A 57,671-nucleotide genomic window follows, 5' to 3' on the forward strand; every position below is an offset into this window, starting at 1 on the left:
GTACCAGTCGCCGCCCACGTCCATGCCCTGCCCGGCGGGGAGGTAGCGGGCGGCGGCCACGCAGGCGGGCAGGTCGGGCAGGTCCCGGGGGAGCAGGCTGCGCTGGAGTTCACGGGACCGGGAGTGCTCGGCGTCGTAGAGCCGGGCCCGCTCCAGGGCCTGTGCGACGAGGGCGCTGATCGTGGTCAGCAGCGAGCGCTCGTCGGCGGTGAGCAGGCGCGGACGGTCCCAGGACACGACGCACACCCCGAACGTGTGGTCGGACGCTGTCAGCGGCATGAACGCCCAGGCCTGCTTGTGGGCGATCCCGGGGAGGTCGGCGTGGTCGGGCGCGTACGCGGCGTACTCCTCGGGCGAGGACAGGAACGCCGGTTCTCCGGACGCGACCACACTCCAGGACGGGCTGGTGTGCGCTGTGGCGCGGCTGTTCACGCGGTCGAGGAAGCCCTCCGCGTAGCCGACGGCACCGACACCGAGGAGCCGGTCCCCTTCTATGGCCTGCACCATGAGTCCGACGGCGTCGAACGGTGGCAGCACCCGCTGCGCGACCGCGTCCACCACGTCCTGTGAGGTCGTCGCCTTGGCGAGTGCCGCCGTCAGCTCCGCGATCCGGGCCGCACGCTCGGCCGCCGCCCGGTCGGCCGCCCGGCGCTCGTCCTCCAGGCGCCGCCTCTCGGTGACGTCGGTGGCGTAGAGGGTGAGGCCCGCGGGGCCAGGGACCAGCCGCAGATGGTAGCGGCGTCCGTCGTCCGGCCCGCACACGTCGAAGCTGGTGGGCTTGTCCTCGGCCGCGGCCTTCCGGCAGCGGCTCTCCAGGCCCGGGACCTGCCGTGCGGCGGGCAGCTCCCACAGGACGCGCCCGAACAGCTCCTCCTCGGAGAAGCCCAGCGCGCGCTCCGCCTCCACGTTGGCGAACGTGATCCGCCAGTCGGCGTCCACCGCCAGGAAGCCGTCGCTCATGTGGCGCAGGGCCCTGCTGAGCGCGTCAACGGTGGTACGGGGCTCGTTGCTGTCCCATCCCACGCCGATCATCCGGAACGGTTCGCCGTTCTCGTGGTACGTGGCCCTGCCACGGGCCCGGGTCCAGCCCCAGGAGCCGTCCAGTTTGCGCACCCGGTACTCGGCCTCGTACACGCCGTGGTCCCTGATCGCCTGCTGCGCCGCCGCCAGCGTCGGCGCCAGGTCGTCGGGGTGGACGATCCTCATCCAGTTCTCGATCTTGCCGGTGAAGTCGGCCGGCCTGGTGCCGTAGAGCTCCAGGGCGGCCTCGTCCCAGATCAGGTCTCCGGTCTGGATGTTCCAGTCCCAGGAGCCGACGCTGACCTCCTTCAGCGCCTGCCGCAGGCGCTCGCCGTCCTCCCGATCGGCCTGTGCGGGTCCGGACGGTGGCGGCGCCTGAGCCATGCGCTCCTCGGTCCAGGCGACGAGGGCCCGGAGGAAGTCCCACTGCTCCGGGCTGGGCTCGCCCCGGTCGCCCGTCAGGACGGTGAGCGCGCCGATGCCGCGTTCCCCGCTGAACAGCGGGAGGGAGACCAGGCCGGAGCCGGGCCACGCAATGTCACCGTCGCCCGTGGTTTCCGGCACCGCGTGCCCGGGGGACGTGAGCGGCACCCACACGCCACTGCCCTGGAGCAGGGCGCGGGCCGGGGCCAGCGGGCCCTCCTGGTCGACGATCTCCCATGTGCGTGTGAGAACGGGAGGGAGGCCGGTCACCGACACCAGGCGCAGCGCGGACATGGGGCCGCGCAGATGAATCGTTCCTCCGAGGGCGCCCAGCTCGCCCACCGCATGCTGGAGCGCCAGCCGGAAGACCTCACTTTCCGCGAGACCTTGATCCACCGCGCTGAGCAGGGCCAGCCGTGCGTTCATGCAGCAAATTTTAACGTTGTCGTATGTACTGATGCAGCGCGTCACGGGAATCTCGCCCTCAGTGCCGCACCGCACGCCACGGGGCTCAATACTCCGCGATCAAGGTCGCGTCGCCGCGGATCTTCCTGTGTTTACCTGGGCTTTGCTTTTGAGAACGACACGTCGAGTGCGGCGGCAGGACTGTCCTCATGTCGTCCGGCGACCGCTGTCGGCCTCGCCCACCCATCAGAAACACACAAACCTCGACGGAGACATTGCTCGGGTTCTGTTCGGGTTCTAGGGTGAGGCGGGCTCAGCAGTCGCCTCCGACATCAGCAGTTGAGATCTGACTCGACATCAACTCCCGCCCTGCACGGAGAGTCGAGCCGTTCACCGCCCTGACCGGCTCAGATCCGATGCCCCCTCAGTTCGTGCGGGGCGCTGTCATACCGAGGAAGGCCACGGTCATGCCGCACCCGCACGACGCGCACACCTCGCACAGCCAGTCCAGCTCGCACAGCCGGCTCGGCTCACCCGTCTCTCCCCTCCAACGACCCGTCGTCAGCCGTCGGCGCCTCCTGGAGGGCGGAGCCGCCGTTCTCGGTGCGCTCGCCCTGGCCCAGTCGTCCGCCGTGGCCCTCCCGAGCCCCCGCGCGGCGGCCGACGGCACCCCGGAGTGGAACGGCCACATGGACCTCTTCCAGGTCGGGACCCAGCCGCCACACACCACACTCATGCCGTACGCGGACGTCAGACAGGCCCTCGACGGCGACCGCACGCGCTCCCCGTACCGGATGACCCTCGACGGGACGTGGAGGTTCGCCTACGCGGACCGGCCCGACGACCGGGACACCGGCTTCTACCGCACCGACGTCGACGACAGCGACTGGGACAGCATCCCCGTCCCCTCCGTCTGGCAGCTGCACGGCTACGACTTCCCGATCTACGTCAACATCACCTACCCGTGGTGGGGGCCGAACGGGCTGGGCGAGGAGGCCCAGCCGCCGGCCGCGCCCACCCGCTACAACCCCGTGGGGCAGTACCGGCGCACCTTCACGGTTCCCCGGAACTGGGCGGGGCGGCGGACGTTCCTGCACTTCGAAGGGGTCAAGTCCGCGCACTACGTGTGGATCAACGGGGAGTTGGTGGGGTACTCCGAGGACTCGTACGTCCCCGCCGAGTACGACATCACCCCGTACCTCAGGTCCGGCACCAACCAGATCGCCGTGGAGGTGTACCGCTACTCCGACGGGGACTGGCTGGAGGACCAGGACATGATCCGGCTGAGCGGGATCTTCCGCTCGGTGTATCTCTACTCCACTCCGGTCGTCCATCTGCGCGACTTCAAGCTGGACACCCCGCTGAGCGACGACTACACCGCCGCCGAGCTGTCCGTCACCGCGAGCGTGCGCGCCTACGGCGACTCCACCCGGGACTCCGGAACGTACTCCGTCGAGACCCAGCTCTACGACTCCCGCGGGCACGCCGTCTGGTCACGGCCCTTGCAGCAGACCGTCGACCTCGGGTCGGCCCCCGCAGGTGACGACGTCACCGTGCGGGCCGCCAGAGCCGTGCCCTCCCCGAAGCTCTGGTCCGCCGAGCACCCGAACCTCTACACCGCCGTGCTGCGCCTGCGCGACCCGGCCGGCAAGGTGATCGAGACCCTCTCGCACCGGGTCGGGCTCCGCGAGTTCGCGCTCAGGGACGGGCTGATGCGGATCAACGGCAAGCCCGTGTCCTTCCGCGGCACGAACCGGCACGAGATGCACCCCGAGCGCGGCACGGCCCTCACCCGCGCGGACCTGGTCCAGGACATCGAGGTCATCAAGCGGATGAACATCAACAGCGTCCGCACCTCGCACTACCCCAACAACCCGCTCTGGTACGAACTCGCCGACGAGTACGGCCTCTATCTCGTGGACGAGACCAACCTCGAAACCCACGGCATCCGCGGCGAGTACCCCGGCAACCACGCCGACTGGACCAAGGCGTGCGTGGCGCGGGCCCAGAACATGGTCCACCGCGACAAGAACCACGCCTCGGTGGTCATCTGGTCCCTCGGCAACGAGGCCGGGGGCGGCAGCACCTTCGTCGCCATGCACGACTGGATCCGCTCGTACGACCCGACACGCGTCATCCAGTACGAGGGCGACGACCGGCCGACGATCAGCGACATCCGGTCGGAGATGTACGAGAGTCCGGCCCGCGTCGAGCAGCGCGCGAAGGACACTTCCGACACCCGGCCGTACGTCATGATCGAGTACTCCCACGCGATGGGGAACTCGAACGGCAACTTCAAGAAGTACTGGGACATCATCCGCCGCCACGACGTCCTCCAGGGCGGCTGGATCTGGGACTTCGTCGACCAGTCCCTGAGCTGGCCCACTCCGGCGCGCACGATCCTCACCGAGTCCGGGCCCGGCTCACTGCGCGGTGAGGTCCTCCCCGCGAGCGCCGGCTTCACCCGGGACAAGGGTGTCTCCGGCGACACCGTCTTCGCCCGCGACGAGCGCCTCGACCTCACCGGCTCGCTCACGCTGGAGGCGTGGGTCACCCCGCAGGTGACCGGCGGCCACCAGCCGATCCTCGCCAAGGGCGACACCCAGTACGCCCTGAAGCAGTCGGACAGGAACGTGGAGTTCTTCATCCACGGCGGCGGCCAGTGGATCACCGCGAGCTGGGCCCTCCCGGACGGCTGGACCGGCCGCGAGCACCACATCGCCGGTGTCTTCGACGCGGACGCGGGCACGCTGACCCTCTACGTCGACGGTGCGGTCAAGGCCACGCGGACCACCACGCAGCGACCCGGCAGCAACGCCGCGCCCCTCGCGCTCGCCTTCGACGTGGACAACCCGACCCGCGAGTTCAGCGGCACGATCCGGCGGGCGCGGGTGTACGCCCGTGCGCTGAGCGCCGCTGAGCTGGCCTCCGAGAGCCGTGGCCCGGGTGACGACGGCGTGCGGTTCTGGTTCGACGCGGCCACCGTCGAGGTCAAGGAGGAGCGGCCCCGTGAGCGCACCTTCTTCGCGTACGGCGGCGACTGGGGCGACAACCCCAACGACGGGGCCTTCGTCGCGGACGGCATCGTCACCGCCGACCGCGCCCACACCGGCAAGGCGACCGAGGTCAAGCAGATCTACCAGACCGTGGGCGCGGCACCGGCCTCCGGTGACTCCCTTGTCGTGGCAGCCTCCGGAGCGGCGGTCACCCTCACCAACGAGAACCTGTTCACCAACCTCCGCGAGTTCGACGGCCGTTGGGAGCTCGTCGCCGACGGCGAGGTGGTGCGGCACGGGAAGCTGAGCCGCTCCCAGCTGGACGTGGCGCCGCTGAGCAGCAAGGACATCACGGTGCCGGTCCGGCTGCCGGACAACCCGACGCCGGGCACCGAGTACTTCCTCCAGCTGTCCTTCACCACCAAGGAAGCCACCAAGTGGGCGAAGGCCGGCTTCGAGGTGGCCAAGCAGCAGCTCCCCGTCGACGCCGACAGCCCGTCCGTGACGCCCGTACCGCTCCGGAGCGTGCCCGCACTGCGGTACGAGGACGCGGGCGGGGACGGGGACATCACGGTGAAGGGCAAGGGCTTCTCCGTGACCGTCGACAGGGGCAGCGGCGTCATCACCTCGTACGAGGCCGGGGGCACCCGGCTCATCACCTCCGGGCCCGCTCCCAACTTCTGGCGTGCGCCCACCGACAACGACCACGGCAACGGCCAGCACACCCGCAACCGGACCTGGCGCGACGCCGGCGCCCGGCGCCAGGTGACGGACGTGAGCGTGCGAGCCCTCCGCGACGAGGCCGCCGAGATCAAGGCCGTCGAGATCAAGGTCAGCGGCACGCTGCCCACCACCGTGGAGTCCACGTACAGCACCACGTACACGGTGTTCGGAAACGGCGAGATCAAGGTCGACAACACCCTGCACCCGGGCGCCGCCTCCCTGCCGTACATCCCGGAGGTCGGCACGCTGCTGTTTCTGCCGGGGCGCCTGGAGCAGTTGCGCTACTACGGCCGCGGGCCCGAGGAGAACCACTGGGACCGCAACAACGGCACCGATGTCGGCGTGTACTCCGGGACCGTCTCCGGGCAGTGGACCCCGTACATCCGCCCCCAGGAGAACGGCAACAAGACCGACGTCCGCTGGATCGCGCTGACCGACCGGAGCGGCGCCGGGCTGCTCGTCTCCGGTGAGCCGCTGCTGGAGGTCAACGCCTCGCACTTCACCCCGGAGGACCTGTCGTCCGGGGCGCGCCACGACTACCAGCTCACCCCGCGCAGCGAGGTCGTCCTGCGCCTCAACCACCGGCAGATGGGCGTCGGCGGAGACAACAGCTGGGGCGCGCACACCCACGACGAGTACAAGCTCTTCGCCAACCGCGACTACGCGTACACCTACCGGCTCCGCCCCCTGACCGACGTCGACGAGGCGATGAGGGCCTCGCGTCGGCCCACGGCGGGGGAGTTCGCCGACCAGAGCACTGCCCGCTAGGAAACGCGCACGTTCTTCTCCACGGTGACCTGGTCGATGTCGGTCGTACGGATGGTGATCTTCATCGTCCAGGTGCCGGGGAGGGGGAGGCGGAGGGTGTCGGTCGCCCAGTAGCCGCCCCTGTTGGTGAGCTTGGCGTCGATGGGGCCGACGTCCTGGGCCCGCAGGGTGAAGGTCACGCGCATCTCGGGAACGGTCGCGATACCGCCGTCGGGGCCGAAGATCACCGCCTGGATCGAGTTCTTGCCCACCGTGCCGGGACCGAGGTCGAGCTGGACCTTGCCGTGGCCGTTCGGCGTACCGACGTCGAAGGGGATGAGGCTGCTGGAGGCGGTGGGTGCGCCGGGCGCCGTCGTACCGGCCGAGCCCCCCGATTCCGCCGACTCGGCCGCTGCCCGGCCGGGGAGCGTCACGGTGAGCACCGTGGTGATCAGCATGACCACGACGGCGACGGCGAACTCCGCGAGGACCGACCGACGGAGGGCGAGGCGATGGGCGTCGGTGTGGGGGCCGGGGTCGGGGTCCGTGCTGGTGCTGGTGCTGGTGCCGGTGTCGTTGTCGAGGTCCGTGCCGGTGCCGGTGTCGGTGTCGGTGTGCGTGCCGGTGTCGGTGTCGGTGTGCGTGCCGGTGTCGGTGTGGGTGTCGCTGCCGGTGTCTGTCTTTGTCTCCGTCGGGCCGCCGCCCACCCGCTCGGGCACCCGCGCCTCCACCTGCACTGTTTCCCTCTCGGGCTCCCGGTCCCGTACGCCCGCCGTCACCCACCGGGCCGTCCAGCGCCGTGAGAGGCCCGCGGCCGTCAGCAGCAGGAGCACCGCGCACAGCTTGGCGATCAGGAGTTTGCCGTACGTGGTCTCCGTGAGTGCCGCCCAGGAGCCGAGGCCGCGCCAGGACTGGTACACGCCCGTGAGGACCAGCACGGTCACCGAGAGGAAGGCGAGCCGGGAGAACCGGGCGACCACGGTGGCCGAGAGGCTCTCGGGGGCGCGGTACAGGACGGTGAGCAGCGCCGTCAGACCGCCCAGCCAGGCCGCCATGGCCAGCAGGTGCAGAACGGAGGACGTCATCGCGGCCGGGACCTGGATACCGGCGGAGGCGTGCTCGGCGGCGGCCCAGGTCAGCGCCAGGCCGACGGAGAGGGCGACCCCGGCGCCGAGCACCGCCTTCTGACGGGGCCCGGTTTCCCGTACGGCCCCGACGCCCTGTACGACGCCCGCTCCCCGTATGAACCGTATGCAGAAGAAGGCCCCCGCCAGCAGAACCAGGCGGGCCAGCAGCGCCAGGCCCGGCCTGGTCGTGGCCGTGTCCGCCAGGACGGAGGGGTCGAGGACCTCCGTGACGCCGGTGCCCCGTTCGTAGGAGCCGCGCAGGAGGAGCAGGGCCGCCGTGGAGGCGAGCAGGGCGGACCAGCCGGCCAGGAGCAGCGTGCGCAGCGCCGCTTCGACACCGCCGAGCAGGGCCGTGAAGACGGTCACGCCGATGAGGAGCGCGAGGCCGCCGTACGCGACGTACCGGGCGATGTTGTAGAGGGAGGCGACGATCGGGTCCTCCGTCGGCGTGGTGGCGACGGCCCTGGTCGCGGACGGCTCGCCGATCGAGAAGATCAGGGCCCCGGAGACCGGGTGGCTGTCGGCCGAGACGACCCGCCAGGCGATGGTGTACGTGCCGTCGTCCAGGCCGGCCGGAAGCGTCGCACGGACGGTGTCGGAGCGTTTGCCCACGCGGCTCGGTTCGCCCGTCTCCACGGCGCGGTTCTCCGGGTCGAGAACGCGGATGGAGTCGTCGAGGAGGCTCACGGACTCGGTGAAGGTGAGGGTGACCTGCCGGGGCGCGGACTTGAGGACTACTCCGTCCTTGGGGTCGCTGTCGCGGAACGCGGCGTGCGCGGACGCCGTTCCCGCGCCGCCGAGGAGGAACAGGACCAGCACGGTGCCCAGCAGCACCAGGCGCTGAAGCCCGCGCCGTCCGTGCCGCCCCTGCCGTCCGGGGAGTGCTCCGTCGCCTCGTCGTCCGCCATCTCGCCCCTCACCGCTCGGTCGGCCCACGTCATGTCTCCGGATCCGTCGTACATGGCTGTCGTATACATACGGATGGGGACGGCCGCGTGCTCAGGAGGCCGCGTGCTCAGGAGGTCGAGTGCTCAGGAGGTCGCGTGTTCCGGTGGCCGGGTGAAGGAGCCCGGCAGGCCGGCCCGGCAGGCCCCCGCGTCACCAGGTCGGCCGCGCCGACACCCCGCCGTCCACCACGAGGTCGTGCCCGGTGATCCACGACGCCATCGGTGAGGCGAGGAAGACGCAGGCGTCGCCGACGTCCTCGGGACGGCCCAACCGGCCCGTGGGGACGGCCCGTTGCCAGCGGCGGACGCCCTCCGGCCAGTCCTCCTCCAGCCCGTCCCGGGCGATCAGCCCCGGAGAGACGGTGTTGACGCGGATCCCGTACGGCCCGTACTCCAGCGCCGCCGAGCGGGCGTGCATGACGACGGCGGCCTTGGCGGCGCAGTAGTGGGCGTGCAACGGGGCGGGCCGGCCGGCCTCGATGGAGGCGATGTGCGTCACCGAGCCGCCGCCTCCGGTCCGCATCACCTCGGCGGCCGCCTGTGTGCAGGCGAACACGCCGGCGAGGTTCGTGTCCACCACCGAGCGCCAGTCCGCGAGGGTCATGCCGGGCAGCGCCTGGACGGGCTGCACCCCGGCGTTGTTGACCAGGGCCGTCAGCCGCCCGCCTCCCCACTCGGCCGCGTCGCGCACCAGACGGGCACACGCGTCCTCGTCCGTCAGATCGGCCCGCAGGGCGATCGCGCGCCCGCCGGACTCCCGTACGCGCTCGACCAGGTCGTCCACGCCCCGCGCCCGGTGGTGCAGGGCGACCGCGGCCCCCGAGGCCGCGAACCGCAGCGCGATCCCCCGGCCGATCCCGCCCCCGGCACCCGTGACCAGCGCGACCTGCCCGGCCAGCAGCCCGTCGTCGCTCATGACCGGCCCAGCTCCGCGATCCGGGCGGCCTCCGCCGGATAACGCGCCGCCAACTCGGCCGCGTCGCCGTGCTCGTACCCCTCGTACGTGAACCCCGGCGCCATCGTGCACCCGAAGAACGACCAGGCGCCGCCCGCGCGGACCCGCGCCCCCATCCAGGTCCCGGCGGGCACGGTGTACTGCACCCACTGGCCGCCGAGAACGTCCGGGCCGAGCAGGACCGTACGGGACGAGCCGTCCGGTGCGAGCAGCAGGAGCTCCAGCGGGTCACCGAGGTAGAAGTGCCACACCTCGTCCGAGGGCAGCCGGTGCAGCGCCGAGAAGTCGTCCGGCTCGGCGGTGAGCAGGGCGACGATGGCCGAGCCCTCCGGCCGGCCGTCGGAGCGCTCGGGCCCCGCCCACGTACGGCGGAACCGGCCGCCTTCGCGCGGGATGGGCTCCAGCCCGTAGTGGTCGACGAGCTCGTCGGGAGTCACCGGACCAGGTTACTGACCGGCGGTCATGTCCCCGCTGCCCGACCCGGCGTGGCTCCGCCGGGCGATCATCGGCGCGCCGGGCGATCCTTGAGCCATGAACGTCACCCTGCACCTGGCCCAGGACCCCGAGGCCGACGAACTGCTCGGGCGCAGTCCGCTCGCCGCGCTCGTCGGCCTGCTGCTCGACCAGCAGATTCCGATGGAGTGGGCGTTCCAGGGCCCGGCCACCATCGCCCAGCGGCTCGGCACGGACGACCTCGACGCGGAGGAGATCGCCGCGTACGACCCGGAGGCCTTCACCGCCCTGCTCGCGCGGAAGCCGGCGGTGCACCGCTATCCGGGGTCGATGGCGAAGCGGATACAGCAGTTGTGCCAGTACCTGGTGGAGCATTACGACGGGGACGCGAGCGCCGTGTGGCACGGGGCCGGCACGGGGCAGGAGCTCCTGGGGCGCCTTCGCGAACTCCCCGGCTTCGGCGCTCAGAAGGCCCAGATCTTCCTGGCCCTGCTGGGCAAGCAGCTGGGCGTGCGCCCGGAGGGCTGGCGCGAGGCCGCGGGCGCGTACGGCGAACCGGACTCCTTCCCCTCGGTCGCCGACATCACCGGCCCGGAGTCCCTGGCGAAGGTCCGGGCGCACAAGCAGCAACTGAAGGCGGCGGCCAAGGCGACGAAAGCCTCCGGCACCTAGGCCCAGGGCCCAGGGCGCGTGGCGAAAGCGGCGTCGTCCGGCAGGCGCCACTTCCGCCACCGGCCCCAGCACCTCCACCTGCATGGCCCGCCCCGGATGGCACCGTGCTCTCCCCCGGCCCGACCATGGACCATGACCGAGCCACCGAGCAATTCCCGCTGGGGCCCGGCGTACGACGACCGCCGGGTCCACGCCGCCCGCCCCCCGCACGCCCCCTCAACGCCGTACGACACCCCCGGCAGACCGCCCGAGGCCCCGCTCGAAGGCCCCCTGCACCTGCTCTCGCGCACGGCCTGGCAGGCGGTGCTGCTCGCGGGTTTCGTCTCCCTCCTCCTGGGCGTCCTGATCCTGGTCCTGCCGGGGGCCTCACTGCTGGCCGCCGGGGTGCTCTTCGGCCTCTACCTCCTCCTCAGCGGCGTCCTCCACCTGGCGTCCGCCTTCGGCACCCACAGGGCGACCTCGCTGCGCGTCCTGGCCTTCGTCAGCGGGGCGCTGTCGATCCTGCTGGGCCTGTTCTGCTTCCGGGGCGCGATGCAGTCGGTCCTGTTGCTCGCTCTGTGGATCGGCATCAGCCTGCTCTTCCGCGGCCTGACCCAGGCGCTGGCCGCCGCGTCCGACGGGACGATGCCGGCCCGCGGCTGGCAGATCCTCCTCGGCTTCGTGAGCTTCCTGGCCGGGATCGTCCTGATCACCTCCCCCTTCGAGTCGCTCACCGTCCTCGCCCTCGTCACCGGTTGCTGGCTCATCGTGGTCGGTGCCGCCGAGATCATCACGGCCGTCCAGATCCGCAACCGGGTTCACCGGGTTCCGCACACGGTGTGACGGTGCCCTCCCCCGACCACCCCACGTCACCCTCCCTGCCCCTCGGGTCAGTCCTCCGTTAACGGTGCCGCCGAGCCCGGAAACGCTGGACGGTCTCGGAGAATTCACACACTTCGCCCAGGTTCATCACGTCTTTTCCGGCGTCGCACTCCGCCGCCATGGCTGCGCCCGGAACGTCTGGGCCGGTAGGCTTTCCGTGTGATCTTCAAGCGCATCGGAAACGGCCGGCCGTACCCCGACCACGGCCGGGAAAGCACCCGGCAGTGGGCGGATGTCGCGCCGCGCCCGGTCCGCCTCGATCAGCTCGTGACGACCAAGGGCCAGCTCGACCTGGAAACGCTGCTCGCCGAGGACTCGACGTTCTACGGCGACCTCTTCGCGCACGTCGTGAAGTGGCAGGGCGATCTGTACCTGGAGGACGGCCTCCACCGCGCCGTCCGCGCGGCACTCCAGCAGCGCCAGGTGCTGCACGCCCGCGTACTCGAACTCGACTGAGCCCAGCGCCCCAGGAGCTCCAAGAGCCCCAGCCGCAACTGAGCCGGGCTCGGCCGGTTGGCCCTTTCGGTTGGACCGTCCCCCGGGTAATGATCATCTAGTAGGCATCTCCGCCCCGGCGCACTACGCTGCGCCCATGAGCATGCTGACTCCTCCCGGCATGGGCGGCCAGTACCGGATCACGGGGGCCAAGTACCCACGGATGCGCCGCCCCCGGAGGCGCCGCAGGCTCGTTCTCACGGTCGTCGCGTCCATGGCGCTGGTCGGGCTGACCGGCTGGGGAACCCTGCAGCTCATCGACATCTTCACGGGCGGCGGCGACCAGGCCGCGGCGAGCGGGGCGAAGGCGGACTGCTCGACCGAGCCCAGGACACAGGCGGGAAGCAAGGCGAGCCCGTCCCCCACGGCCACCGCGAAGGCCCTGCCCGAGCCCACCCGGATCACCGTGAACGTCCTGAACGCCACCACCCGTACCGGCCTCGCCAAGGAGACCGCCGACGAGCTGAAGAAGCGCGGCTTCCGCATCGGCGACGTGGGCAACGCGACCAAGGAGTACGACAAGAAGGTCGACGGCCCCGCCGTACTGCTCGGCGCGAAGGCCGCCACCGGCGCGGCACTGTCGGTCGTGCGCACCCAGCTTCCGGGCGCCGAGCTGAGGACCGACGCCCGCACGAAGGCCACCGAGGTGGACCTCGTCATCGGCACCGGCTTCACGTCGCTCGCCCGCGAGGCGGACGCCGACAAGGCACTGACCGCCCTCACCGAGCCGACCCCGACGCCCACCCCGACGGCCCGGAAGAGCTGCTGAGGGACCCGGACGCGGTCCTGCACCGGCCCTGCACCCGGGGCACAGTGCGCCCAGGGCACAGGGAACAGGGGAGCAGCCCTACTCGGCCGCCCCGTACATCCGGTCCCCGGCGTCACCGAGCCCCGGCACGATGTACCCGTTGTCGTTGAGCCGCTCGTCGACGGACGCCGTCACGACCGTGACCGGAGTGCCCGCCAGGTCGCGCTCCATGACCTCGACGCCCTCGGGGGCGGCGAGGAGCACCACCGCGGTCACGTCGTCGGCGCCGCGCTTGATCAGTTCCTGGATCGCCGCGACCAGGGTGCCGCCCGTGGCGAGCATCGGGTCGAGCACGTACACCTGGCGCCCGGAGAGGTCCTCGGGCATGCGCGTGGCGTACGTGGAGGCCTGGAGCGTCTCCTCGTTGCGGATCATCCCCAGGAAGCCGACCTCGGCGGTCGGCAGCAGGCGGACCATGCCGTCCAGCATGCCGAGACCGGCGCGCAGGATCGGCACGACCAGCGGGCGCGGGTGGGAGAGTTTGACGCCGGTGGTGGGGGCGACCGGGGTCACTGTGTCGACCGCCTCGGTGCGCACGTCGCGAGTGGCCTCGTAGGCGAGCAGGGTGACCAGCTCGTCGGCCAGCCGGCGGAAGGTCGCGGAGTCGGTGCGCTGGTCGCGCAGCGTGGTGAGCTTGTGGGCGACCAGCGGATGGTCGACGACGTGGAGACGCATGCCCATCAGGGTATCCGGGCCACCGACGCGCTCGACCGTCCCCGCGTCCGCATCAAACCGCCCGCCCAGGGGAAGGTGGCAAGAACTGGCTGGGGGTGGTGGGTCTATGCCGGACGTGGACGAGGGGTTCCCGGAACAGCGGGAGGACCGGCGGGACGAACAGCAGGAGACCGAGGCCGAGCGCAGGAGGCGCCGGGCCCGGTTCCTGCGCGAGCTGACGGAGGCCCGGGAACTGCGTGACCGTGTGCAGCCCCGCCGCGCCAGGACGGCCCGCCTGCGACACGCTCTGCGTATGCGCACGTTCCGCTGGTAGCAACGGGTGGCAACACGCCGTTGACGCCCGACCACATGGCCGTTCATGTGGTGACCGCGTGCGGCCACGGCGCCCGCGGCCGCGTACGATCGCCACGGCAGCAACAAGCGTCCAGTGCACCCTCGCCGAGCCGGTGAGCACGGGCTCCTGCGTCCCGTGGGCGATCGGGCGAATCAGCGACGTGTGATCAAGAGTGAGGGACACAGCGGGCCGAAGACGTCCCCTGAGCGCTCTGTTTCTGCCACGATTCCGATTGGGTGGGACTCGGAGCACGCACTCCCCGCCCGCAACCTCCGCCGGGGGGACCCCCAACCGGCACGCCTATGACCAGTGGGAGAGTCACGGTGTACTTCGCCGCACTGCTCGCGCGCACCGAAGACGGGTGGGAAGCGAGCGACACAGAGCTCGACGATGTGGAAACCCTGTCGGATCTCGCCGATCTGGCCCGTGAAGCCTCTCCCGAGGACGACACGGTGCTGGTGCTCATCGAGCAGGAGGACGCGTGGTTCGGCGTCGTCCGCGTCGATGGCGAGGACGACCCTCGTATCTATGTCTCGGACGCCGCCGCCGCTGCCCGCAGCTCGTACGGGGAGATCCTGCTCACGGACGAACTGCTCGGGAGGGAACCCGGCGACGACGACGCCGACCTGGACTCCCTCGACCTCGACGGCACCGAGGACGGTGAGCCCGAGTCCGACGACGATGACGACGGCGCGGCCGCCGAGGCCGCCGTGCCGCACGGTCCCGTCGGGGACAGTGAGGTCCTCGACGACCTGGGCGTCAGCGAGAAGGAACTGCACGCCCTCGACGCGGACGACGCGTTGAGCGCGATCGCCGAGGCACTGGGTGCCTCGGAGGTCCTGGAGACGGTCCGCTGAGCCCCTGCCCGGCACACCAGACCCCGGAAGCCGGCCGGGCACCGGCCGGCCCGGACCCGGTACGCGACCGCTGGCGGGCCGCGATGCGGCTCGCCCTGGACGAGGCGGGACGCGCAACCGCGGGCGGAGACGTCCCGGTCGGCGCCGTCGTGCTGGCCCCGGACGGCACGACCGTGCTGGCCGCCGGGCACAACGAGCGCGAGGCGACCGGCGATCCGACGGCACACGCCGAGGTGCTGGCGATCCGCCGGGCCGCCGCGAAGCTAGGAGGGTGGCGGCTCACCGGCTGCACGCTGGTCGTCACCCTCGAACCGTGCACGATGTGCGCGGGCGCCCTGGTGCAGTCCCGGGTCGACCGGATCGTCTACGGCGCCCGCGACGAGAAGGCCGGCGCGACGGGCTCCCTCTGGGACGTCGTACGCGACCGGCGCCTCAACCACCGCCCCGAGGTGATCGAGGGCGTACTCGCGGCCGAGTGCGCCCGACTCCTCACCGACTTCTTCCGCACCCGCTGAGATCCGTCGGGGCCCGTCGGCACCCGCCGGTACCCGCTCGGGCTCCGGCGCTCAACGGGGACCTCAGCCCCCGAATACCGATTTCAAACCAGGACCCACCTTGGGGTAGGGTCTCCCTCGGTAGCGTGTCCGAGCGGCCGAAGGAGCTCGCCTCGAAAGCGAGTGTGGCGCAAGTCACCGAGGGTTCAAATCCCTCCGCTACCGCTGAAGAAGGGCCCCGTCGAGAGACGGGGCCCTTCGTGCGTGGACATGGTGAGCATCGCGATCACCACAATTCCCGCGAACGCATGCCCGAGATACACTCGCCGCCGGCAATCAGGGCCCATGGGGCGCAGGAGACGGGGGAGGCCTCGTGGCAGTGCAGGGGAAGAAGATCGCGGTGTACGTGATCGTGGTCTTCGTGCTCTACGTGATCATCACCGACCCGGAGAAGGCCTCCGACTACGTCCTGATAGGTTTCGAGGGCATCTCGACCGCCGCCCAGGCCATCGGCGACTTCATGACGTGGATCGCCAACGGGGGCGAGTGACCGCCCCGTACTCCTGGGAGCGCCCATGATCCGCCACCTCTACGCGTCCTGACGCGTTCCGAAGCAGCCGCTCCACCTCGCAGGAGCCGTCCGCCGACGTGGTGGACGATTCTCCCGCTTCATCCATGCGTCATGCTGCGTCGTACGGGCCAACCCGCGGTCCCTCGTCCCCGCGTATCTCCTCAACACGGCGATATGCGGTGCTTGATCGCAACGCGCATTACTTGTGATGCTATGACCGGTTTTGACGGATGCGTTGACGGATCACGAGGTGGAGTTGACCGTGCCGGCCAGTACTGCGCCTCAAACGCCGCACCAGTCGACGGGCGATCCGTCCCGCGTCCGGGTCGAGCCGTCCGAGCCGCCGGCCCCACCACCACCGGAACCCGCGCCCCAGCGCAGAAGGGGCGCCGACACCCGCGCCCTCACCCAGGTGCTCTTCGCCGAGCTCAAGCACCTGGAGCCCGGCACTCCCGACCACGACCGCGTGCGCGGCGCGCTCATCGAGGCCAACCTCCCTCTCGTCCGCTACGCCGCCACCCGCTTCCGCAGCCGCAACGAACCCATGGAGGACGTGGTCCAGGTCGGCACGATCGGGCTGATCAACGCCATCGACCGGTTCGACCCGGAGCGGGGCGTCCAGTTCCCCACCTTCGCGATGCCCACCGTGATCGGCGAGATCAAGCGCTACTTCCGCGACAACGTCCGCACGGTCCATGTCCCGCGCCGCCTGCACGAGCTGTGGGTGCAGGTCAACAGCGCGACCGAGGACCTCACCACCTCCTTCGGGCGCACCCCCACGACCGCCGAGATCGCCGAGCGGCTGCGCATCACCGAGGAGGACGTCCTGTCCTGCATCGAGGCCGGACGCTCGTACCACGCGACCTCGCTGGAGGCGGCCCAGGAGGGCGACGGGCTGCCGGGCCTGCTCGACCGGCTCGGCTACGAGGACCCGGCGCTCGACGGTGTCGAACACCGCGACCTCGTACGCCACCTCCTCGTCCAGCTCCCCGAACGGGAACAGCGCATCCTTCTGCTGCGCTACTACAGCAATCTGACCCAGTCACAGATCAGCGCGGAACTCGGCGTCTCCCAGATGCATGTCTCACGGTTGCTCGCCCGTAGCTTCGCCCGGCTGCGGTCGGCGAACCGGATCGAGGCCTGATCGAAGCCTGATCAAGGCCTGATCGAGGTCGGATCGAGGTCAGGATCGGGGCCTGAAGGCCGCCGGCGGGGCACGGAACCGCGGCCGTCGGGGCGGCCGCGCACCCGCGTCGTGACGGTGTCCAGCATCCGGGATGACCTGCGAAAGCGGAGGTGGCAGGCGGGGCACGCGGGGCGCACAAGGGCAGACGGGGCGCACAGGGAAGCCGGGTCCGACATGGGCCCAGGCCATGACGGGTAACCGAAAGTAAGGCCGGGTCATCACCTGCGCGAGCGAATTGCTCATCGGGCCACTTTCCGGCATCTCTGCCCTGAAACGCCCTCAGACCCCCAGTTACCAGGGCTGATGCACCCTGGCATTGTCGACATGTCACTACAGCGTGTTGCCGACATGTGACATTCTGCGGGAAGCGCGTTTGCCGCAGCCGCGCCGCCGGTATTCAGGTGGAGGCTGCGTTCCCTACGACGGGAGCGTCCGCCGCGTCCGTCCGCGACCCAAAGGGGGTGGCATGTCCGCAGACCAGGGCAGCTCGAAGGTGCTCACGCTCGACAAGAGCGAGTCCGCGCCCGACGCTCTCCAGGCCCCTCAGGACCTTCAGGGCCCGCAGGACCTTCCCGGTCCCCCGGTCCTCCCGGCTTCTGATGTCCCTGCCGTGTCGGCCTCGGCGGACATCGACACCCGCACCCTGTCCCGCTCCCTGTTCCTGCGGCTGGCCGCACTGGACGAGAACAGCCCCGAGCGTGCCTACGTCCGGGACACCCTCATCGAGCTCAACCTCCCACTGGTGCGTTACGCCGCCGCCCGTTTCCGGTCGCGCAACGAGCCGATGGAGGACATCGTCCAGGTCGGCACGATCGGCCTGATCAAGGCGATCGACCGCTTCGACTGCGAACGGGGCGTGGAGTTCCCGACGTTCGCCATGCCGACGGTCGTGGGCGAGATCAAGCGGTTCTTCCGCGACACCTCGTGGTCGGTCCGGGTCCCGCGCCGCCTCCAGGAGTTGCGCCTGGCGCTGACCAAGGCGAGCGACGAGCTCTCCCAGAAGCTCGACCGCTCCCCGACGGTCACCGAACTCGCGGCCGTACTGGGCGTGTCCGAGGAGGACGTGGTCGACGGCCTCGCCGTCGGGAACGCGTACACGGCGTCCTCCCTGGACTCCCCGGCCCCCGAGGACGACGGCGGCGAGGGCTCCCTGGCAGACCGCCTCGGCTACGAGGACACCGCCCTGGAGGGCGTGGAGTACCGCGAGTCCCTGAAGCCCCTGCTCGCCAAGCTGCCGCCCCGCGAGCGCCGCATCATCATGCTCCGCTTCTTCGCGAACATGACGCAGTCGCAGATCGGCGAGGAGGTCGGCATCTCCCAGATGCATGTCTCCCGCCTCCTCACCCGCACGCTGGCCCAACTGCGGGACGGGCTGATCTCCGACTGACCGAGGGCCAGGGGTACAGCGGCTCCGGCTGAGCGGCTCCGAGGAAGTTCGGGCGCGTTCCCCGGAGTTGCTCGGGTCGGGCGGTGCCTACGGGTTCCTCATTGACGACCCGTCAGTCACACTGGCGCGATGCCTCACACGACGTGGACACGTGACCGTCGGGGCGCCGTCATCGGCGCCTCGGCGGTTCTCGTATGTCTGGGCGGTGTGCTGGCGTCCTGCGGAAGCACCGGCGGTGACGGCTACGTCGCCGTGGGCTCGGGCGCCGGCTCGTCCCGGCCGGCCGTGGCCCCCACGGGGGACGTGACCTTCGTACCGCTGGACGACGGGCGACCGCCGGCGGACTCCGGGCGCCCCGGTACGGCCGATCCGCCCGAAGGGCAGGGCGGTTCGGGCGCGGAGAACCCGCCAGGTACGCCGGACAGCCCGGATACCGGGCCCGACCTCCCCGGCACGCCGGACGGCCGGGCCGCGGACGGCGCCGACTCCGGCTCCGGCACCGGCACCGGCACCGATCCCGGTCGTACGACGACGGACGCGCCCTCCGCCTCGCCGCCGCCCTCCTCCGGCCCGCCGACCGGCGGCGGTACGCCGGCCCCGTCCCCCACCGGTCCGGCCGGGCTGAGCGTGAGCGAGCCCGAGCGGGAACCCACCGACAAGCGGTGGTGCGAGAAGGTGACCGTGGAGTTCCGCAACACCGGTGGCGCCGCGGTGCGTTCGGGCAGGGTGACCTTCGGTACGCATGTCATCGGCCCGCTCGGCATCGACTGGGCGACCGTGGAGTCCACGAGGAGGCTTCCCGCCCCCATCGCCGGCGGGTCGAGCCGCGAGAAGACCTGGACGGTGTGCGTGGAGGAGTGGCGGGTGCCACTGGGAATGCACATCGAGACCCAGGACGTCTCGGTGAAGTGGAAGTGACCGCTGAAGGCGACTACACCGGCTGCATCCGCTGCATCCGCTGCATCCGCCGCGTCAGCTACATCAGCGCGAGCCAGGTGACGGCCGCGACGACCGCCAGGGCCGCGATGACGCCGACGATCACGCCGATACGGGGGCCGGAGGACGCGGCCGCCTGCTGACGGCCCTCGGGCTCGTCGACGAAGGCGCGGAACATCTGGGTGCTGCCGGCGGGGTCTGGGGTGCCCTGGGGGCCCTGGGTGTTAGCCATGGCCCAGGACCCTAGCGAATGGGGAGGGGGCCGCCCCAGTGGGGTGCCCTCGTCTTGTGAAGCTGGTTACTCGGGGGCGCCCCTAGGGGGCATCGCCGCCGGACCCGTAGCGGTCTGCACGTTTACGTTCGCCAATCCTTGCCTTTGCCAAGGTTTTAGTGCGGACGCACCCGTTCCTATTTGCCTGTAGCAACCAATCAAACTTATGGTTGCTCTAAGCAACAAGATCGGGAGGGAGGTCGACCGGCGATGGCCGAGAAAGCGCAGTACGAGGAGCTTGCCCGTTCGTTCAGTGCCATCGGGGTGGTGAAGCGGGACCTGGGCCGGATGCTGCCGCCGGACTGCCCGGGCGGCTCGGCCGGAGTGCTGACGCTGCTCGGACGGCACGGCGACATGCGGATGAGCCGGCTCGCGGAGCTGCTCTCCGTGGACATGTCGGTGACCAGCCGCCATGTCGCCCACGTCGCCGAACGCGGCTGGATCGAACGGCTCCCCGACCCGGCGGACAGACGCTCGCGCATCCTGCGCCTGACCCCCGAGGGCCGGGACCGGCTCGACGACCTGTACGAGCGCATCACCCACCTGCTCGCCGACCGGCTGGGCGACTGGTCCGAGGACGAGGTCGGGCTGCTCATCGGACTCCTGGCCCGGCTGCGCGAGAGCTTCGGCGACTGCCGGGCCGGGCCACGGATCACGCCCGCCACACCCGTCGCGGAAGCCATCCCGCCCGTAGCGGAAGCCCTCGCACCCGTCGCGGAACCCGTCGCGGAAGAGAACACCACCGAACACACCACCCGTACACCCGCATAAGCAGCAACGAAGAGAAGGAAGTCCATGGCAACGACCACACCAGCCGGTGTGCGGGCCCATGCCAAGCACGCGGGCGGCGCCCCGGGCGGCGCCGCGATGACGCACCGGCAGATCATGGAAGCGCTGACCGGGCTGCTGCTCGGCATGTTCGTCGCGATCCTGTCGTCGACGATCGTGTCCAACGCCCTGCCCGACATCATCAAGGACCTCGGCGGCGGCCAGAACGCCTACACCTGGGTCGTCACCGCCTCGCTGCTGACGATGACGGCGTCCACCCCGCTGTGGGGCAAGCTCGCCGACCTCGTCTCCAAGAAGCTGCTCATCCAGATATCCCTCGTCATCTTCGTGGCCGGTTCGGCGGCGGCCGGTCTGTCGCAGAACCCGGGCATGCTCATCGCGTTCCGCGCGGTCCAGGGCATCGGCATGGGCGGTCTGTCCTCGCTGGCCCAGATCATCCTGGCCGCGATGATCTCCCCGCGTGAGCGCGGCCGCTACAACGGCTACCTCGGCGCCACCTTCGCCACCGCGATGGTCGGTGGTCCGCTGATCGGCGGTGTCATCACCGACACCAGCTGGCTGGGCTGGCGCTGGTGCTTCTACGTCGGCGTGCCCTTCGCCGTGCTCGCCCTGATCGTGCTGCAGAAGACCCTGCACCTCCCCGTCGTCAAGCGGCAGGTCAAGGTCGACTGGGCGGGCGCCTTCTTCATCACCGTGGCGGTCTGCCTGCTGCTGGTCTGGGTGACGTTCGCCGGTGACAAGTACGACTGGCTGTCCTGGCAGACGTACGCGATGGTCGGCGGCACGCTCGCGCTGCTGCTGGTGTTCCTCCTCGTCGAGACGAAGGCGAGCGAGCCGATCATCCCGCTGCGGCTGTTCCGCAACCGCACGATCACGCTGGCCTCGCTGGCCTCCCTCTTCGTCGGCATCGCGATGTTCGCGGGCACCATCTTCTTCAGCCAGTACTTCCAGCTGGCCCGGGACAAGTCGCCGACCATGTCCGGCATCATGACCATCCCGATGATCGGCGGCCTGTTCGTCGCCTCCACCGTCTCCGGCCAGATCATCACCCGCACCGGCCGCTGGAAGGGCTGGCTGCTGGCCGGCGGGGCGCTGCTGACCGCGGGCCTCGGCCTGCTGGGCACGATCCGGTACGACACCCCGTACTGGCACGTGGCGTCCTTCATGGCGCTGCTGGGTCTCGGCGTCGGCATGATGATGCAGAACCTGGTGCTGTGCACGCAGAACCAGGTGGCCCCCACCGACCTGGGTGCCGCCAGCTCGGTCGTGAACTTCTTCCGCTCGCTCGGCGGTGCCGTGGGCGTCTCCGCGCTGGGCGCGGTCCTGGCCCACCGGATCACCAGCTATGTCGAGGAGGGCGTGGCGGGCCTCGGCCCCAAGTACGCGTCCGCGCTCGCCGGTTCGGACTCCTCCAACAGCATCCCGGACGTCGACGCCCTGCCCGCGCCGCTGCGCACGGTGGTCGAGAGCGCCTACGGCCACGGTGTGGCGGACGTCTTCCTCTACGCGACCCCCATCGCGCTCATCGCCTTCCTCGTCGCCCTCTTCATCAAGGAGGTCCCGCTGCGGACGAAGAACGCGCTGGCCCAGGCCGCCGAGGAGCAGGCACCGGCCGCCGCTGCGGCTCAGGCCGCCGCGGTTCCCGGGGCGGTCGCCGCGGCCGAGCCCAGGGTCCCCAGCTGGGCCACCACCGCCTCCGCCGCCCCGGAGACCGAGCCCGCGGGCACCCTGAAGCTGGCGGCCGTCGCCACGGTGGCTCCGGGCGCCGACCCGTCCCCCTCCACCGGCGGCACCCCGATCCACGGCCACGTCCGGGGCGCCGAGAGCGCCCCCGTGCCGGGGGCCTCCGTCACGCTGATCTCCCTCGGGGGGCGGCAGCTGGGCCGCGCGGTCGCCCACGCCGACGGCGCCTACAAGGTGGACGCGCCCGGCTCGGGCTCGTACGTCCTGATCGCCGCCGCCGACGGCTTCCAGCCCCAGGCGTCCACGATCGTGGTGGACGGCGGGCCGGTCCCGTACGACATCCTGCTCAGCGGGACCAGCGGTCTGAGCGGCACGGTCCGCGACGCCGGAACGGCGCGCCCGGTCAAGGACGCGATGGTCGTCGTCACCGATGTGCGCGGAGACGTGCTGGCCACCGGAACGACGAGTCAGCAGGGCGAGTTCACCTTCGCCGACCTCGTGCCCGGCACCGTGACGGTCGCCGTGAACGCGACGGGGCACCGCCCCCGCGCGCTCCCCGTCGACATCGGCGGCACCGGCGTCACCCGGATCGAGCTCGACCTCCACGCCGGGGCCCGCCTCCAGGGTGTCGTACGGGCCCCCGGCGGCCCCCTCGGCGACGCCCGCGTCACCCTGGTCGACGCCGCGGGCAACGTCGTCGGCACGGCCACGACCGGCACCGACGGGGCGTACGCCTTCACCGACCTGGACGGCGGCGAGTACACCGTCATCGCCACGGGCTACCCGCCGGTGGCGACCGCCCTCACGGTCACCGGCCCCGGCGTCGACGGCCACGACATCGAACTGGCCCATCCCGTCGAGTAGTTCATCCCGCTCACCACAACCCCGGCCCGCGGAGCACGCGCAGAGCGGACGCGCGCTCCACGGGCCGGCCTCATCCAAGCTCGTCCAAGCTCTCCAAGCCCATCCAAGGAGTCACCCAGCATGGGACTGACCGCGAAGATCCGTACCCGTGACGGTTGGGCCGTGTCACACGCGGTCGTCACGCTGACCGACATGACGGGCAGGCAGATGGCGCGTGCCGAGGCCGACGACGAGGGCACGGTGCGCGACACCACCGCCCTCGCCCCCGGGGTGTACACCGCGATCGTCACGGCCGTCGGCTATACACCCACCGCGTCCACCGTCATCGTCACGGACGGGGGAGGCCGGGCCGAGATCGGCACCGTCACCCTCACCCGCCAGGGCGGCACCGAACTCCCCCCGCCCGGCCCCTGGACCATCGACCCGGCCCACTCCTCGATCACCGCCACCACCCGTCACCTGGGCATCTCCACCATCCACGGCCGCTTCACGGACTTCTCCGGCCAGATCGAGGTGGCCCCCGACGACGCGGCCAAGTCCCGGGTGGAGGCCGTCATCACCGCCGCCTCCATCGACACGGGGAACGGCATGCGGGACGACCACCTCCGCTCCCCGGACTTCCTGGACGTCTCGGTCCACCCGGAGATCACCTACCGCTCGACCGGCCTCACCGCCGGCCCCGGCCCCGACCGCTGGACGCTCCACGGCGACCTCACGATGCACGGCGTCGCACGCCCGGTCGACCTCGCCCTCACCTACCTGGGCACCGGCACGGACCCCTGGGGCGGCATCCGGGCCGCCTTCCACGCCACCGCCCAACTCCACCGCGACGACTTCGCCATGAACTACAACCAGGTACTCCAGGCAGGCATCGCCGCGATCGGCACCACGCTGAAGGTGGAACTGGACATCCAGGCGGTCCAGGGCGAGACACCGCCGCAGGCGTAGGACTGCCGCAGGCACCAACGACAAGGTCACGCTCGGCAGGCGCGCGAGGCCCTAGGCTGCGGCCATGGCACCGAACATCGCGACGAACACCTCCGTCACCCTCGACGAGCTGCTGGACTTCGTACGTCCGCGCCACCGCGCGATCCTGCTCACCCGCCGCGCCGACGGCGGCCCCCAGGGTTCGCCACTGACCTGCGGCGTCGACGACTCGGGCCGCATCGTCGTCTCGACGTACCCGGAGCGCGCCAAGACCCGCAACGCCAAGCGGGACTCCCAGGTCAGCCTGATCGTCCTCAGCGACGAGTGGAACGGCCCCTGGGTCCAGATCGACGGCACGGCCGAGGTCATCGACTCCCCCGACTCCGTCGAGCCGCTCGTCGAGTACTACCGGAACATCGCGGGCGAGCACCCGGACTGGGACGAGTACCGGGCGGCCATGCTCAAGCAGGGCAAGTCGATCATCCGGGTCACCCCCACCCGGTGGGGTCCGGTGGCCACGGGGGGCTTTCCGGCGCGGGTTGCTCCGCAGGAGTAGCGGGGGAGCAGCTGCCCCGCTGGGGCCGGTGATTCGGCTGCGGGTTCGTTGTGGCTGGTCGCGCCCACGCGGCGGAGCCGCATATCGATACAGCCCCGCGCCCCTCAAAAAAAGGGGCCGGCGCACCGCCCACGCACCGGCAGCCATGCCCGCACCTGTCCGCGCACCTACCGAACGCGCAGCCCCACAGCCCGCTCAGCCGACGGCGGTCACCCGCGCCTCGATCCCGCCGATCACGATCTCCAGCGCGGTGGAGAAGTCCCGCTCGAACATCTCGGCCACCGTGTCACCCCCACGGGCCTCCATGATCGCCTTGGACGCCTCCATGACGTGGCTGATCTCCGGCACCTGCATCACCACGGCCATGGCATCGCTGAGGTACTCGTCGTGACTCACGCCGGCCGCCGCGCAACGCTCGATGAAGTGCCCCTCGATCGTGCCGAACCCGTACACGAACTGGAAGACCGCCGAGATCGCCGCCGTCTGTTCGGACAGCGGCAGTCCCGTCCGGCGGATCACGCGCTGAACGGCGAAGGAGAACTCCAGGTAGTTCGGCCCGATGTTGAGGAAGGTCCCGGCGAGCGGCGACACCCACGGATGGCGGACCAGTACCGCCCGGTAGTCCACGGCGAGCTCCCGCAACTGGTCGCGCCAGTCCGCCGTGGACTCCTCGTCGTCGCCCGGGATGGCGGCGGGCACCCCCGTCTCACCGAACACCGCGTCGAGCGCCAGCTCCAGCAGATCGTCCTTCGTGTCCACGTACCAGTAGACGGACATCGCGGTGACGTTCAGCTCCGCGGCCAGCCGTCGCATCGAGAACCTGGCCAGACCCTCGGCGTCCAGAAGCGCCACCGTCGTCGCGACGATCCGGTCCCGGTCGAGGCCGGAGGGCTGCCCGCCGCGCGCCGCCCCGCCGCGTCGCGCCTTGTCCGCCAGCCAGACACTGGCCCGCGCCGGACGACGCTTCGCCCTCTCGGCTGCCACCATGGCGCACCTTCCTCGACACTCCAACAGCTGGTCACGATGCTAGGCGCTTATGGGGCCCCCGCCCGCTCAGCCCTGCGCAGCAGCACCGCCGCGACCACCCCACCGAGCAGCACCGCCACCGCGCCCACCAACTGACTGGACTCCAGACCTGAGGAGAACGCCTCGGTGATCCGGTCCCGTTCGTCCTGCGACCCCGCCGCGGCCAGCGCCGCCGGCAAAGAGGACGCAGCGACCGGGATCAACGCCGCGAAACGCGAGTTGAGTACGGCCCCCAGCACGGCCACGCCCAGCCCGTTGCCGAACTCCGCCAGCGTGCCGTTGACGCCCGCGCCCACGCCCGCCTTCTCCGGCGGGATCGCGCTCATGATGGCGAGCGCCATGGCCGGGCTGGCGATCGCGGCACCGGCGCCGATGAGCACCAGACCGAGGAGCGTGCCCGAGTAGCCGTACGCGGTCAGCGTGGCGATCGACACCAGTCCGCCGGACGTCAGGATCATGCCGATGAGGATGGCGATCGGGATGCCGAGCCGCGTCGCCCACTTCGCCGCCAGACCCGAGAAGTTCAGCACCACGATCGTGACGGCGAGCGGGGCCATGCGCACACCGGCCTCCATGGGGTCGTAGCCGAGGACGAACTGCAGGTACTGGGTGAGCAGGAACAGTGAGCCGGCCATGCCGAAGGCGATGAGCACCGCGCCCGCGACGGCGCCCGTGAACCGGCGGTCGCGGAAGAAGTGCATGTCGAGCATGGGATACGGGATGCGGCTCTCCCAGTACGCGAAGCCGGCCAGGACCACCACGGCCACCCCCGCGGTCGCCAGGACCCGGCCGGAGGTCCAGCCGTGCTCCGGCCCGGAGATGATCGCGAAGACGAGCGAGCCCATACCGATCGTGGACAGCAGCGCGCCCAGCAGGTCCGGACGGTCCCCACGCGGGTCCTTGGACTCGGGCACGAGGGCCGCCACGGCCACCACGCCGAGTGCCGCGACCGGCAGGTTGATCATGAAGATCGCACCCCACCAGAAGTGGTCGAGCACAAAGCCGCCGACGAGGGGGCCGGTCGCGAAGCCGAGCGCGTTGACCGCTGCCCAGATGCCGATCGCCCTGGGCTGCTCCTCGGGCGTGAAGATCTGCATGGCGACCGCCAGCGTGGTGGTCATCAGCAGCGCACCGCCGATGCCCATGCCCGCGCGGGCGGCGATCAGCTGGCCGGTGGAGTCGGCGAGTCCGGCCACCAGCGAGCCGACACCGAACAGGGAGAGGCCCGCGATCAGCATCTTCTTGCGGCCGTAGCGATCGGCGGCACTGCCCGCGGTGAGCAGCAGGCCGGACTGCACGAGCGAGTACGCGTTGATCATCCACTGGATGTCGGAGGTGGCGGCGCCGAGTTCCTCGGTGAGGGACGGGATCGCCACGTTGAGCACCGTGTTGTCGAGTACCACGGTGAGCAGCGCGAGGCTGAGGACGCCCAGGATCAGCCAGCGTTGGGGGTGCCCCTGCGGGGCGGGCATCGAGGTGTCGGCGGTCGTCGGCGCCGTCATGGGAGGTGGCCCTTCTGCGGTGTATGGGAACCGTACGTCTTACACCGTAGAACCCTCCCATACACCGTACAAGCCAATATCGGCGGCGCAGGAAGGACAGTGGCCCGAGGCACGAAGCCCCGGGCCACCGCCTTGAGGAAGCCACCGCCTTGAGAGGAAACCGAACGGTCAGGCGCCGCTCGTCGGCTGCGTCAGGTCGTAGAAGGTGGAGTTGCCCACCGTGACCTCCTTGAAGTTCTTCTCGACCCAGGAGCTGATCTGCGAGGCCGTGCTGCTGCCGCTGCCGCTGCCGCTGCCGCCCGTTCCGCGTCCGGGCCCCATGCCGCCGCCGGAGCCGCCGGAGATGAAGTAGTGGATCCTGCCTTCCTCCACGTACTTCTTGAACTGGGCCGGTGTCGGGGACGGGTCGGTGCCGTTGAAGCCGCCGATCGCCATCACCGGCTCACCGGTGGTGAGCTGGTAGCTCGCGGCGTTCTGGGCGCCGATGGCCGCGGCGACCCAGGTGTAGTCACTCGCGTTCTTCTCCAGCAGTTCCTTCGCCTCGGAGCTGACGGACGCGCCGTTGAGCAGCCCGCCCATGCCGCCACCGCCGCCCTCTGCCCGGCCGCCCTGCTGCCCTTGCTGGTTCTGCCGGCCCGGCTGGTTCTGGCTGCCGCCGGGGAAGCCGCCGCCAGGGAAGCCGCCGCCAGGGAAGCCGCCACCGGGGAATCCGCCACCTGGGAGTCCGCCGCCGTTGCCGCCGGTCGGGGGCCGGCCCGTCTGACCGTTCTGGCCGCCTCCCGGGAAACCGTCGCCACCGGGACCGCCGCCCGGGAAGCCGCCCCCGCCAGGGCCGCCGCGACCACCCGCGACCGCGGGACCGGCCGTGACGATCGAGCCGCTGTGACCCTCGTTCAGCGTGGTGAGCGTGTAGGCCGTCGGACCGGCCAGCGCCGCGACGACGCTCAGCCCGAGGACGCCCAGGGTCAGTCGACGACCGAGTTTGCCGACGAAGACCAGGCCCAGCGCGGCGACGAGTCCGCCGACGAGCACGACCCACTTCAGCCAGGGCAGGTAGTCCGAGGAGCGGTTGAGGAGGACGTACCCCCACACCGCGGTCGCCGTCATCGCGCCCGCCAGTGCCAGCGACGCCCAGGACCTGCCGCGCTCCTCCCACAGGACGGCCGCGCCCATACCGATCAGCGGCGCGACGTAGGGAGCGAGGGCCACGGTGTAGTACTCGTGGAAGATGCCCTGCATGAAGCTGAAGATCACCACGGTGATCAGCAGCGAGCCGCCCCAGAGGAGGAAGGCGGAGCGGGCGGTGTCGGTCCGAGGGGCCTTCCGCGTCATCCACAGGGCGGCCACGAGCATGATCAGCGCGGCCGGGATCAGCCAGGAGATCTGGCCGCCGTTGGTGGAGCCGAACATCCGGTCCCAGCCGGTCTCGCCCCACATGCCGCCGCCGAGGCCACCGCGGCCTCCTCCGACGCTGCCGGTCTCGTCGCCGTTGATGCGGCCGAGGCCGTTGTAGCCGAAGGTCAGCTCCAGGAAGGAGTTGTTCTGCGAGCCACCGATGTACGGGCGTGAGGACGCCGGCCACAGCTCGACGATCGCGACCCACCAGCCGCCCGCGACGACCATCGTGAGCCCGGCGAGCAGCACCTGGCCGACGCGCTTCTTCCAGGGGGCCGGTGCGAGGACCACGTACACCAGCGCGAGGACCGGCAGGATCAGGAAGGCCTGGAGGGTCTTCACCAGGAAGGCGAGGCCGATCGCGGCACCGGCCCACATCAGCCACGTCGTCCGCGCCTTCTCCAGAGCGCGCAGGGTGCAGTGGACCGCGGTGGCCATCAGCAGCGCGAGGGCCGCGTCCGGGTTGTTGAAGCGGAACATCAGAGCCGCGACGGGCGTGAGCGCGAAGACCGCCATGGTGAGGAACCCGGCCGCGGCGCTGAACCGGCGGCGCACGGACGCGTAGAGCACGGCCGCCGTGGCGACGGCCATCAGGACCTGCGGGAACAGGATCGCGAAGGAGTTGAGGCCGAAGACCCTGACGGACAGCGCCATCGGCCACAGCGAGGCCGGCGGCTTGTCGACGGTGATGGCGCCCGCCGAGTCGAGCGAGCCGAAGAAAAAGGCCTTCCAGGACTGGCTGCCCGCCTGCACGGCCGCCGAGTAGAAGGAGTTGGCGTACCCGGAGGCCGTGAGGTTCCAGGTGTAGAGGCCGCCGATGACCAGCAGGGTGAGGAGGAACGCGGGGCGCACCCAGCGGTGGTCCTCGGGGTGCCCTCTCCAGAGGCGGCGCGCCCAGGGCTCCTTGGGCTCGCCTGTTCCGGTCGGCGGGCCCCAGCCCTGCGCGGCGGGACTGACCGGCTGCTGGGGTGCGGTGTTGTACTGCGTGGTCATCATGCGTCCCTCGAATCGTGATCGCCACGGGCCTCGTACGGCGCGGTGACGTGGGGAGTGGGGGCGTGGGGCGTGGTGGCGTACGGGGTGGTGACGTACGCCGAGGGAGACGAGGGAGACGAGGGAGACGAGGGAGACGAGGGAGACGAGGGAGTCGTCGCGTACGCCGGCGACGCCGCGGACACCGGGTCGTGGGACGCGACGACGGCCGCGGCCCCGTCGCGCCGCTCGGGGAACACCCACGCCCTGAAGAGCAGGAACCGCAGCACCGTCGCCGCGAGGTTGGCGGCGATGAGGACCGCCAGTTCCGTGGAGTGCGAGGGGCTGCTCGTCGCCGCGTTCAGGGCGGCGAGCGAGCCGCTGGTGAGGGCGAGCCCGATGCCGAACACCACCAGGCCCTGGGCCTGGTGCCGCACGGCGCGGTCCCGGCCGCGGACGCCGAAGGTCAGCCGCCGGTTGGCCGCGGTGTTGGCGATCGCCGAGACGAGCAGGGCGAGCGCGTTGGCGAACTGCGAGCCCATGAACGGCCGGAAGCCGGTGTAGAGCAGCAGGTAGAAGAGGGTCGACAGGCCGCCCACGACGCAGAAGCCGACGAGCTGGCGGGCGAGGCCGCGCGGCACGCCCTGGAGGTCGCGGTCGCGGGGGTCGTCCCCGAAGGGCCGGGCGAGCCGGTCCAGCGGCAGGGAGCCGCTCGCCAGGGCCCTGCCCACCCGCCACACCCCCTTGAGGTCGTCGGTGGCGGTCTTCACGATGTGCACCGTCGAGTCCGGGTCGTCGACCCAGTCGACCGGCACCTCGTGGATCCGCAGGCCCGCGCGCTCGGCGAGGACCAGCATCTCGGTGTCGAAGAACCAGCCGGTGTCCTCCACCAGCGGGAGCAGCACCTGGGCGACGTCACGGCGTATGGCCTTGAAGCCGCACTGGGCGTCCGAGAAGCGGGCCTGCAGCGAGCCGCGGAGGATGAGGTTGTACGCGCGGCTGATCAACTCCCGCTTGGGGCCGCGCACCACCCGCGAGGCGCGGGCGAGCCGGGAACCGATCGCGAGGTCGGAGTGCCCCGAGATCAGCGGCGCCACCAGCGGCAGCAGCGCGTTGAGGTCGGTGGACAGGTCCACGTCCATGTAGGCGAGGACCGGCGCGTCGGACGCGGACCACACCGTCCGCAGGGCCCGCCCGCGCCCCTTCTGCTCCAACCGGAAGGACGTGACCTCGGGGAGCTCCTCCGCCAGCCGCGCGGCCACCCGCGGGGTGGTGTCCGTCGACGCGTTGTCCGCGATCGTGATGCGGAACGCGTACGGGAACGTGCGGGTCAGGTGCTCGTGCAGTCGCCGTACGCACGGCTGGAGGTCCTTCTCCTCGTTGTAGACGGGGATCACTACGTCCAGGACAGGTGTACCGGCGTCTGTGGCCGGGAGGTGCTCCCGCGCCGGCAGGGTGCCGGGAGAAGAGTCGGTTCGCATGGAGCCGACTCTCGTCAGGCCCCCTGTTGTACCCGTGTGGTGGCGCTGTGCTGTGCCTGTGAGTCCAATGGCCGGTCCGTCGCCCGGTTTGTTGCCCGGTCGAGCGACGGCAACGCCCGGTCGAGCGACGGCAACGCCCGGTCGAGCGAGGGCAACGCCCGGTCGAGCGAGGGCAACGGCCTGGCGAGCGAGGACAACTGCCCGGCAAGCGAGGACAACGGTCCGGCATGGGCGGGCAGGTGAACCGTGAACACGGTCCGCCCGGGAACGCTGTCGACGGTCACGTCACCGCCGTGCGCGGTCGCCACGGCCCGCACGATGGCGAGGCCCAGACCGGTCGATCCGGAGGTACGGGAGCGCGAGGAGTCGCCGCGCGCGAACCGTTCGAAGACGCGCGGGAGCAGCTCCGCCGGGATGCCCTGCCCGTCGTCCTCGACGTCCACGCACATCCACGGCCCGCGCCGCTGCACGCGCGCGGTGACGGTCGTCCCGGGTGGTGTGTGCGTGCGGGCGTTCGCGAGCAGGTTGACGAGGACCTGCTGGAGCCGTGCGGTGTCGGCCGACACGAGCGCGGGTTCGTCGGGCAGGTCCAGCCGCCAGTTGTGGTCGCGTCCGGCGGCCCGTGCGTCGCTGATGGTGTCCACGACGAGCGGGACGAGATCGGTCTGCTCGACCTGAAGCGGCCGCCCCGCGTCGAGCCGCGCGAGCAGCAGCAGATCCTCCACGAGGAGCGTCATACGCCCCGACTCGGACTCGATCCGCCCGAGCGCGTGCCGCGTGTCGGGCCCGATCTCCTCCCCGCCGCGTCGGGTCAGTTCGGCGTATCCGCGGATGGACGCGAGCGGCGTCCGCAGTTCATGGCTGGCGTCCGCGACGAACTGCCGTACCCGCGTCTCGCTCTGCTGACGTGCGTGCAGGGCGCTGTGGACGTGGTCGAGCATGCGGTTGAGGGCCGTGCCGACCTGGCCGACCTCCGTGTGCGCGTCGGTCTCGGACTCGGGGACCCGCTCGTCGAGGGTCACCTCGCCGGTGTGCAGGGGGAGTTCGGAGACCCGGGTCGCGGTGGCGGCCACCTTGCGCAGGGGGCGCAGGGCGACTCCGACGAGCACGGAGCCGGCGACGCCCGCGGCCAGGAGACCGGCGGCGGTGACGCTGACCTCGACGAGGATCAGGGTGTTGACGGTGCTGGTGACGGACTCGGTGGGCAGGCCCACGTAGAAGGTGTCGTCGTAGCGGTTGGTGTGGGAGGTGACTCGGTATTCACCCAGGTCGGGGAGGGTGACCGAGTGTGCCGTGCCGTCGCGCGGGACCTGGGCGAGCGCGGCGAGGTCCGCCTTGCTCAGCGTGACGGCCTCCATGTCCTGCTGCCGGCCGGTGCTGGAGCTCGCCAGCTCGGCCACGACTCCCTTGACGATGGTGCCGTTCCGCACCACGGCGCCGATCGTTTTCTCCGGCGAGCCGCCCCTGGTGACGAACATGAGTTTCTCGTCCGTCGTCAGGGTGCGGGTGCCGCTCGGGACGGGTACGGGGAGGCCCGCGGGCGGTTTGGGCCCGTCGGCGCGCTCGGCCACGTCCTCGATCTTGGTGTCCAGTTGCTCGTACAGATGCGAGCGCAGCGCGATGGCCGTCACCGTCCCGATGACGGCGCACACCACCGCGATGAGCGCGACCGCGGAGACGACCAGCCGCGTTCGCAGCGTGCGCGGCCGACGTTCCCGCCTCTGCCGCCGCCTCAGCCTCAGCCTCAGCCTCTGCCTCTGCCTCTGCCTCTGCCCCTGCCCTTGTCCTTGCCTCTGCCTCTGCTGGTGCGGCTGTTGTCGTCCACTCATGACGCCGCGGGCTTGATCAGATAGCCCGCGCCGCGCCGGGTGTGGATCATCGGCTCGCGCCCGGCGTCGATCTTCCGGCGCAGGTAGGAGATGTAGAGCTCGACGACGTTGGCCTGGCCGCCGAAGTCGTACGACCACACGCGGTCCAGGATCTGCGCCTTGCTGAGCACGCGCCGCGGGTTGCGCATCAGGAAGCGCAGCAGCTCGAACTCGGTGGCGGTGAGGTGGATGTCCTGCCCGGCCCGCGACACCTCGTGGCTGTCCTCGTCGAGGGTGAGGTCCCCGACGACGAGCATGGAGTCGGAGCGCCGGTCGGCGGCGCCGGAACGCCGGATGAGCCCGCGCAGCCGCGCGACGACCTCTTCGAGGCTGAACGGCTTGGTGACATAGTCGTCCCCGCCCGCGGTGAGCCCGGCGATACGGTCCTCGACCGCGTCCTTGGCGGTCAGGAAGAGAACCGGCACGTCGGGCAGCTCCCGCCGCAGCCGTCCGAGAACGGCCAGCCCGTCCATGTCCGGCAGCATCATGTCGAGGACGACCGCGTCGGGCCGGAACTCGCGGGCGGTCTGCACGGCCCCCTGCCCGTCACCCGCGCTGCGGATCTGCCAGCCCTCGTAACGGAGGGCCATGGACAGCAGCTCGGTGATCGACAGCTCGTCGTCCACCACGAGCACCCGGACGGGGCTCCCGTCCGGCCTCAGCAGTTCGGTGCGCCCCTGGGGCGTGGTCGTGGTCATGCTGGAACCATGGCGCCCCCCTCTGAGAGTGCTCTTTCCACAACCTGTGATTTCCCTGAGAAACACACAGGCGCCTCTCAGGAAAGCCCGCGGATCCTGGGAATCCTCAGAGTCCGTCAGAAGAGCCCGTCCTGAACCCCACCCCCACTGCTCCTCAACTCCCTCACCGGAACACCGAGTACGTCCTGATGCCCCGTCCCCGTCCCCGTCCCCGTCACCGCCTCCACCGCGACCAACTCCCACCCCGTCATCAGCCGCGTATCGAGGACGACGACCCCGCGCCCGGTGGCCAGATGGAGATCGGGCCCGGCAGCGGCGAGTACCGTGCCGCCCACGGTCCCGCCCGCGACCAGCTCGGTCACCACCCCGTCCGCGCCCGGCAGGCCGTCGAGCCCGAACACCTCGGCGTGGTCCACCGTCCGGCACGGCATCCGCTCCAACGACTCCGGCCAGCCGTCGAGCGCCACCGCTCGCGCGTGCAGCTCCGCCACCTCGGCCGCCCGCTCCCCGGCCTCGGGCAACGCGGACCGTACGACCCGCTTGTCGGCGTACGGAATCCGGTCCGGCACCCTGAGTGCGGCCCGCAGGACCTCCTCCGCCCGCCGGGCTGCCATCAACGGTCCACGCCCCAGCCAGCTGAAGCAGACCGCCCCCTGCTCCCACAGCCGTGCGTGCCCCCGCTCGACCGCGGTGATCCCCACCTTCACCATGCCGGGCCCGAACCACGCGAGATACACGTGATACGGCCGCGGATCGTCCGCGATGGTGTCGGCGGCGACGGAGTGCGCCCGATCCAGCCGCGCACACTCCTCACACCGGGCACCCCTGCTCCGCCCCGACACTCCGGCCCGCGTGGGACACCCGTGCCCCCGTGCTCCCACGCATGTCCTTACACCCCCTGTCACCACCCCAAAGGCCACCTTCTTCCCCCGTGGCAGAGCACTCCCGCGCCCGCCTTCCCACACCAGCACGGGCTCCGCGTCGACCCACCGCAGCCCCGTACATCTCCACGCCTGTGTCATCCCTCACGAGACTAGGCGCTGCCACTGACAATGTGCCTTGACCTGCTGCGCCCGCGCCCCCGCTCGCTGACAGGGCCGGCCCAGAGGGCCAGCCCACAAGGCCGGCCCTTGTGGGTCAGGCGCCGGTCTTCTCCTGCGGAGGACGGTAGGCGGTGAAGGGCAGCGTGGACGTGCGGTGCCGACGGACGGCCTTGCGCGGGGGGCGCGTGAGGGTGATCTGGCGGACGAGCTGCTGGAAGCAGGCGAGGGCGGCGAGAGTGGGAAGCGCCGCGGTCGCCACACCGGTGATGCTCTTGGGCGCCTGGGCAATACACAGGAGCATGGCAACGCCCGAGAAGAACAGCACAACGGACCAGGAGTGCGCCGCGCGACGCCGGTGCAGAGCGGCACGCAGAATGGACAAGGTAGCCACCATCCACGGGCCGTAGACGAGCAGGGGACACAAACCAGCAGCCCCATAAGCGGCGTGGAGACCGGGCAGACGACGCAGAGGGTCGTACGTGATCACGCCGCCGAGCACGCTGACCATCGCGACGACGACAGACGCAACCGCGACGATCAGGTAACTGACCTTCTGCAGCGGACTGAGTGCGGGCCTCCGTGGTCCGACACGGCGATGCCCGGGCACGGGACGCACGCGCGTCAGTTCGTCGGTGACCTGCGCCAAACCGGCGAGACGATCGGTCGCGGGCATGTCCTCGCCGGATTCGCCCACAGTCGGATCAGAGGGAAATGAGCCCCCCGCGCCGCTCTCGGCCGCGGCCTGATCCCTCAGCAGATACGCCAGCTCTTCTGCGGGGTCCCACGATGCGTCCAAGGGAGGGAAGGCGGTGAAAGACTGCTGTACGGAGGCCGGGGACGCATACTCGTAATCCGGGTACGGCCGCGCCCTCGCGCCCGGGTCGAGGTGGGTGCCGCTCATTCCATAGCTGCTGTACGTCTCAGACATGGCGGCTCTGTCCCATCCAGCCCCCGGGGCGGGCGACGACCGATTCTCCGGACCACAGACGCTCGAACTCGTCCTGGATCTCGCTCATCTCCGCCAGGAAACCCTCAAAGACCGTGGACGAGTGCAGCAATTCAATGTGATTACCGCGATAGCAGAGAAAGGCGTTCGCGTCCGGGGTGGACGCGGGTCGCGGCGTGAAGGTCCACCCTCCCTTCGACAGCACACGCGCATCAACGCGGAAATCCGGGCTGTTTGAAGGGCCCCATGGCGCGGTAGACGTTGCTCCAGTCATACCCCTCCAACGCCGGACGCAATGACGCAGATGCGTGGCAATCAGGTGATGGGGTTGGGCCATACAGGGGTTTCGCGAGGAGTAAAGTCCGATGCCGCATGGCGCAGCACCACTGATGTGATCTTGGGTGTTATGGGGAGGGCGCCCGCGCCCGCGACAATTCCGCGATCTCCGAGGAAATCCGACAGGGCGTCTTTCGTCTCACGTGTCACCGCCGGATGAACACGCGTCCTCGGCCACGAAGCGCATGCGCCTCCGCGAGGGTGCCCCATGGCACACCTGTCCGGTGAACCCACGCATCCATATGGCTCATTCGTTCGAGTTGAGGTTCTCGAACGAGGTAGGCACTGTGCGTGATCAAGAACCTCAAACGCGCCGCTCTTGCGGCCGCACTCCTCGCCATGCCCTTCGCGGCACCCGCTCCAGCCCATGCGCAGGAACGTTTCTCCGTGGCAGTGACCCTCCCGGTGACGGCCGCGGTCCATGCCCTCCCCCTCGCGGCGGAGGCGCGGGACGGCTACCAGCGCACGAGCTTCCGACACTGGAACGCGGGCAAGAACCCCACCGACGGCTGCAACACCCGAGCGGAGGTCCTGCTCTCCGAGGCCGTCGACCCACCCGCGGTCCTGCCGGGCTGCAAGCTGTCCGGAGGCCGCTGGTGGTCGTACTACGACTCCAAGTGGCTGACCGCCGCCTCCGCCCTGGACATCGACCATATGGTGCCGCTCGCCGAGGCCTGGGACTCCGGGGCCTCGCAGTGGACCGCGAAGCGTCGCGAGGCTTACGCCAACGACCTCGGCGCCCCGACGTCCCTGGTCGCCGTCTCCGCGGCCTCCAACCGCAGCAAGGCCGACCAGGACCCGGCCGAGTGGCTGCCGCCGGCCACCGACGTCGCGTGCCGGTACACCTCGGAGTGGATCGCGACCAAGCTTCGCTGGGAACTCACCGCCGACACCGTCGAACGTGAAGCGCTCACCCGACTCGCGGACGCGTGCCCCGGCACGACCGTGACGTACGAACCCGCCCTGTAGGACCAACGGCGTACCGGGTTGGCTCTACGTCGTCGGAGGCCGACCTCGCTCCAGCCGGACGACCACGGCGGGGGCGAGGCGGCGTACGTCGCGGGCGGTGCGTCGACCGTCAGGCGTCGCCCTCGGTCTGGGACACCCCACTCGGGGACCCCTCACGCTGAGCGCCCTCACTCGAAGACCCCTCACTCGGAGACTCCGCGCTCTGAGATCCTCCATTCGGAGATCCCTGGGAGTCCCCATTCTGAGAGTCCCCATTCTGCGAGCCCCCGCCCTGGGTTTTGCACTGCTCCCGCGCTCTTGTGGTGTTCGCGGGCCCGAATACCACAGTCCAGAGAACGTCCTCAAGGCCCTGCTTCCTCTTGACGGTCACCGCGCATGTGTCCTGAACAAGCGCTGGGGCGGTTTGGGCCGCGGCAGACGAGGCGAAGGTCATGGCTGCCACGAGGCCGATGACGGCAGCGGCAGCGGAGCGTGCGAAGGATCGGTGCGCAGAGCGCGATCGCGGAGTCTTCATGATCACACTGTGGGCGGAGCAAACACGGGGAGGAAGGCTGACAGTCCTCGCGCGGTCAATTCGACCCGATCGTGTGATCCGCCAACCGATGCCTGACCGCACGGAGGGAGTAACAGCGGGAGTAACAGCTCCTCATTGGGCGCTTGCGGCGGGACGGACGACGATCTCGTTGACGTCGACCTGCGCAGGCTGGGCAACGGTGTAGGCAATGGCCTCCGCGATGGCCGAGGCGGGCAGCGCCACGGCGCGGTCGGCTACCTCCTCAAGGACCGCGTCAGCGCCGTCGGTGAGTTCGTCGACGCGGTTGCCCAGGTCGCCGCGGGCGCGACGGTGGTGGACCCCGAAGTGGTCGGCCAACTCCTCAACCTCCGCCGCGATCCCCTGCGACGCCTCTGTACGTCACCGAAGCAGCAGTCAACAAGAACGTCAGCAACATCCTTCAGAAACTCGACCTCCACCTCTACGGCCGGGGACACCGCCGCGTCCTCGCACCGCAACTGAGACGGAAAGCGAGACGGGGCCCGACGAAGGCCCCGACCGGCGAACGGTCGAAGGTGGTGGACGGTGCTGAACGGCAGCGAATGCAATCAGAACTGCAACCAGGGGTTCAGTTCCTGCTCACGCCCTGAGCCAGGCACCGAGCAGTTCCTCGGGGCCGTACACAGCCTGAAGGCCGGAACAACCGGCCCCGCTGCGGGAGACCGCCACGAGCGGTACCGGCTCGTCGGTGATCGCCGCCCGGTGCTTCTGCAGTGCGGCCAGGTCGTGGCTGTCGAACGCGGAGTTCTCCAGCCACTTGATCGAGCCGAGGAAAAGCAACTGCTGTGCCACCGGCTGCCGGTCGGCCCCCACCACGTCGATTTCGACGTCGTTGCTGCGGGTCCAGTACCCACCGATGGCCGGAGCGGCGGGAAGGAGCCCGTCCGGCAGGAGACGGGCGAGGGATTCCCGGACCAGGGGCTCGATCGCGCGGCCCCGCCAGCTCGTCCACTGCTCCTTGATCCGGCTCAGCGTGAGATCTCCCCGCATCCGCTCGATCTCCGCCATGTGTGGATCCAGAAACGCGAGCCAGAAGCGCAGGTAGGGGTCTGCCACCCGGTAGCGGCGTTCCTTCGACGGCCTCAGCGAGAGCGGCAGCTCCGCGGCCACGACCCTTTTCTCGGTCAGGACGTCGGTGGCTCGGGTGAGAGTGGTGTGGGCGATACCGCCCGCCGCGCGAGCGATGTTGGTGAAGGTTCGTTCCCCGGATCCGATGGCCCGCAGGACCTCCCTGCTCATTGCCCGCGGTGGAAATTCCGCGGCCAGTGAGCGTTCGGCGGAGACGAGCAGCGCCGAGATCGGGTTGTCCAGCGAGTCGCGGAGGAACTCCCACACATCGGCTCCGGCCCGCCACTCGGCGCAGATCAGTGGGAGACCGCCCGTGATCAGAGCGGCGTCGAACGCGGCCGCAGGAGACAGGTCGAGCATCTCGCCGATGTCGGCCGGGTTCAGGGGCCCCACGACCATCTCCCGGCCACGCTGGTGAAAGGGACGGTCGTAGCTGTTCAACGCCTCCATCATCGACAGATCGGACCCGACCAGGAGGAGAAGCACCGGCTTGCGGCTGAGCAGCCGGTCCCACGCCCGCTGCAGCATGCCCTCGAAGGCGTCGATGCGGTCCATGAGATACGGGACCTCGTCGATGACGAAGACGCTGGGGGTGTCGTCGGGCAGGACCTCCGCAAGCAGCCTGAATGCCGCATTCCACTGCGTCGGTGTTTCCTCCGAGAACAGTCCCCGCTCGGGAAGGGTGGATCTGGCGACGGCGTCGAGCAGTTCGGTCAGTTCGTCCTCCGCCGTGCCGCCCGCCGCGGTGAAGAAGAGGTACGGCGTCTCGGTACGCCGGAGGAATTCCTCGACGAGGCTGGACTTGCCGACCCGCCGCCTTCCCCGCATGAGGATGCACTGCCCCGGTTTCGCCGACCCGACGGCATCGTGAACCGCCTGCAAGGCGTTGCCCAGCACGCTCAGTTCGCGGTCCCGCCCGATGAAACGACGCATGTACGCTCCCCGCGCGGAGATGGTATCGATGGAGATAGTATCTCCATTGATACCATTGCCCTCGCATTCGGCCATGAGGCTCATGACGCTGTGGATGCCGGAGAGGTTGAAAACCCGCTCGTCGTCTCGCAGGTGGCACCAGGCTTCGAGGTGGGGCGGGACGAGCATGAGGCGGCTGAGGGTGCGCACCGTCCGGTTCCCCGCTGTCGCGACGTATCGGCTGTAAACGCAACCAAAGATGCAACCGGTCCACACCGAAGAGCCGAGCCACGACTGTGGCTCGGCTCTTCGTTTCGCCTCTTCAGGCGGCTGCGGAGGATACGAGATTCGAACTCGTGAGGGGTTGCCCCCAACACGCTTTCCAAATGTTCGTCCGGGGGTGTTCGTCCGGGGGTTCGGGGACGCTCGGGGACGTCCTGACCTGCGGTGCAGCGGGTGCGGGCGGAGCTTCTGAACGGTGCTGTACGCCGGTGAGTGCAACCAGAACTGCAACCACGGAAGCGGAGCGGCGTGAGTGTCCAGCTTCTGCTCGTGGCTCCTGGTCGGCGGGGAATCGCCTCCTTACTCCCCGTTCTGCGACCAGGCCGCGGTGAGCGCGGTGACCGGGTCACTGTCGGCTGGTGCTGCGGGCCACCATTCGCCGTCGTCGTCCTGGAGGTAGGGGTACCAGCGGGCGTCGGGACCCAGACGCAGCTGGATGCCGAGGTGGGTGAGGGTGAGGCGGTTGCGCCAGGTTCTGAGGTGTGTGAGGGAGTCGGTCATCTCGGCGAGGGCCGCGTCCAGGGCGGCGCGGGTGGCCTTCATCACCTTCGGGTCGGGGGTGTGGGGGTGTTCGGCGACGGTGATGCCGGTGGGGCCGCCGTGGCGCCAGGCGCGGGTGAGGCGTGCGAAGGCAGTGGGGTTGGCGCCGGTGTTCTGGATCAGGTGGTGGAACCACTCGGGTCCGGGGTTGCTCGCGGCGATGCGCACGGCGTCCTGGTGCTGGGTCAGGTGCAGGTCGGCGGTGTCGCCCGCGAGGAGCCGGGCGGCGCGCGCGGTGGTGTCGGCCATGAGGCGTTCCAGGTCCGCGGAGGCCAGGCCGGTGCCGGGTGGCGGGACGACGGGCAGTGCTGTGGTGTGGGCGGCGGGTTCCGGGAGTTCGGGCAGTTCGGGCGGCTCTTCGGCCCAGCGGGCGTACGCGGCGGCGGCCGGGATGTCGGCCGGCGCCGGTGGGGAGGGGGTCTCCTGTGCTGCCGTACGGAGTGCGCGCAGCTGGGCGAACACCTCCTCGCGACCGCGGCCGCGCAGTGCGAAGAGCACGAACGGGTCGGCGTCGATGGTGGCGGCGATGGCGTAGCAGAGCGCGGCGGCGTGCTTGCAGGGGTATCCCCAGTCGGGGCAGGAACACTCCGGATCGAGCTCGGTGGGCAGTGGGAGCAGTGGGACGCCTGCGTGCCGGGCGTCGTCTACGAGTTCGGCGGGCATCTCGTCGTCGAGAAGTGCTGCGAGGTGCCCGGCGCGGCCCGCGATCGTGTCGAGCAGGGTGTCCCACTGAAGGTCGGTGAGGACGGGCAGGTGGACTGAGGAGCGGTACGGGCGCGGGCGGCTGCCCTGGACAGCGGCATTGACCTGGCCCGGAGCGACGGTGACCGGGCCGACCATGCCTTTGCGGGCGTAGGTGCGTCCGCGCGAGAGCCGTCCGGCGTCCAGGGTGGAATCCTCCAGGGCGGCCACCCATGCCTGGCCCCACCAGGTCGCGGCGAAGGCTCGCTTGCCGCGGGCGGGCGCACGGCGCGGGCCGGGGACAGCGGGGCTCATGACTGCCTCCCCAGGGCGACGAGTTCGGCGAGGTCGGCGTCGGACAGTTCGGTCAGGGCTGCCTCGCCGGAGCCGACGACGGCGTCGGCGAGGGTGCGCTTGGCTTCGAGCAGCTTCGCTACCTTGTCCTCCACGGTTCCCTCCGCGAGGAGCTTGTGTACCTGGACGGGTTTGTCCTGTCCGATGCGGTAGGCGCGGTCGGTGGCCTGGTCCTCGACGGCCGGGTTCCACCAGCGGTCGTAGTGCACGACGTGAGTGGCGCGGGTGAGGTTGAGTCCGGTGCCCGCCGCCTTCAACGACAGCAGGAAAACCGGCACTTCACCGCGCTGGAAGCGGTCCACCATCTCCTCGCGCTGCGCGACGGGGGTGGCACCGTGCAGGAAGAGAGCGGGGACGCCGCGCTCTGCGAGGTGCTTCTCCAGCAGAGCCGCCATCTGTTTGTACTGCGTGAAGACCAGCACGGATTCGCCTTCGGCGGTGATGGTGTCAAGAAGTTCGTCGAGCAGATCGAGCTTGCCGGAGCGGCCCCGCAGCGGAGTGGACTGGCGCAGGTACTGGGCGGGATGGTTGCAGATTTGCTTCAGCGCGGTGAGCAGTTTCAGCACGAGGCCGCGCCGGGCAATGCCCTCGGATTTCTCGATCTTCGCCATGGTCTCGCGGACCTGTGCCTCGTACAGGCTGGTCTGCTCGGCCGTCAGCGGGACGACGCGGTCGGTCTCGGTCTTGGGCGGCAGTTCGGGCGCGATGCCGGGGTCGGACTTCTTGCGGCGCAACAGGAAGGGACGTACGAGACGGGTCAGGCGCTCGGCTGCCTCGGGATCCTTGCCCGCCTCGATGGCGCGGGCATGCCGGTCACGGAAGGCGGTGAGTGTGCCGAGGAGCCCGGGGGTGGTCCAGTCGAGCAGGGCCCACAGCTCGGAGAGGTTGTTCTCCACGGGGGTGCCGGTGAGAGCGACGCGGGCGTGGGCGGGCAGGGCGCGCAGTTCGCGGGCGGTGACGGCGTAGGGGTTCTTGACGTGCTGGGCCTCGTCGGCGGCCACCAGCGACCAAGTTGTCTCGGCAAGCACTTCGCGGTCGCGGCGCAGCACCCCGTAGGTGACCAGGACGATCTCGTCGCTGGTCAGGTCCTTGAGGTGGCGGTCACCGCCGTGGTAACGGCGTACGGGTGCGGACGGTGCGAATCTGGCGGCCTCGCGCTGCCAGTTGCCGAGCAGGGAGGCCGGGCAGACGACAAGGGTGGGGCCGGCGGTGGTGGGCTCGCTCTGGCGGTGCAGGTGCAGAGCGAGCAAGGTGATGGTCTTGCCCAGGCCCATGTCGTCGGCGAGACAGCCGCCGAGGCCGAGTGCGCACATCTCGGCCAGCCAGGCCAGGCCCCGCTTCTGGTACTCGCGCAACGTGGCCTTGAGAGCGGCGGGCTGGGGCACGGGGGTGCGGGACTCGGGGTCGCGGATACGAGCGACCAAGTCGCCGAGCGCACCGACCGCCGCACAGGGGACCCGGTCGCCGTCCCGCTCGGCCTCGCCGGTCAGCGCGGCGCTCAACGCCTCCATGGGGGTGAGCGGTTCCATCCGGCGGCGCTTGGCGCGGGCCACCAGCTTCCGGTCGGCGACCACCCACTGGTCGCGAAGTCGGACGAGGGGGCGGCGTGACTCTGCGAGGGCATCCATCTCGGCCTCGGTGAGCGGCTCGCCACCAAGGGAGACCTGCCAGCGGAAGTCGAGGAGGGCCTCGGTGTCCAGCAGGCCGCCCGCGGTGGAACCGGGGGCGGCGCGCTGCCCGATCTCCGCGGTCGTGGTGAGTGCCTTGACCAGTTCGCGCGGCCAGTGCACGTCGACACCGGCCGCGCGCAGCGCGTCCGTGGCGTCCCCAAGGAGTTCGAAGGCTTCGTCGTCGGTCAACCGGAGCTGATCGGGAGCGGCTTCGTTGAGCAGTCTTTGCAGCGGAGGCCAGGCGCGGGCGCCGCGACGCAGGGCGAGCAGGGTCTCGGTCTCGGCGCGCGGGCCGAGCAGCCGCTCCACTTCGGTCGGCTCGCTCCACAGCCGTGCGGCCTCGATGACGAGCGCCGGGTCCGCCGCGGTGTGCAGTTGCAGGACGGCCCGGAACTGCCGTCGGCGTCCGTCGGGTACGTCGACGCGCAGGGAGACACTGACCTCGGCGGTGAGCGCCGCCTGGGTTTCCTCGGCCCATTCACGCAAGGTGGGCACGGCACGGGCCTCGCGCCAGGCGTACGGCAGCGCTCCCATGGCGAGCGGCGCGGCCGGCGTACGGACCAGATCATCGGCGACCGCGTCGCAGAACTGGCGTACCAGCGCAGCCGGTTCGGCGATCCGTACCGGTGCAGGGCCAGGCTCGGGCAGGCAGTGGGCGTGCGGCGGGAAAGCGGCGGCCAGGGCGTCCAGCGACTGGCGCTGGGCGGCGGTGCAGGGACCCACCTGCCAGGTGTCGTAACCGGCGGGGGTGAGGGCCGGGTGGAAGCGGCCGTCGGCGAGCAGCCGCAGCGCCAAGCGAGTGGCGGCCTGCCAGGCGGCGCCGGAGGGATGCGTCGGCTCCGCATTGGCCAGGGCGGAGACAGCGACGGCGACAGGCAGCGCGTAACCCTCGACCCTGCGCCGCCTGACCGAGCGGCCGTGCGGCAGGACCAGCTCCACCGTCTCGGTCTCCAGGCCGGTGGGCGCCATACAGTCTCCGGCTGCTGCCCCGGTCGGCTTCCACAGCAGCAGCCGCCCAAGGCGGGCGGGCTCACCGGGCAGGAACACCGCCGCCCAGCCGTCGCCGAGCAGCTCCCTCACGAAGGCGGATGTTTCCTGCCGGGCCAGCGGCGGTGCGCTCCTCATGCCCGTACTCGGCTCTCGTACGACGGCTCGTGCCACTCTCTTCCGCCCTGTCGCTTGCCGGACCCTCCCCCGGCCCGCTCACCACCGAACCCCATCAGGCGACGTCACACGCTGGCAACCGCGGGCCTTTGCTTGACTGCTGGCGACGACGCAACGGCGGATATGCCGCTGCTGAACACAGCGGTCCTCAACCGTACGGTGCAGCGCTACGGTGAGGCCATGAGCACCTGGGAACCAGCCGCGCTGGAGGCGTTGACCGAAGAGGCCACCGTCGACGCCTACGGCCAGGATGAGCAGCTCACCGGCTTCTTCACGATGATCGAGGAAAGCCTTGCCATGCCGTTCACCACGACTGTTCTGGGCGTCGAGGTGAGCGTGGTCGGTGTCGATCTGGCCGAGGACGGGCGCGTGGTCGCACGCTGCGCCCGGGGGCCGGTCCGACAGGACATCGGAATTCTGGACCTGCCGCTGCCGGAACCCGCCCCCCCGAGGGCTCGCAATGGATCGAGGCATACCGCTACTGGGCTCGCTGAACTGGCGCGTCGCACAACTGCACAGCTGAGCTCCTGCTCGAACGGACAGTCGCCCCGACTGCCGCTGACTTGACCGACTGCGGCAAACAGAGAGCACGCAGCGCGCATACCGCAGTATGCTTATGGCTATGGCTGACACCACACGCATCACGGTGACACTCCCCACCGAGCAGGTGGCGGAGCTGAAGAAGATCACGGACAACATCTCCGGCTACGTGGCCGAAGCGGTCGCCAGACAGATCCGGCATCAGCTTCTGGGGGCCGACCTGCGCAGCCACACAGACGAGCACGGGGCCTTCAGTGAGCAAGAGCTGGCCGAGGCGCGGGCGCGGATCTTCGGTACGACGCAGGCCGCCGGCGGCGCGAGCGCCGCGTGAGCGGGCACATTGAGACTGTCGTCCTGGACAGCGAGGGGCTGTCGGCCTGGGTGGCGCAGGACCGGAAGGTTCTGGCGATGTTCCAGGTGTTCCACGACATGGGAGCGGACCTTGTCGTCAGCGCCAACACCATCGTGGAGGTGAGCCACACCAGGGTGAACCTGCCCCGACTGCAATGGGCGCTCTCCCGGGTCAAGGTGGAGCCGGTCACGGAGGCAGCGGCCAAGGCGGCGGCACAACTGCTCAAGGGCGCCGCTCTGCACGGACACAAGTACGCGATCGACGCCACCGTCGCCGAAGCGGCCTTGCGTCAGCCTGGCCCGGCCGCCATCCTCACGTCGGATGTCGATGACATGACCCGGCTGTGCGGCAGCAAGGTCCGGATGATCGGGCTCTGACCGCTGCCGTGACTCCGTCGCGGAGTCTGCGTCGGTCGCCCCACGGATGCGAGCATGCACCTTTCCTGCCTGACGGGTATGTCCCGAATGCCGCCTATAAAGGCAACCGAAACTGCAGCCAGGGCATGACGAAGAGTCGGACTGCAATGAGCGGTCCGACTCTTCGTTTCGCCTGTTCAGGCGAGTGCGGAGGATACGAGATTCGAACTCGTGAGGGGTTGCCCCCAACACGCTTTCCAACTGTCCGCGTGACTGTTCGGGGGCGTTCGCAGGGGGTCAAATAGCAGGTCAGAGACGGTAAGTGGACGGCAGTGAACGATGGCGGCCGTCAGCGCACTGGACAAAGACCAGGACAACGAACGACCTTTGGGAAGGCCAGGTCAGCGCGTGGTTAGACGGACGTGACCAGCCCGGGTTGTCGGTGCCTGCCGATATCCTGGCGGTCGCTGACTTCAGGGGGGCCAGTGTCAACTGTCCGTGGCAGTCGCAAGATCGAGAGGGCGGGCGTCAACGCCCTTCGCACCCTTCTTGAGGAACACGATCACCTCGTTCAGGAGATCGACGGAGGGAACGATCACGGCGAGGACATGATCGTTAACTTCACGCGCGGCAGCAAGAGGACGCCTTACTGGATTGCCATTCAGGTGAAGAGTGGCAAGAAGTACAAAAGGGTCAACGGGTACGCGATCCCCATAGATGACCATTTCGACGACTGGCGGCAGAGTCGCATCCCCATCATCGGCGTCGTCTACGACATGAAAAAGAAAGAACTGTTCTGGGTAAACCTTGCTGAACAGTTACGGTCCGTAGATGAGAGCCCCGGATGGGTTCAAGTAGCCAACACCTCGCGGCTCAACTCTGACACGATTGACACCTTCTATGCAGAAGTCGCGGCTTATGCTGGTGATGCCAGGATGCGGATTCGCGCGGCGAGCCAGGAGGATGCGCTAACCGAAGCCGTCCGAGCCAGGCATGGGCTAGATCCCGAGACGGCACCCAACCCGCTATTTGAGGAACTTGCTGACTTTGCGCTTCGGCATGAAGAACGTCTCCGTGTTTTTCGCAAGGATCTGATTCGATCCCTCCCCATCCAAGTTCTAGTTCTCATCATGCTGTGGGAGTGGCCTCGCCAAATTCGCTTCGTTGAAGGGTCCGCAGACTGGGTGAACCCAGTCGTATGGGTGCTCACCCTTTACCACTTCATGCTGTTCATGGCGCTTACCATATTCTTTGAGTTCAGAGCGGGGCGAGTCCCTAAGGAGACGGGGAGGTGGCTCTCTATCATTGCGGGCAACTTTCTTTGGATTCCGATAATGGACCCTGACGGAGATGATGGGTGGTGGGGCACATTTTGGATTTATGCAGGATGGCTCGTGCCGTCGTTCGGTCTCAAATTCCTGATTATTAGTTTCGTCGGGTTCGCTCGCGACCGCAAGAAAAAGCAGCTCAAACCCGATATGTGAGCCAATTGTGTTTTAGCGTGTGCGTACCCGGTGATTGCGGGCGGTCACGACCGTCCCTCACAGCGCCGAACGGTCCCGAGAAAAGCGAAGGAGTAAGCCTATGTATGACTGCGTGGGATGCGGGAGTCGCCGCCGGGAGGGGCTGTTCTTCGGCTCCGGGAATGAAGCGAAGTGGTGGTGCTCGCGGTGCCAGAGTGCCAGCCAGAAGAAGCTGATCAGCTCTCTCGATGACCGCTCCCGGGACGTCCTCACCCGTGATGCCGAAGGTGTGGACTGGCCCTACGGCCCGAACGTTTACGTCCATATGCGCGCGGACCTGCTGGACTGGGCGGACCGATACGACCTCAGGAGTGGCAGCACGGGGTGTTCGTCTGGACTGCACTGGCTTGACAAGGGCCGCTGCGCCAAGAGGGACTGCCACGACAGGCCGGGTTTCTACGACCACACGACCACGTGGCTTTCCCGGACCACCGGCAGGCCCGCTCTGGTCCTTAACCAGCCGTACAGGCAGGTCGACCCGGCTGAGATTTGGAAGCTCATCAGCGAGTACCCGTCTCTCACGGCCGAGGTGGGACCCGAGAGTTGGTACGGCTCAGGAACTTTCGCTGTCTACATCTGGAATGACAGCAACCGCGCCGATGCTGGTCGTCCGCACCGTTAACCGCGCATCGAGGGGCTTCACCGGATATGAGACCGTCGGCCAGTCGCGGCGTACGTGGAAAACTTGACCGCGAGGCGCCCACCAGGACGCCGGCGAGGCAGAGGAAGAGGAGGCCACGTGCCGCAGGGCAGTCCGCGAGGTACGTACCTGGAGGTCTCGGAATCCCTCCGCGAGAAGATCAGAGGCGGCGAGATAACTGAAGGACTGCCGTCTCAGTCGGCCCTCGTGAGCGAGTACGGCGTGAGCCGCAGCACCATCGAGCGGGCGCTTGCCGCGCTCAAGGCCGATGGTGTGGTCGAGTCGGTACAGGGCGCCGGATGGTTCGTGGCAGGGACCGGCGACCGCCGACCGTTGGTCGAGCGGGTAACTGACCTGCTGCGCGGCGAGGGGGTGAAGGTGGGCGACCGCTTCCCTACCGAGAAGGAGCTGTGCGAGCGGTTCGGCGCGTCCCGGACCGCCGTGCGCTCCGCCATCGCGCAGATGGAAGGTCAAGGGCTGATCGGCAAGGGGGCAGGGCGAGGGCGGGAAGTCCTCACCCTGCCGACCGGGCAGGAGACGCAGACGGCATGACGACGACGGAACGCACGGAGTTTGACGCGGACGCGGCAGAGGCCATCCTGCGCCGGGCATGCGCGGTCGCCGACCTGGACCCAGACGGCATCGAGATCCTTCGGCTAGGCGACCATGCCGTGTTCCGCATCGACGGTGGCCGGATCATCTCGCGGGTAGGGCGGGGCGCCGACCGCCTTGCCTCGGTACGGCGAGAAGTGGCCGTGGCCCGGTGGCTCGCGGACCAGGGGTACCCGGCCGCTCGTCTCGTCACGGACGCCGAACAGCCGATCGTGATCCAAGATCACCCCGTCACCTTCTGGGAAGGGCTCGCCGACGGCGACAGGTACGCGAGTACGGCGGAGATGGGTGTGCTATTGCGGCAACTCCACGAACTGGAGCCGCCGCCTTTTTCACTGCCGCGACTCCAGCCGTTCGATAAGGTTGCGAGCCGCTTGGAGCGTGCCGCCATTCCGGAGAGCGCCCGCGCATTCCTCCGCTCGATGGCGAGAGATTTGGAGGCAGAGTATGGGCGCCTCAAATTCTCGCTTCCATCGGGGCATCTGCACGGTGACTTCAACGTGGGTAACGTCCTGCACGACGCGGCAGGCCATCCGCGCGTCATTGACCTGGATGGATTCGCCACGGGTCCCCGCGAGTGGGACCTGATGCAAACGGCCATGTACTACGACAGCTTTGGTTGGCACACGGAAGTGGAGTATGCGGATTTCGTGGCCGGCTACGGTTTCGACGTGCGTGAGTGGTCCGGATACGCCGTTCTGCGGAGTGTGCGAGAACTCCTGATGGTCACATGGCTCTCGCAGAACGCGGGCGCGAACCCTCGGGCCGCTGACGAGGTTGAGAAGCGGGTGGCGACTCTCCGGTCAGGAGGATCACGCCGAGACTGGGCTCCCTTCTAAGCTTCAGGCGTGTCGAATTTGCGGACCAAATCGACGATGGCGTCCCCGCTTACCTCACGCACACCTGGGCCACTACGTACATAGAATTTTCCGTCATAGGTAACAGGAGCGTTCATAGCCCTGATGTCGATTCTCCAGAGCAGATACCCTTTATAGGTGAAGGGGGTCAACGACGAGGCCACTTCTTCAGCGAACCGAGGCGTCAGCTTAGCGCTCCTTATCTTGCTAACGAGCCAGCGGAAGTGCTCATCAATACTTCTGCCTAGGCGATCTATCTCGTGCCTCGTCCCGGTGATATAGAACCCCCCAACCTCAATGCTATTCACAGAAGAAAATCTCCTGATTGCAGCCGCGTCTTGAGCATCATCTGCAACGCCTATAAGGATCACCCCCTCCGCGCCTGTTCCCGTATTGGCCATCGCTGATGCGATTTTTAGAATCTTGTCGAAATTTCTATCATCGAACTTCGTCGGGTCGTTGACAGTACAGAATCCCTGCTTGAGCTCGAAAAGAGCGTCCTCCGTCAGCTTACTCGACAACATCTCCTCAAAAGCGGCTTCCTCCCCCTGAGCGCGCAGGTGACTGATGTCATCCTTTTTGGATAGCAGCTTGAAGTATGCGTCGAAAGTTATTCCGTTTCGTTCATGGCGCGCAGCTAGAACGAGTACATCTTCCGCCAACCGCTCGATAAAACTGCCCAACTCCATCGATTGATGCGGTTGACTCGGCGCGGACTTAGGGTCTCCATTCGAGACGATGTAGCAAGCATTATCGTAGAGGCGAGTTTCTACGAGCCGTTCGTAGAAGCGATCTGAAACGCGACTGAGGGCACTTGAACGCAACTCGACGCGCGCATGTCGCCTGTCCCTGCCGGAAAGCGCAATACGCTCCTGACGTTCTTCCTCGATGAATATGAAGCCAAGGTGCGGCCGGATGCGGTACAGGTCCGGATGCCCATAACGCATTCTTACGTCGGCGGCAATGGCGCTCAATTCCTGCATATGGTTCCGCATATTCTTCCTGAAGGAGGCTGCGGAACTCGCCTTCCAAATTATTGCCGCGAGCGGAACACTGTCCTTGCTGATCACAAGATCCCAGCTTCGATCAACACCTTGCGCCATCGGAAGGGTTGCGTTGCGCCCCCGTTCAATCCAAGCCGGGTCCACACCGCGAGCGACGAGTTCGGTAACCAGGGCTTCCTCGAGACGTTGCCCGGCTTGGTCGTATGGATAGCCCGAGCCGCCGTCTCGGATCCAGAACTGCTTCGCTGCCTCACTTACTGATTCCAACTTTCCCTTCCTTCATCGAAGACATTTAGGGCGTCAAGTCGCATTGCTGCCACAGGCGGAAGGTGCGTGCTTCTTCTGTGAAGGTACGGAATTCCACAGCACCTCGCATCATGGGCGAAATGCGCTCGCGGAATTCTCGAACGTACTGAACGCAGCGCGCCGACTTCAGCCCCTCGCCGAGTTGTAGCGCAGTCTTGGCGATTTCGCAGCCGTGCCGGATCTCGCCTTGGTTGATATATGCTTCGGCCTGCACCATCGTCGCGAAGAAGTCGCTTCGATTGTTCAGGCCATCGCCGAAGATCGATCCCGCGCCCCGTTCTGCCGCTTCTGCGGACCGGCCCAAATCTCGGAAGCAATGGCCGATCTCGGCTGCAAGTTCCACTTCATCGAAATACGCGATGTACGGCGGATCGCTGTCCGGGGTCCGCTGACTGAGCTTGCGCTCTGCCTCTACCAAGGCGAGGTCGCATCCTCGTTCGTCGCCGAGACGGGCCAAGGCCCGGGCCTCCATAGCGTGGAACTGCGCGGACATCGTGGGACCCAGCACGCCGGCCGGTCCTGTGTAGGCCGCCCGAGCGAGGGTGGCCGCATCCTGATAGCGCCCGAGGAACGTGGCCTGGTGGCTCATCGCGGAAAGAATGCTGCCGCCAAGGAGCCGGTCCCCTGCCGCTTGCGTCATGCGCAGTGCCTGGATGAAGTACCGCTGACCGATGCCGTGAAGGCCGCTGTCGTACGACATCCACCCGGCGAGCAAGAGCGCTTCCGCCACAGCCGAGTAGAGCTGTTTCCCCACGGCGTCGGAGTACTTCCCGTCCAGCATCGGCCGGACGTCCGTATGAAGATACTGGATCAGCGCGCGCCGGGCGTGGCCACCGCCGAACTTGCCGTCGAGCATGCTGAACGCTTCGGCGGTGGAACGGATCATCTCCACGTCCACCGTGCCGATCGCTCGGTTGCCCGCGCGTGTCAGCTCTCCGTCCGGCGGGGCGACGATCCAGCGCAGGGAAGCCGTGTTCCAGGCGGCTGAGTCCGGCTGTGCCCTGACCAGTACCTCAGCCTCAGCAAGGTCGGCACGCCAGAGGTCCGCGACGGTCTTGGCCGTCGCCTCGGGCCTGTCCGCGAACTCAAGCCCGAGGTCAGGCTGTACGGAGGACACTGCCGCGTCGCCCATGCCGATGTCGTCCAGGGTGAGCCGGCGCCCCAACTTCTGCCCGACGGCATCCGCGATGAACTGCGGCATGTTGCCGCGCGGGATCGCCCCCTTGAGCCACCGCGAGACGTACGCGTGATCGCAGGTGATGTCTTCGCCTGACCGAGCGGCAGCGGCGACCACCGCGCGAGCAAGGGACTTGTGCGAGAAGTCGCCTTCCTGCATGAGCGCGGCCAGTCTGGCGTTCCGGTCTGCCATGGGACCCCCAGAGTGCGGCCGTAGTACCAGCTTGACTCATCGTCACTCTACGCAGGTCAGCCCCGGGGTGCAGAGGGTTCGCACCTAGGCGTGCACGAGTGCACCCCCAAGTACTCGCTCCCGAACCGGGCCCCGGATGGCGACAGTTGAATCACCACCGCACGGGACAGGCCGACGGTTCCGAGTTGAAAGCCACGGGTTGACGGCGCGGAATCCTTCTGCCAACGTGAGTGGTAGGTAATACACACCACGCATTGAGGTGTGTGGCACCGAAGCACGACCAATGGGGGCCATGTCCACCGGACGCGGTCTCAAGGGGCCCGGGACAGAGCGGGCCGAGGGCGCACCCGACCCTGGTCATTCGGGAGGGCTTAGACCGAAAGGTCACGTCTCCATACGCCTACAACGGGGCCATGCCGAGCTACCTGATACGGGCGCGGCACCCCCGAAGGAGACATCTTCACCGCCCCGGCATCACGCCGTGAGGGCGCCGGATCGAATCCGGCCCGGGGCACTTGGCCTGCCGCTATCGCGGCGGCCACCAGCACCGGTGCGGCGGCACTCCCGGACAAGGACAGCCCGCCGCTTCCGGTCTTCCTCCCGACACAGTCAAGGAGTTCTTCCATGACCGAGCGCGTTTTCGTTTCCGAGACGTCCGACCCCATCGTGCTGGGCGTCTCGCTGCCGGTCGGTAGCGTCCGCGTTCAGGTGATCGACAGCCTGACCACCGCCCGTGTGGTACTGCGCACCGACGACACCAGCGGGCCGGCGGCCGACGCCGTCAACCGCGCCCGCGCCACGCAGAACGGCCAGGCGTTCGGCATCGAGGTGCCGGAGATGCCCGGCAACGTGATGGTGCAGAGCCGACGCGGCAACCGCATCGTGCAGAACGTGGGCACGGTCTACGGCTCGGTGACTGGCGTGACCATCATCAACGGCCGCGTCGTCTCCGGCGGCATGAGCGGCATGCAGACCGTCAGCCCGATCGAGGCCACGGTGTGCCTGCCCCCGCATTCCTCCCTCGCGGTCGTCACGCAGTCCGCCGACGCCGAAGTCTTCGGCTACGTCGACCGGATGGAGTTCCGTTCCGTCTCCGGCGACCTGGACGCCGACGGCGTCCGGGAGCTCCGCGCCAACACCACCTCCGGCGACATCCACGCCGGCCGCGTTACCGGGCAGATCACCGCACAGTCGGTCTCCGGGGACATCGACATCGACCTGTACGACGGACAGGCCGCCACCCTGGGCACCACGTCCGGGGACATCGAGGTGCAGGCCACCAACGGCGCGTCCGGGCACGTCAGCGCCAACAGCGTCTCCGGCGACGTTCGTCTCTCCGGCGCCCGGCACCTGAGCGTGTCCGCCAACACCGTCTCCGGCCGCGTCCGCAACGGCTGAACAATCGCCCGGCCTTCCCGCCTCTGACTAGGAGTCGCCTCGATGGCTGCCGTCTTCGCCGCCGTGTTCATCGCCCTGTACGTCGCCCACAGCGTGGGTGACCACTGGGTGCAGACCTCGCACCAGTCCGCGCACAAGGGCCGTCCCGGCTGGGTCGGCCGCCTCGCGGACGCCCGGCACGTCGCCACCCTGACCGCTACCAAGGTCGCCGTCCTGCTGCCGGTCGCCTTGCTGCTGGACCTGCACCTGTCCGCGCTCGGCACCGTGGCCGGCCTCGCCATCGACGCGGCCTCGCACTGGTGGGCCGACCGGCGCACCACGCTCGCGTGGCTGGCCAAGGTGACCGGCAAGGGCGAGTTCTACCGGCTCGGTGCCCCGCGCGCCGGTCATGACGACAACCCGCACATCGGTACCGGTGCCTACGCGCTTGATCAGTCCTTCCACCACCTGTGGCTGCTGGTCGCCGCGCTCATCATCACCACCGTCTGACCCCCGTTCTTGGCGGGGCGGTCGCACTCCCGGACAAGGACAGCCGACCGCCCCGCGCCCTTCCCGACGTATCCAAGGAGAGATCCACCATGCGTATGCGCACCTTCGTCGCCGGCCAGGAAGCGCACGGCGACATCGAGTTCGCGGAACTGGCGCTCGGCATCGACGTCGACCTGTTCCGGGGGCCGCTGGAGTTCGAGACAGACGGCGAGCGTGCCGCCCGTGAGGACGCGGCCCGTGGCGTCCTCGCCGACCTGCGGGCGGAGGCGGAGGCCGGTGACGAGATCGCCGGTTGGGACGCCCTGTACGCCGACGCGCTGACCCGTACGGTGCCGTTCTTGCGCGCCGCTCGCGGCTACCGGCCGGGGACGGGGGAAGCGGCATGAACGCGACCCACAGGCCTCTGACGAAGGTTCAGATCGGCGTCTTGACGGCCGCGTTCGTGCCCATGCTCGCCACGGGCGTGATCGGCGGTATTGGCACCTACAGCAACATCGGACACGCCTACGGCAGGGGAACCGCGCTCGGTGCCCTCGCCGCCGGCGAGGGCGCAACCGCCGTCCTCGCCCTGGTCCTGCTGGGACTGACCATGCTGGGACAGTCCTCCCCACGCGTCGTGCGGATCGGACTGTGGGCGCTTCCGGCCGCCGCCGCCGTCATGGGCGCCATGGCCGCGCCGGACGCTGGCCGGACCGTCATCTACGCCCTGACCCCGATGGGCATGTCCGTCTCGGCTGAGGGCATGGCGTTCCTCGCTCGGCGCATCGTCGTCCACACCGACGGCCGCGACGCGGAGAACGAGCGGCGCACCGCCGACATCGTGCAGGCCCTCGCCTACCACCGCGCCCGCGCCGCTCAGCACCCGGTCGACCGGGTCAGGAAGCGGTCCGAGCGGACGTCGTGGCGTCTGGCCCGCAAGGTCGGGATCGGGGACGCGACGCTCGGATCGAGGCTGCTGGATGTCCAGCGTGACCGGATCACCGCCGGTGCGAATGCCGCGCTCGCGTCGATGTTCGGCGGCACGACCCCCGCCCTCGCCCCACGTCCCGACGCGGACGCGAATGCGGAGGAATCCACCAAGACCATGAGGAATCGGTCTACGGCTGACCTGCGGGAATCGACCCCCGCGCCCTCGGTGGTGCTGACCCGATTCCCCGCGCTCGATCCGGTGGTGGTCGACTTCATGAAGCCGACGCTTCCCTTCAAGCCCGTCCGGGCGATCGCCTCGCCGGTCGACCCGGTGAGCATCGACTCCGCCCCAGCCGATCGGCGGGCGGTGGCGGCCGACTCCCCCCGATCCCGTCGGGCGACCGGAAGGGTCCCCGACGTGGCCCGGTCGCCCCGGCCGAAGCGCACGGCGGATCAGTTGCTCGCTGAGGCGCGCACCGCGACCGCCGATTGGCCCGACAGTCGGATCACGGCAGAGGGCATCCGCCGCGAGGTCCACACCTCGCCGGCGAACGCGCGGATGCTGCGGGACACGATCCTTGCCGAGCGCGCCGCCGGCGCTGAAGCCGCGTGAGCCGGCTGACCCTCGCCGATTGCTTCGACCCCGCCGGCGAGCGCTTCGGCATCCCCACCTACCCGTGGCGCTACGCCCCCGAAGACTTGGCCACCCGCCGCCAACTCCGCATCCGTGGACTGCGGCCGGGAGGTCAGGACATCGCGGCACAGATCCTTCGGCCGCGTCGGCGACGCGAACCGCTGACCGCGTACCTGTACCGGGTCGACCTCGCCCGTCCGGTGCGGCCGATGACCCCGGCGAGGTGGGCGGCGCTCGCCAAGGCCAATGCCGCCCGCCGCCGCTGCCCCGAGTGCGGCCGGGACGCCGGATACGTCATCCCGCCCACGCTCGGCATGTGCGTGACGTGCGCCTACCCCGAGGAACAGCGCGCCGCCTGAATCTCACAACCCACGCACTTTGCGTGGCCTCTCCTGGCCTATCTGGGCTGACTCTCTTCTCACGGGCCCGGCCGCCCACCTCCTACAGCGTCGACCGGGCCCGCCCTCCTCACACCCGAAAGTGGAAGGACTCTCAGTGAAGCATCCCGACGACGGCGAACTGTTCAACCGGTTGGAAGCGGAGATGACGGCCGACCCCGGGGCCGACGTGGTCGACCTCGACAAGGCTCGCGCCGCCCGTGAGTCGACCCCGACCGACCCGGCATCGGACGACCCGACCACCGCCGTCATGGTCGACCGGCCCGCCCCGACCGCGACCGGTCCGGGCTACCTGGGTCGACTGGCGGCAGCGAAGCGCCGGGACGTCGTCCCGGTCTGGCTGCGGTCGACCTCTGAACTGCGCACGGCCGCCGCATGGGTGGCCCGCCACTACGCCCACTCGGTCGGGTATCACGCGCTGCGCTCCCCGGTCTACGCCGCCCGCCCGACCCTGCAAGCCCCGGCGGGAGCCGCGAAGTTCGTGGGCGGCACGATGCGGTGGGCGGCCGACCGCGAGGGCGAACCGGTCCGCCTCGCCGCCGTGCGGCGCGAGGACGCGGCCGAGTACCTGAAACTGTCGCGGCAGCGTGACGGCCGGGTCCGGCTGCGGGTCCTGGTCAGCGTGCTCGCGATGTTCGTCGGACTGGGTGCCGCGCTCGCCATCTACGTCCTCGCCCCCGGATGGCTTCAGGCGCTGTCGGTGAGCGCGGTCGTGCTGGCGCTCGGCTACGCCGGCCGCAAGGCCGATGACCCGGTCATCCACCGGGCGGTGGAACTGCCCACGGCGTCCAAGCTCACGTCAGACATCGTGCTGCGGGCGCTCGGTTCGCTCGGCATTCCCGCGATCAATCAGGCGCAGGGCAAGGGGCGGGACGGGTTCGAGTTCACCGCCCCGATCACCCGCGACGGCCCCGGCTGGCGCGCGGAGGGCAATCTACCCTTCGGCGTGACGGTCACGGACATCATCGAGCGGCGCGAACGCCTCGCGTCCGGCTTGCGCCGCCCGCTGGGCTGCGTGTGGCCGGAGGCCGTGCCGAACGAGCACACCGGGCACCTGGTGCTGTGGGTCGGCGATCAGGACATGTCCAAGGCCAAGAAGCCCGCGTGGCCGCTGCTCAAGTCCGGTTCGGTGGACCTGTTCAAGCCGGTCGCGTTCGGCACCGACCAGCGGGGACGCTGGGTGGAGATCACGCTCATGTACATCGCGGCCGTCATCGGCGCGATCCCCCGCATGGGCAAGACCTTCCTTCTGCGTCTGCTGCTGCTCATCGCGGCGTTGGACCCGCGCGCTGAGCTGCACACCTACGACCTCAAGGGCACCGGCGACCTTGACCCGGTCGGTAACGCCGTGAGCTACCGGCACCGCGCCGGGGACGAAGAGGAGGACATCGAGTACGCGGTGCGGGACCTGCGCGCGCTGCGCGAGGAACTGCGGCGCCGCGCGAAGATGATCCGCTCGCTGCCCCGGGACATCTGCCCCGAGTCCAAGGTGACGTCGGAACTGGCGAGCAAGAAGTCGCTGGGACTGCACCCGATCGTGGTCGGGGTGGATGAGTGCCAGGTCTGGTTCGAGCACGACAAGTACGGCAAGGAACTCGAAGAGATCTGCACTGACCTGGTCAAACGCGGTCCGGCGACCGGGATCGTGCTGCTTCTGGCCACGCAGCGCCCGGACGCGAAGGCGCTGCCCACGGGCATCAGCGCGAACGCGTCGGCTCGGTTCTGCCTGAAGGTCATGGGCCAGCTCGAAAACGACATGGTGCTCGGCACGTCCGCCTACAAGCGGGGTGTGCGGGCCACCATGTTCAGTTGGGCTGACAAGGGCATTCACTACTTCGTCGGCGAGGGCGCGGATGCCCGGATCGTCGGCTCGGTGTACGTGGACGCCCCGGCCGCCGAAGCCATCGGCGCCCGCGCCCGCAAGGCCCGCGAACTGGCCGGCACGCTGTCCGGCTACGCGCTCGGGGAAGAGCCGGAGCCGGACGAGAGCGCAGCGTATGACCTGCTGCGTGACATCCTCGCCGTCGTCCCGGCCGACGAGCCCAAGGTGTGGTCAGAAACCGTCGTCGCCCGGCTCGCCGAACTGCGGCCGGAGGTCTACGACGGCTGGGACCCCGAAGGACTCGCCGCCGCGCTGAAGCCGCATGGCATCTCCACCATCCAAGTGGGCCGCCGGGTCAACGGCAAGGTCGTCAACCGGCGCGGCATCGACCGCTCCCACATCATCGCTGCGATTGCGGAGCGTGACGGAAACCGGGACGCGGGCTGAGTGTCCGGGGCCGCTAGCGCTAGCGGCACACCCCGCTAACGTTAGCGGCCCCGCTAGCGCTCCAAACCCGCCCTGATCAGGCCGCTAGCGGATAGCGGCCCACCTGCGGAAACCCCTGAAACCCGCCTGGAAGGGCCCTTCATGACCCTCATCCTCCTTGCTATCGCCTGCCTACTCATCGTCACGCTCGGTTACGTCGGACTGTGTGCGGCCTCGCCGTTCGGCGACTGCCGCAAGTGCCACGGCATGGGCCACGCGATGAAGACCGACCGCAAGGGACGCCTCAAGCGTGGCAAGGACTGCCGCCGCTGCAAGGCGACCGGCAAGCGCATACGCGTCGGCCGCTGGCTCTACAACCGCTGGGCGCGCATCTACCGCGCCGGCACCGACACC

At 69.5% G+C, this 57,671-nt stretch carries 50 protein-coding genes, 1 tRNA gene and 2 pseudogenes (1 of these 53 running past the window's edge); 33 read left to right on the forward strand and 20 right to left on the reverse strand.

Annotated elements, in window-relative coordinates:
- Positions 1–1,869, reverse strand: a 1,869-nt coding sequence (locus IE262_RS29405; RefSeq protein WP_189877929.1) for a PAS domain-containing protein, incomplete at its 3' end; no start/stop codon positions are given.
- 446 nt (positions 1,870–2,315) lie between these two features.
- Here IE262_RS29405 and IE262_RS29410 point away from each other — a divergent pair.
- Positions 2,316–6,335, forward strand: a complete 4,020-nt coding sequence (locus tag IE262_RS29410; protein ID WP_189877931.1) for a glycoside hydrolase family 2 TIM barrel-domain containing protein — start codon at positions 2,316–2,318, stop codon at positions 6,333–6,335.
- On the opposite strand, the gene IE262_RS29415 is transcribed toward IE262_RS29410, so the two are convergent.
- The 3 genes from IE262_RS29415 to IE262_RS29425 form a co-directional block, all read right to left on the reverse strand.
- Entirely contained in the window at positions 6,332–8,275 is a 1,944-nt protein-coding gene (locus tag IE262_RS29415; RefSeq protein WP_189878129.1) for a copper resistance CopC/CopD family protein, read from the reverse strand. The two genes, IE262_RS29410 and IE262_RS29415, sit on opposite strands and share 4 nt — an antisense overlap.
- Before the next feature lie 264 nt (positions 8,276–8,539).
- Positions 8,540–9,304 carry an SDR family NAD(P)-dependent oxidoreductase gene (locus tag IE262_RS29420; RefSeq protein ID WP_134039980.1) on the reverse strand — a complete coding sequence of 255 codons (765 nt, stop codon included), beginning with the start codon at positions 9,302–9,304 and terminating at the stop codon, positions 8,540–8,542.
- Complete coding sequence (locus IE262_RS29425; RefSeq protein WP_134039981.1) at positions 9,301–9,780, reverse strand: cupin domain-containing protein; 480 nt, start codon at positions 9,778–9,780, stop codon at positions 9,301–9,303. The genes IE262_RS29420 and IE262_RS29425 overlap by 4 nt, the downstream gene beginning before the upstream one ends.
- Before the next feature lie 94 nt (positions 9,781–9,874).
- On the opposite strand from IE262_RS29425, the gene IE262_RS29430 reads away from it, so the two are divergent.
- The 4 genes from IE262_RS29430 (at position 9,875) to IE262_RS29445 (ending at position 12,593) form a co-directional block, all read left to right on the forward strand.
- The gene (locus tag IE262_RS29430; RefSeq protein ID WP_189877932.1) at positions 9,875–10,468 is read left to right on the forward strand and encodes an HhH-GPD-type base excision DNA repair protein; all 594 of its coding nucleotides are present in this window, start codon (positions 9,875–9,877) and stop codon (positions 10,466–10,468) included.
- 132 nt (positions 10,469–10,600) lie between these two features.
- Positions 10,601–11,290: an HdeD family acid-resistance protein gene (locus IE262_RS29435; protein ID WP_189877934.1), complete on the forward strand. Its 690-nt coding sequence runs from the start codon at positions 10,601–10,603 to the stop codon at positions 11,288–11,290.
- A gap of 198 nt (positions 11,291–11,488) precedes the next feature.
- Positions 11,489–11,785, forward strand: coding sequence for a type II toxin-antitoxin system VapB family antitoxin (locus tag IE262_RS29440; RefSeq protein ID WP_003999914.1), 297 nt, complete (start codon positions 11,489–11,491; stop codon positions 11,783–11,785).
- A gap of 160 nt (positions 11,786–11,945) precedes the next feature.
- Entirely contained in the window at positions 11,946–12,593 is a 648-nt protein-coding gene (locus tag IE262_RS29445) for a LytR C-terminal domain-containing protein (RefSeq protein WP_189878131.1), read from the forward strand.
- A 78-nt stretch (positions 12,594–12,671) separates the two neighbouring features.
- Here the strand turns inward: IE262_RS29445 and upp are convergent, their stop codons facing one another.
- The gene (gene upp, locus IE262_RS29450; protein ID WP_189877936.1) at positions 12,672–13,307 is read right to left on the reverse strand and encodes a uracil phosphoribosyltransferase; all 636 of its coding nucleotides are present in this window, start codon (positions 13,305–13,307) and stop codon (positions 12,672–12,674) included.
- 106 nt (positions 13,308–13,413) lie between these two features.
- Here upp and IE262_RS29455 point away from each other — a divergent pair, with 106 nt between their 5' ends.
- From IE262_RS29455 to IE262_RS29490, 8 genes are all read left to right on the forward strand, one after another.
- A complete protein-coding gene (locus IE262_RS29455; protein WP_189877938.1) occupies positions 13,414–13,620 on the forward strand; it encodes a hypothetical protein in 207 nt (68 codons plus the stop codon).
- 344 nt (positions 13,621–13,964) lie between these two features.
- On the forward strand, positions 13,965–14,498 hold the full coding sequence (locus tag IE262_RS29460) for a tRNA adenosine deaminase-associated protein (RefSeq protein ID WP_134040108.1): 534 nt from the start codon (positions 13,965–13,967) through the stop codon (positions 14,496–14,498).
- A gap of 83 nt (positions 14,499–14,581) precedes the next feature.
- Positions 14,582–15,013 (forward strand): tRNA adenosine(34) deaminase TadA, encoded by a 432-nt coding sequence (tadA, locus tag IE262_RS29465; protein WP_229877574.1) that lies wholly within the window; start codon positions 14,582–14,584, stop codon positions 15,011–15,013.
- Positions 15,014–15,132: 119 nt separating this feature from the next.
- Positions 15,133–15,217, forward strand: a tRNA-Ser gene (locus IE262_RS29470).
- Positions 15,218–15,365: 148 nt separating this feature from the next.
- Positions 15,366–15,542: a hypothetical protein gene (locus IE262_RS29475; RefSeq protein ID WP_134039987.1), complete on the forward strand. Its 177-nt coding sequence runs from the start codon at positions 15,366–15,368 to the stop codon at positions 15,540–15,542.
- A 283-nt stretch (positions 15,543–15,825) separates the two neighbouring features.
- Entirely contained in the window at positions 15,826–16,707 is an 882-nt protein-coding gene (locus IE262_RS29480) for an RNA polymerase sigma factor SigF (RefSeq protein ID WP_373305174.1), read from the forward strand.
- Positions 16,708–17,215: 508 nt separating this feature from the next.
- The gene (locus IE262_RS29485; protein ID WP_134039989.1) at positions 17,216–18,136 is read left to right on the forward strand and encodes an RNA polymerase sigma factor SigF; all 921 of its coding nucleotides are present in this window, start codon (positions 17,216–17,218) and stop codon (positions 18,134–18,136) included.
- 129 nt (positions 18,137–18,265) lie between these two features.
- Entirely contained in the window at positions 18,266–19,054 is a 789-nt protein-coding gene (locus IE262_RS29490) for a hypothetical protein (RefSeq protein ID WP_189877940.1), read from the forward strand.
- 58 nt (positions 19,055–19,112) lie between these two features.
- Here IE262_RS29490 and IE262_RS29495 read toward each other — a convergent pair whose 3' ends face one another.
- Positions 19,113–19,304 carry a hypothetical protein gene (locus IE262_RS29495; protein WP_134039991.1) on the reverse strand — a complete coding sequence of 64 codons (192 nt, stop codon included), beginning with the start codon at positions 19,302–19,304 and terminating at the stop codon, positions 19,113–19,115.
- A 249-nt stretch (positions 19,305–19,553) separates the two neighbouring features.
- On the opposite strand from IE262_RS29495, the gene IE262_RS29500 reads away from it, so the two are divergent.
- The 4 genes from IE262_RS29500 (at position 19,554) to IE262_RS29515 (ending at position 24,162) form a co-directional block, all read left to right on the forward strand.
- Entirely contained in the window at positions 19,554–20,114 is a 561-nt protein-coding gene (locus IE262_RS29500; RefSeq protein ID WP_134039992.1) for a MarR family winged helix-turn-helix transcriptional regulator, read from the forward strand.
- 96 nt (positions 20,115–20,210) lie between these two features.
- The gene (locus IE262_RS29505) at positions 20,211–22,679 is read left to right on the forward strand and encodes an MFS transporter (RefSeq protein WP_506005234.1); all 2,469 of its coding nucleotides are present in this window, start codon (positions 20,211–20,213) and stop codon (positions 22,677–22,679) included.
- Between the two features lie 120 nt (positions 22,680–22,799).
- A complete protein-coding gene (locus IE262_RS29510) occupies positions 22,800–23,627 on the forward strand; it encodes a YceI family protein (protein WP_189877943.1) in 828 nt (275 codons plus the stop codon).
- A 64-nt stretch (positions 23,628–23,691) separates the two neighbouring features.
- Positions 23,692–24,162: a PPOX class F420-dependent oxidoreductase gene (locus IE262_RS29515; RefSeq protein ID WP_134039995.1), complete on the forward strand. Its 471-nt coding sequence runs from the start codon at positions 23,692–23,694 to the stop codon at positions 24,160–24,162.
- Positions 24,163–24,357: 195 nt separating this feature from the next.
- On the opposite strand, the gene IE262_RS29520 is transcribed toward IE262_RS29515, so the two are convergent.
- The 8 genes from IE262_RS29520 to IE262_RS29555 form a co-directional block, all read right to left on the reverse strand.
- On the reverse strand, positions 24,358–25,149 hold the full coding sequence (locus IE262_RS29520) for a TetR/AcrR family transcriptional regulator (protein ID WP_189877945.1): 792 nt from the start codon (positions 25,147–25,149) through the stop codon (positions 24,358–24,360).
- Between the two features lie 47 nt (positions 25,150–25,196).
- Positions 25,197–26,690: an MFS transporter gene (locus IE262_RS29525; RefSeq protein WP_189877947.1), complete on the reverse strand. Its 1,494-nt coding sequence runs from the start codon at positions 26,688–26,690 to the stop codon at positions 25,197–25,199.
- 168 nt (positions 26,691–26,858) lie between these two features.
- Positions 26,859–29,078 carry an ArnT family glycosyltransferase gene (locus tag IE262_RS29530; RefSeq protein WP_189878135.1) on the reverse strand — a complete coding sequence of 740 codons (2,220 nt, stop codon included), beginning with the start codon at positions 29,076–29,078 and terminating at the stop codon, positions 26,859–26,861.
- Entirely contained in the window at positions 29,078–30,538 is a 1,461-nt protein-coding gene (locus tag IE262_RS29535) for a bifunctional glycosyltransferase family 2/GtrA family protein (RefSeq protein ID WP_189877949.1), read from the reverse strand. Before IE262_RS29535 ends, IE262_RS29530 begins: the two co-directional genes overlap by 1 nt.
- Before the next feature lie 14 nt (positions 30,539–30,552).
- Positions 30,553–32,367: a sensor histidine kinase gene (locus IE262_RS29540; RefSeq protein ID WP_189877951.1), complete on the reverse strand. Its 1,815-nt coding sequence runs from the start codon at positions 32,365–32,367 to the stop codon at positions 30,553–30,555.
- The gene (locus IE262_RS29545) at positions 32,364–33,104 is read right to left on the reverse strand and encodes a response regulator transcription factor (protein ID WP_229877575.1); all 741 of its coding nucleotides are present in this window, start codon (positions 33,102–33,104) and stop codon (positions 32,364–32,366) included. The genes IE262_RS29540 and IE262_RS29545 overlap by 4 nt, the downstream gene beginning before the upstream one ends.
- Before the next feature lie 116 nt (positions 33,105–33,220).
- Complete coding sequence (locus IE262_RS29550; RefSeq protein ID WP_189877953.1) at positions 33,221–34,126, reverse strand: DUF2797 domain-containing protein; 906 nt, start codon at positions 34,124–34,126, stop codon at positions 33,221–33,223.
- Positions 34,127–34,241: 115 nt separating this feature from the next.
- Positions 34,242–35,075 carry a DUF2637 domain-containing protein gene (locus IE262_RS29555; protein ID WP_189877955.1) on the reverse strand — a complete coding sequence of 278 codons (834 nt, stop codon included), beginning with the start codon at positions 35,073–35,075 and terminating at the stop codon, positions 34,242–34,244.
- Between the two features lie 645 nt (positions 35,076–35,720).
- On the opposite strand from IE262_RS29555, the gene IE262_RS29560 reads away from it, so the two are divergent.
- Positions 35,721–36,398, forward strand: coding sequence for an HNH endonuclease family protein (locus IE262_RS29560; RefSeq protein WP_134040003.1), 678 nt, complete (start codon positions 35,721–35,723; stop codon positions 36,396–36,398).
- A 646-nt stretch (positions 36,399–37,044) separates the two neighbouring features.
- On the opposite strand, the pseudogene IE262_RS29565 reads toward IE262_RS29560, so the two are convergent.
- Positions 37,045–37,161, reverse strand: a pseudogene (locus IE262_RS29565) (oxidoreductase); the annotation flags it as partial.
- On the opposite strand from IE262_RS29565, the pseudogene IE262_RS39750 reads away from it, so the two are divergent.
- Positions 37,162–37,403: pseudogene (locus IE262_RS39750) on the forward strand (DNA-binding response regulator); the annotation flags it as partial. It abuts the pseudogene before it with no gap.
- Between the two features lie 127 nt (positions 37,404–37,530).
- Here the strand turns inward: IE262_RS39750 and IE262_RS29570 are convergent.
- The 3 genes from IE262_RS29570 to IE262_RS29580 all read right to left on the reverse strand — a co-directional run bounded on the left by IE262_RS29570 (position 37,531) and on the right by IE262_RS29580 (position 43,583).
- Positions 37,531–38,952 carry an ATP-binding protein gene (locus tag IE262_RS29570; protein WP_189878138.1) on the reverse strand — a complete coding sequence of 474 codons (1,422 nt, stop codon included), beginning with the start codon at positions 38,950–38,952 and terminating at the stop codon, positions 37,531–37,533.
- Positions 38,953–39,513: 561 nt separating this feature from the next.
- Positions 39,514–40,749: an SWIM zinc finger family protein gene (locus tag IE262_RS29575; protein WP_229877576.1), complete on the reverse strand. Its 1,236-nt coding sequence runs from the start codon at positions 40,747–40,749 to the stop codon at positions 39,514–39,516.
- Positions 40,746–43,583, reverse strand: coding sequence for an SCO1167/SCO6262 family helicase (locus IE262_RS29580; protein WP_189877957.1), 2,838 nt, complete (start codon positions 43,581–43,583; stop codon positions 40,746–40,748). The genes IE262_RS29575 and IE262_RS29580 overlap by 4 nt, the downstream gene beginning before the upstream one ends.
- 219 nt (positions 43,584–43,802) lie before the next feature.
- Here IE262_RS29580 and IE262_RS29585 point away from each other — a divergent pair, with 219 nt between their 5' ends.
- The 7 genes from IE262_RS29585 (at position 43,803) to IE262_RS29615 (ending at position 48,484) form a co-directional block, all read left to right on the forward strand.
- Positions 43,803–44,189 (forward strand): hypothetical protein, encoded by a 387-nt coding sequence (locus tag IE262_RS29585; RefSeq protein WP_189877959.1) that lies wholly within the window; start codon positions 43,803–43,805, stop codon positions 44,187–44,189.
- A gap of 55 nt (positions 44,190–44,244) precedes the next feature.
- Entirely contained in the window at positions 44,245–44,493 is a 249-nt protein-coding gene (locus IE262_RS29590; RefSeq protein WP_134040006.1) for a hypothetical protein, read from the forward strand.
- Positions 44,490–44,891, forward strand: coding sequence for a DNA-binding protein (locus tag IE262_RS29595; RefSeq protein WP_134040007.1), 402 nt, complete (start codon positions 44,490–44,492; stop codon positions 44,889–44,891). Before IE262_RS29590 ends, IE262_RS29595 begins: the two co-directional genes overlap by 4 nt.
- Positions 44,892–45,355: 464 nt before the next feature.
- A complete protein-coding gene (locus IE262_RS29600) occupies positions 45,356–46,354 on the forward strand; it encodes a DUF4365 domain-containing protein (RefSeq protein ID WP_189877961.1) in 999 nt (332 codons plus the stop codon).
- 100 nt (positions 46,355–46,454) lie between these two features.
- Positions 46,455–47,015 (forward strand): hypothetical protein, encoded by a 561-nt coding sequence (locus IE262_RS29605; RefSeq protein WP_189877963.1) that lies wholly within the window; start codon positions 46,455–46,457, stop codon positions 47,013–47,015.
- 117 nt (positions 47,016–47,132) lie between these two features.
- Positions 47,133–47,585 (forward strand): GntR family transcriptional regulator, encoded by a 453-nt coding sequence (locus IE262_RS29610; RefSeq protein ID WP_189877965.1) that lies wholly within the window; start codon positions 47,133–47,135, stop codon positions 47,583–47,585.
- On the forward strand, positions 47,582–48,484 hold the full coding sequence (locus IE262_RS29615; RefSeq protein WP_189877966.1) for a phosphotransferase enzyme family protein: 903 nt from the start codon (positions 47,582–47,584) through the stop codon (positions 48,482–48,484). The genes IE262_RS29610 and IE262_RS29615 overlap by 4 nt, the downstream gene beginning before the upstream one ends.
- Here IE262_RS29615 and IE262_RS29620 read toward each other — a convergent pair.
- Both IE262_RS29620 and IE262_RS29625 read right to left on the reverse strand, forming a co-directional pair.
- A complete protein-coding gene (locus IE262_RS29620; RefSeq protein WP_189877968.1) occupies positions 48,481–49,773 on the reverse strand; it encodes a PaeR7I family type II restriction endonuclease in 1,293 nt (430 codons plus the stop codon). The two genes, IE262_RS29615 and IE262_RS29620, sit on opposite strands and share 4 nt — an antisense overlap.
- 25 nt (positions 49,774–49,798) lie before the next feature.
- Complete coding sequence (locus IE262_RS29625) at positions 49,799–51,181, reverse strand: NsdA family TPR-like regulatory protein (protein ID WP_189877970.1); 1,383 nt, start codon at positions 51,179–51,181, stop codon at positions 49,799–49,801.
- A 624-nt stretch (positions 51,182–51,805) separates the two neighbouring features.
- On the opposite strand from IE262_RS29625, the gene IE262_RS29630 reads away from it, so the two are divergent.
- The 7 genes from IE262_RS29630 to IE262_RS29660 all read left to right on the forward strand — a co-directional run.
- Complete coding sequence (locus IE262_RS29630; RefSeq protein ID WP_189877972.1) at positions 51,806–52,579, forward strand: DUF4097 family beta strand repeat-containing protein; 774 nt, start codon at positions 51,806–51,808, stop codon at positions 52,577–52,579.
- A 42-nt stretch (positions 52,580–52,621) separates the two neighbouring features.
- On the forward strand, positions 52,622–53,068 hold the full coding sequence (locus IE262_RS29635; protein ID WP_189877973.1) for a DUF3307 domain-containing protein: 447 nt from the start codon (positions 52,622–52,624) through the stop codon (positions 53,066–53,068).
- Between the two features lie 95 nt (positions 53,069–53,163).
- Positions 53,164–53,454 (forward strand): hypothetical protein, encoded by a 291-nt coding sequence (locus IE262_RS29640; RefSeq protein ID WP_189878141.1) that lies wholly within the window; start codon positions 53,164–53,166, stop codon positions 53,452–53,454.
- Entirely contained in the window at positions 53,451–54,590 is a 1,140-nt protein-coding gene (locus IE262_RS29645) for a conjugal transfer protein (RefSeq protein ID WP_189877975.1), read from the forward strand. Before IE262_RS29640 ends, IE262_RS29645 begins: the two co-directional genes overlap by 4 nt.
- Positions 54,587–54,970, forward strand: coding sequence for an RRQRL motif-containing zinc-binding protein (locus IE262_RS29650; RefSeq protein WP_189877977.1), 384 nt, complete (start codon positions 54,587–54,589; stop codon positions 54,968–54,970). Before IE262_RS29645 ends, IE262_RS29650 begins: the two co-directional genes overlap by 4 nt.
- A gap of 136 nt (positions 54,971–55,106) precedes the next feature.
- Positions 55,107–57,278, forward strand: a complete 2,172-nt coding sequence (locus IE262_RS29655; RefSeq protein WP_189877978.1) for a cell division protein FtsK — start codon at positions 55,107–55,109, stop codon at positions 57,276–57,278.
- Between the two features lie 141 nt (positions 57,279–57,419).
- Positions 57,420–57,671, forward strand: the 5' portion of a protein-coding gene (locus tag IE262_RS29660; RefSeq protein WP_189877980.1) for a hypothetical protein. 24 nt of this gene lie beyond the right edge of the window; the window shows 252 of its 276 coding nt (coding positions 1–252); its start codon is at positions 57,420–57,422; its stop codon lies off the right edge, out of view.

Source organism: Streptomyces bluensis, assembly GCF_014650715.1.
In the GTDB taxonomy this organism is placed as follows: domain Bacteria; phylum Actinomycetota; class Actinomycetes; order Streptomycetales; family Streptomycetaceae; genus Streptomyces; species Streptomyces bluensis.

What these genes read in the sequence shown, in the direction of transcription:
- IE262_RS29540 (WP_189877951.1), bottom strand. Translation starts at nt 32,367, where the DNA reads ATGAGTGGACGACAACAGCCGCACCAGCAGAGGCAGAGGCAAGGACAA.
- upp (WP_189877936.1), bottom strand. Translation starts at nt 13,307, where the DNA reads ATGCGTCTCCACGTCGTCGACCATCCGCTGGTCGCCCACAAGCTCACC.
- IE262_RS29495 (WP_134039991.1), bottom strand. Translation starts at nt 19,304, where the DNA reads ATGGCTAACACCCAGGGCCCCCAGGGCACCCCAGACCCCGCCGGCAGC.
- IE262_RS29545 (WP_229877575.1), bottom strand. Translation starts at nt 33,104, where the DNA reads ATGACCACGACCACGCCCCAGGGGCGCACCGAACTGCTGAGGCCGGAC.
- IE262_RS29555 (WP_189877955.1), bottom strand. Translation starts at nt 35,075, where the DNA reads ATGTCTGAGACGTACAGCAGCTATGGAATGAGCGGCACCCACCTCGAC.
- IE262_RS29590 (WP_134040006.1), top strand. Translation starts at nt 44,245, where the DNA reads ATGGCTGACACCACACGCATCACGGTGACACTCCCCACCGAGCAGGTG.
- IE262_RS29515 (WP_134039995.1), top strand. Translation starts at nt 23,692, where the DNA reads ATGGCACCGAACATCGCGACGAACACCTCCGTCACCCTCGACGAGCTG.
- IE262_RS29530 (WP_189878135.1), bottom strand. Translation starts at nt 29,078, where the DNA reads ATGACCACGCAGTACAACACCGCACCCCAGCAGCCGGTCAGTCCCGCC.
- IE262_RS29535 (WP_189877949.1), bottom strand. Translation starts at nt 30,538, where the DNA reads ATGCGAACCGACTCTTCTCCCGGCACCCTGCCGGCGCGGGAGCACCTC.
- IE262_RS29585 (WP_189877959.1), top strand. Translation starts at nt 43,803, where the DNA reads ATGAGCACCTGGGAACCAGCCGCGCTGGAGGCGTTGACCGAAGAGGCC.
- IE262_RS29490 (WP_189877940.1), top strand. Translation starts at nt 18,266, where the DNA reads ATGCCTCACACGACGTGGACACGTGACCGTCGGGGCGCCGTCATCGGC.
- IE262_RS29420 (WP_134039980.1), bottom strand. Translation starts at nt 9,304, where the DNA reads ATGAGCGACGACGGGCTGCTGGCCGGGCAGGTCGCGCTGGTCACGGGT.
- IE262_RS29410 (WP_189877931.1), top strand. Translation starts at nt 2,316, where the DNA reads ATGCCGCACCCGCACGACGCGCACACCTCGCACAGCCAGTCCAGCTCG.
- IE262_RS29615 (WP_189877966.1), top strand. Translation starts at nt 47,582, where the DNA reads ATGACGACGACGGAACGCACGGAGTTTGACGCGGACGCGGCAGAGGCC.
- IE262_RS29485 (WP_134039989.1), top strand. Translation starts at nt 17,216, where the DNA reads ATGTCCGCAGACCAGGGCAGCTCGAAGGTGCTCACGCTCGACAAGAGC.
- IE262_RS29550 (WP_189877953.1), bottom strand. Translation starts at nt 34,126, where the DNA reads ATGACACAGGCGTGGAGATGTACGGGGCTGCGGTGGGTCGACGCGGAG.
- IE262_RS29435 (WP_189877934.1), top strand. Translation starts at nt 10,601, where the DNA reads ATGACCGAGCCACCGAGCAATTCCCGCTGGGGCCCGGCGTACGACGAC.
- IE262_RS29510 (WP_189877943.1), top strand. Translation starts at nt 22,800, where the DNA reads ATGGGACTGACCGCGAAGATCCGTACCCGTGACGGTTGGGCCGTGTCA.
- IE262_RS29575 (WP_229877576.1), bottom strand. Translation starts at nt 40,749, where the DNA reads ATGAGCCCCGCTGTCCCCGGCCCGCGCCGTGCGCCCGCCCGCGGCAAG.
- IE262_RS29635 (WP_189877973.1), top strand. Translation starts at nt 52,622, where the DNA reads ATGGCTGCCGTCTTCGCCGCCGTGTTCATCGCCCTGTACGTCGCCCAC.
- IE262_RS29505 (WP_506005234.1), top strand. Translation starts at nt 20,211, where the DNA reads ATGACGCACCGGCAGATCATGGAAGCGCTGACCGGGCTGCTGCTCGGC.
- IE262_RS29455 (WP_189877938.1), top strand. Translation starts at nt 13,414, where the DNA reads ATGCCGGACGTGGACGAGGGGTTCCCGGAACAGCGGGAGGACCGGCGG.
- IE262_RS29430 (WP_189877932.1), top strand. Translation starts at nt 9,875, where the DNA reads ATGAACGTCACCCTGCACCTGGCCCAGGACCCCGAGGCCGACGAACTG.
- IE262_RS29645 (WP_189877975.1), top strand. Translation starts at nt 53,451, where the DNA reads ATGAACGCGACCCACAGGCCTCTGACGAAGGTTCAGATCGGCGTCTTG.
- IE262_RS29605 (WP_189877963.1), top strand. Translation starts at nt 46,455, where the DNA reads ATGTATGACTGCGTGGGATGCGGGAGTCGCCGCCGGGAGGGGCTGTTC.
- IE262_RS29520 (WP_189877945.1), bottom strand. Translation starts at nt 25,149, where the DNA reads ATGGTGGCAGCCGAGAGGGCGAAGCGTCGTCCGGCGCGGGCCAGTGTC.
- IE262_RS29640 (WP_189878141.1), top strand. Translation starts at nt 53,164, where the DNA reads ATGCGCACCTTCGTCGCCGGCCAGGAAGCGCACGGCGACATCGAGTTC.
- IE262_RS29525 (WP_189877947.1), bottom strand. Translation starts at nt 26,690, where the DNA reads ATGACGGCGCCGACGACCGCCGACACCTCGATGCCCGCCCCGCAGGGG.
- IE262_RS29500 (WP_134039992.1), top strand. Translation starts at nt 19,554, where the DNA reads ATGGCCGAGAAAGCGCAGTACGAGGAGCTTGCCCGTTCGTTCAGTGCC.
- tadA (WP_229877574.1), top strand. Translation starts at nt 14,582, where the DNA reads ATGCGGCTCGCCCTGGACGAGGCGGGACGCGCAACCGCGGGCGGAGAC.
- IE262_RS29630 (WP_189877972.1), top strand. Translation starts at nt 51,806, where the DNA reads ATGACCGAGCGCGTTTTCGTTTCCGAGACGTCCGACCCCATCGTGCTG.
- IE262_RS29580 (WP_189877957.1), bottom strand. Translation starts at nt 43,583, where the DNA reads ATGAGGAGCGCACCGCCGCTGGCCCGGCAGGAAACATCCGCCTTCGTG.
- IE262_RS29570 (WP_189878138.1), bottom strand. Translation starts at nt 38,952, where the DNA reads ATGCGTCGTTTCATCGGGCGGGACCGCGAACTGAGCGTGCTGGGCAAC.
- IE262_RS29445 (WP_189878131.1), top strand. Translation starts at nt 11,946, where the DNA reads ATGGGCGGCCAGTACCGGATCACGGGGGCCAAGTACCCACGGATGCGC.
- IE262_RS29625 (WP_189877970.1), bottom strand. Translation starts at nt 51,181, where the DNA reads ATGGCAGACCGGAACGCCAGACTGGCCGCGCTCATGCAGGAAGGCGAC.